This window comes from Pseudomonas sp. 34 E 7 (genome assembly GCF_900005715.1).
Lineage (GTDB): Bacteria > Pseudomonadota > Gammaproteobacteria > Pseudomonadales > Pseudomonadaceae > Aquipseudomonas > Aquipseudomonas orientalis_A.
The window spans coordinates 1-45838 of record NZ_CVTX01000002.1 but is presented as its reverse complement, the minus strand read 5'-3'; the positions used below and the strand labels follow the sequence as shown (position 1 = coordinate 45838).

Here is a 45838-nt window from a genome sequence, read left to right as displayed (position 1 = left end):
GCGCCCAGGCGCACTGAGGGCGTTGAAGGCGCGATGGGCATGAACACGGCCGCACATTTGAGTACGCCCAAAATGGCCGCAACAAACTCAATACTGCGTGGCAGCACCACGGCCACCACCTCTCCTGGCCCAACCCCGCGCTGTTTAAGCGCATTGGCGATACGCCGGGCGTGCAGGTCCAGTGCCTGATAGGTCACCCGTGCCTGGGTGCCGACGCGCTCGATGGCCACCGCCTCCGGGTGGTGCGCGACGACGTCCTCAAACAGGTTAAGGAAGGGATATTCCCACCCTTTCTGATGTGGGCCGCGGGATGTCAGCGCAACGCTCTGCGGCGGTGTCAATGGCAAAACATCGATCGCAGTGTCAGGGGCCTGCAGGGTCGCCTCAAGCACGCTCACAAACGCCAGCTGCAGCGCGGCAACCGTCTCGCTGTCGACCACCTTGGGGTCGTGATACAGATGAACCTGCAAGTGGCTGCCCACGCGGTGGCAATTCAGTGCCAACGGCACTGCGCCGGGCATCCACTCGATCCCCAGCAGTTTGAGGGGGCCCATCGTCGCCTGTGGCGTATCGCTCCAGGCAAAACCTGCATCCGCCAACCTCGGCACCTCGAAAGGTGACGGGCGCGTGCGCCCGCGCAAGGCAGTAACCCAGGCTGACATTGGCATTGACAGGTCGAGCTGCGTGGCAAGGGAGGCTGCGACACGATAGGCACCGACACCGGCCTGGTCCCCGACCGTGTCCCGGATGGAGTCGCAAACATCTATCGCCGGCGCGGCGTCGACGCGAAAGCGTGCCAGGACTGCACAAAACACGGCCAGGCACACTGTGCGGTCTACGCGCCCCCCATCGAGGGTGGCCGGCACGGCAGCCGCCTCTTGCGTGGCACGGGTCCATGCGCTCGTATGGGCCAGGGCCTGCTGGGGCGACGGGGACTGACTGTCGAGCCAGCCGGCTACTTCGCTGTAGTCCAGCCGCGTTACCGATGGCAGGCCTTGCAATTGGTCGGCGAGCTCCTGCATCAGCAGTACCCAACTTTCCGGATCGACCAAGGCCGCACGGTGGCGCAAAGCGACCAACGTCGGGCCGTCGGCAGTCGGTACGATCAGGCCATCGCCGAGCCAGTCGTCCGTGACCCGCGGCTCCTGCGACAACGTCTGGGTGAGGGCCGCTTGGGCGCACGCGCCGTCGGCCGCCTGGGCCAACACGCGAATCACTGGGGCTGCGGGCTTTACCAGCTCAGTCAGCGGGTAACGCCGGGACGCTGGCACGACAAGGCGACTGTGCAAGGCTTCGTGACGCTGCCAGACAATGCTGAGTGCAGCGCCCAGCGAGTCGAGCGTCACACTCGCGTCGACTTCGAATCGACACACACTGATACGCGGCCCGGCACTGTTATCGCCCGACCATTCGAAAACCTGGTGGGGAGCGGCGACTGTATGCTCGTGCATGGTTAAAACCCCTTTAACAATGGTTGATGTCGCTGCGCGTGTGTCATCGCCACGAGTATTCGCCGCGGCGCGGTAAATGGCTCGCGCCCATGCGCCGTCAAACGGTTGTCCAGCATCAATAGATCGCCCTGCTGCCAGTCGAAAGCAAATGACGCCGCGACATACGCGCGGCGTATCTGCACAATCCATTCGGCCGGTATCGCCGATCCGTCGCCCAGCAAGGTCTCCACTGCCTGCAGTTGAGACACATCCTGCCCTGCAGCGACCTCGCCCAGCGCCTCAGCCAACGCCGCCGGATGAAAAAGTGCGGCATGATTGAACCAGGCGACTTCCCCGGTATCGGGGTGTGTAACCACGGCAGGCACTGCCAGGTCGGCGACCAGTTCATGGTGTGAACCTCTGGAAAACCGATAGCCTTGCGGTACGTATTGACGTTCCAGAGTGTCCAGTTCATCCACCGCAAATACCTGTTGCCAACTCAACCCCAGCCCGGGTCGAAACCGGCGCCGGTAGATCACACCGTGGCGTTCAAACGCGTTGCGGATCATCTCAGGCAGTTGCTTGAGCACGGCCCGACAGTCGGCCAACGGTGTGCGTCCGCCCTGAGCGGCGGGGATCTCACAGAAAAAGAACAGCCGTGCCGGCCAACGTGTGGCGTAGGCATTTTCGCTGTGAAAGAAAATGCTCTGGTCCGCCGGGTACTCAGTGGAGGTATAAACACCGGCCTCCACTTCAATCCTGGGGGTCGAGCGCTGTACGTACGGCAGGGGCTCTCCGCCCAGCTGCTTGACTGCCCGCGCGAACATGTCGCTGCTATTGAGGCCGAACCCGCGAAACAGAACGGCACCACTGCGCCTGAGATGGGTTTCTATGACGTCACATTCCTTGTGGGCCCAGCGCGACAAGTCGACGTCCGCCGATGGGCACTCGATTAGGGTCGGGCATGGCGCCAGCGTGGACGGCGTAATACTGACCGGGTCGGTGGTCACATCGACCCGTCGGCGCGACGGTACGAACGCAGGGGCTGCTGCTGGGGATGACAACATCCCCAACTGACTTTGCGGCGTGAGCACGATGCCCTCCAGTACCGCGTGGAAGCGCTGGGCGAGCAGTTGCGGGGTCAAGCGGCTACGGCTGGGATCAATGGTCACGCTTCCGGACAGGCCGTCGCCCTGCTCCCAGAATTCGAGCAACACCGGAAACTTCGGCTCAGCGCCTTGGGCCCCGCTGACCTGAACCTTGAGGCCGTCCAGATGCAGGGGATGGCGCGGCATGTTGTGCAACACGAATTTGCCCTCGAAAAGCTGGCCGCCTGCGTGCTGGCAGGCTTCGACAATCAGCGGATAAGGCAGATGCGCGTGTTCCAGCACTTCGCGAGTCAGCCGCTGGGCCTGCTGCGCGGCACCTGCGCCAGTCAGGCCGGGGCTCATGCGCCAGCGCAATGGAATCTGGTTGACGAACATACCTATCACTGGCTCGTAAGCGGGCTCGGTGCGACCGCTGAAGTCGGTGGCCAACACCAGGTCGTCACGCTCTGTCAGCGTGCTCATGGCCACGGCGAAGGCGCCGAAGCCCAGCGCAAACGGCGAGACCTTCAACTGCCGTGCAGCCGCCAGCAGTGCCCGGGTGGCCTGGTCATCGAGGTGCAGAACCTGGGTCAATGCCTGCGAGCCGCTCTGGGCGCCAACCCTGGGAGTGCCGGCCAGATACTGCGACCAGAAGCGCCGGGCATCCCGCCAGGCGGGCGTATGCGCGCGTGCTTTCTCGCTACGGCCATGGTCGATCGGTGAAACGCTCAATTCAGGTAAGGCAGCGTGTGACCCCGCCGCATAGAACGCTGACAGATCACGCTCGAAAACACCCAGGGACCAACCATCGACAATCATATGGTGGACCACGATCAGCACCACGTGGTGGTCCGGCCCCAGCACCGCTAGGCGCACACGAAACAAGGGGGCGACGGACAGATTGAATGGCAGTTGCTGTTGGCGCGCACTCCAGGCTTGAAGGTGCCCGGGCTCCAGCGGCTCGGCCACCAGCTGTGGCCCGCCCATGCTCATCACGCATTGTTCAAGGCCCCGGGGCCCGGCCACAAAGCAGCTGCGCAAGCTGGGGTGACGTCGCACCACACGATCCAACGCCTGCTCCAGGCGCTGGATGTCCAGCGCGCCCTCCAGGTTCAATGCCAGCACTTCCTGGTAGGCGGTGCCGGCGCGTCCGATCGACTGCACCACCCAGAGCCCCTCCTGCACGGCGTTGGCCGGCCCGCGTGCCTGCACGCACAGGGATGGTTGGCCGTCACTCATTGGGCTTGCATCTCGGCCAGTTGCTGGGCAATTACCGTTGAGTGTTGGCACAGGTCCCGGGACTTGCTGATGAGATCTGCCATCAGTTGGTCCTCTTTGACGAAGGGTATTTCCTCTCGCACGGCTTCGTAGATGGCCCGCCCCCGCTCGGACAGCTGCAGGCCAGGGTTCATGTCGATGGCCTGGCACGCCGTCATCAGCTCGATGGCAAGAATCGTTTCACAGTTGTCCAAGATGGTCTGGAGCTTGTAGGCCGAAGTGCCGCCCATGCTCACGTGGTCCTCCTGCAGGTGGCAGGTAGGAATGGTGTCGACCGAGGCCGGGTTGGAGAGCACCTTGTTTTCATTGAGCAGCGCGGCACTGGTGTATTGCACCACCATAAACCCCGAATTCAGGCCCGGTTTGGCCACCAAAAAGCCTGGCAAACCATTCTGGCCCGACAGCAGCTGGTAGGTGCGACGCTCCGAGATGTTAGACAAGTCCGTGATGCCGATGGCCGCAAAATCCAGGGCGAACGCCGTCGACTGCCCATGCAGATTGCCGCAGGTGAGGATTTGCCGGGTGTCGGGAAATACCAACGGGTTGTCCGACACACTGTTGCACTCGTTGCCAATGACTGTTTCGAGGTAGCCGACGACTTGCCGCGCTGCACCATGGACCTGCGGCGCACAGCGGAAGGAGTAAGGATCCTCCATGGCCGGATTGCAGTGGGGCAAGTCCGCATGGTTGCTGCCGTGAGTGAGCGTACGCAGATGCCCTGCGACCTGGGCGCGTTCCGGATGCAGGGAGGTCTGGTGAATTTGTGCGTCAATGAAGCTGCGGGCGGCGCTGAAGCCCATCATGCTCATGGCCGCACACAGATCGGCCAGCGCCACCAGGCGTTTGGCCCTGACCGAGGCCAAAGCGCCCCAGGCATTGAGGTACTGCACGCCATTGGTCAGGCACAGGCCGTCCTTGGGCTGCAGAGCCAAGGGGACCAGTTCCAGCTCGTCCATGACCTCACCCGAGGCGCGCAGCACACCGCGATGCCAGACTTGGCCGAGGCCAATCAAGGGCAGGAACAAATGTGCCAGGGGCGCCAGGTCGCCGCTCGCGCCTACGGTGCCTTTCTGGGCGATGGCACCAACAACCCCGTGGTTCCACAGCTCAACGATCCGATTGACGGTCGACAGGCTCACCCCACTGTTACCGGTGCGAAACGTCAGCAGCTTGATCAGCGTCACCACGCGACTGATCTCTTCGCTCACCGTGGGGCCGACGCCACAGGCGTGGGATTTGAGCAAGTTGTGCTGCAGCGTGGACAAGTCAGCCGCGCCGATATGCGTGGTGCACAGCGAGCCGAAGCCGGTATTGATACCGTAGTGCAGCGCCTCGGCCCCGGCGATCTCGAGCACAAAGCGGTGAGCACGGTCGATTTTATCCACCACGCCGGTATCCAGACGCAGGCTGCAACCACTGCGCGCGGCAGACACCAGGTCCTGGGGGCTTAAAAAGTTGGCATCAATGACGATTGGGCGTGCGTGTGACATCAGTTGACCTCTGCTGGGCGTGTAAGCGTTAGGTGGCTGTCTACCAGGCTGGCAAGCGCTGACACCGTGGGTTCGGCCAGAAACTGCGCCAGGCCGATGGCAACCCCGGTTCTAGTCTTGAGCAGATTGAGCATTTGCATGGCGTGAATGGAGTGCCCGCCCATGCCGAAAAAATCGGTGTCGGCACTTGGGGCTTCCTCATGGGGCAACACTTCTTGCCACAGAGCGGCGATAGTTCCTTGCAGACGCAACAGATTCGGCGACAAACCTGCATCCACGGTCGTTGCAGCAGGCTGCGGGGGTTCCCAAGTTGCCAGTGCACGACGATCCAGTTTGCCGTTGGGTGTTCGCGGTAACTGCGCGACGACGACGATCAACGACGGCACTGCCACCAACGGCAAATGGTTGAATGCGAAGCGCCGTACATCCGCCACCAACGTGCCCTCCTCCGCCTCGATATAGGCGATCAGCCTGGGGGTTGCCTCCACCTGCCGCAGAGACGCTACGGCGGCGTGCACGGCGGGGTGCAAGGCAAGCGCACTCTCAACCTCCTCCAATTCGATGCGCACGCCCTTGAACTTGACCTGGTTGTCGAGGCGGCCCAGCACTTCGAGCACTGCGTCTGCCGTCCAGCGTCCGATATCCCCCGTGCGGTAGAGCCCGCAGCCATCGGCCGCGCGCGAGGGCGATAGCACAAACCCTGCGTCGTGAGTCGCGACGGTGTAACCGTCACTCATATCCGCCGTACGCAAATAAATCTCACCTTGAACACCGGCTGGCACAGGCAAGCCTGCCGCGTCCCGTACTTCAACGGCGCGCCCGGGAATCGGCTGGCCAACGGGAATACGCACGCGCTGAAGGTCTGCGGCCGTGACCCGGTGCGAGCACGCTGCGACGGTTTCAGTAGGCCCATAAATATTGATCAATTTCAGTGTTGGCCCACCGCGCTTGAGCAGTTCGTCGGCCAGCGTAAGGCGTAGCGGCTCACCGACGGTGGCTAGAGTTTTCAAGGCGTGGGGCCAACCGCTGCTGCTGCGCAGCATTTCGTCCAACCGGCTGGGAGTGATCTGCACAGTGGAAATTGCGGCGTCATCGAGCCACTGCAGCAACCGGCTTGGGGCTAAGTCGACGGTATGCTGCGGCATCACCAACGTCGCACCGTGGCACAACGCGCCAAATATCTCGCACAAGGCCACATCGAACCCTGGCGCAGCTATCTGTGCGACCCGAGCGCCGGGCGCCATATCCAGGGCCTGAGCCTGCCACTGCAGAAAATGACCGAAGGTTTTGTGCGTCTGCCGAACACCCTTGGGCTGCCCGGTGGAGCCTGAGGTGAAGATCAGGTAAGCGTGGCTGTCGATTGGTATCTCGGGCAACGCAATGTGCTCGAGTTGCGCACTGGTGTCAGGCTGGGAAAGACTCAGCCTGGGCAGCTCATCGACGGGTAACGCCCGCTCGCCTGCGAGCTCGCTTTCCAGCAATAGATTGCTGCCGCTCAGCCTGAGCAGGGCTTGTAGGCGCTGAGTGGGCAAGCTGTTGTCGAGCGGCATGATCGCCGCACCGGTTTTCATGCCCGCCAGTACGCCCACAAGCCACTCGCTTGGCTTGCCGCTGCGTACTGCAATCAGAGTAGGCTTGAACCGCTGCAAAATCTGTCGCGCCAGCCGGTTGCTGGCCTCTTCGAGTTGCTGGTAGCTCAACGTTTCTTCAGGCGTTTGGATAGCCGGAAAATCGGCGTGGGACTTCGCCCATTCGCTGATCATGGCCGGCAAGCTGCGCGCCACGATATTGATTCGCGGCGCCGTCCGCCAGCCTCTGTCGGTGCTTTGATCGACCAGCGCCTGTAACGCAATCGCCGGATTCTTCGCAGCCGTCGCCAGAATCTGCTCAAGGCCCTGCGCAATCCGCCTCGCGGTCGCGGCGCTGAAACAACCCGCGTCGACGCGGACCACGCCCTCCACGCCGGCGGATGTCTCACAGCTGACGATTTCGATCGGCTGCTCTAAACCATACGGCCCCAGGCCATCGCAGGACAGTGTCAAGCCGTCCACCCGCACCTGGCTGCGCCCATCACGCAAAATCAAACGTCGCCACGACGGCGGCACGTCCGTCACCGCAGGCAGGTGCACCGCCGCGATTTCAAACAAGCTCCCAGCGTCGGTGCGCGCCTGGCGCCATTGTGCAGTGATCTGTTCAAGGGAGGCGCTCTCATGGATCAAAGCGCCCGCGATCTTGTGACCGATGTGACGGGCGGCCTCGGTAAAGGCCTGTGACGGTGCCAATTGCGCCCTGATCGGCACCACCCTGATACCGTACCCCTGGCGACCTCCCGAGGTATCGCTGACGGGTACACCGACCGTCCCGTCCCAGTGACCGGTACAGCGCTGCAATAGCGCAAAAAGGCAGGTCAGCATCGCCACGAATGACGTCTGCCCGGTGGCCTGGCCCAGACGGTCGAGGGGCTCTTGGGCCAGGGTAAACGGCACACAATGGGGCGCCGGCGCCGGCACAATGCTGCGTTCGCGTGGCAGTTGGACCGGGTTGAACGCCGCCAGCTCATCGCGCCAGTACGCAAGGTCGGCGCTGTCGACCGGCGGCGCCACGGGTGGTCGCGCCACGGGCTGCCTGGCGCCGGACTGCACCAGGTAACGTGCGATCCATAACATGCCCCAGAAGTCCGCCGCAATGTGATGCACCCGGATCAGGAGCGTTTCTGTGGATTCGTCTTCAGCGTGGATTCGTACCAACTGTAAAGGCCCCTGCGCCAGGTCAAAGGCCTCGGCACCGCATGCAGTCAAAAGCGCCTGCGTCGATCCGCTGACATGCGTCACTGGAACCGGCGCAGGTGCGTCATCCCAGGTAAAATCGGGGCCTGCGACGGTGGCGTTGACGCGCAAACCCAGCGCCGCGATTTGGCTGGGCAACTGCACGGCGAGCGCTGTCACCTGATCAATCGCCGGGGCCGGGCCGCTGACGGCAAATGCCAATGCGTAAGCACCATCGCCACGCTCCATACGGCGTTGCATAATGGCCTGCTGTCCGGCGAGCAGCTTGTCGGACGTGGCGCGGGGAGTTGACGGCGCCTGCGGCTGTTGACGCAGCCAAGTGCCAAGCTGAGCCAGGCTCCACCCCTCGTATAATGGCGCCGGCGAAACCCGAACATGGGTTGCCTCGGACAACCTGGCAAACAAGTGGGTCGCCGCCAGGGAACTCAAGCCAACGGCCAGCAAAGGTAAATCGGCGGCCGGCGGCGTCGGCAAACTGGCAGCGATGCTGAACACCTCCGCCAACGCCGCGTTGACCATGCTCTGTGTGCTACGCGCCCCCAGAGTTTGGGCCAAACGGGCCAGTGCGCCATCGAGGCTGTCGCCCACAGTCGGCGAGAGCCAGACTGAGCGCACCCGGTATTGGTGCTCAAGCAGTTTGCGCAGGGCTTCGCCACGTTGAATCTTGCCGCTGGTGGTGACACTGATATCGGCTCTGGCCACCCATATGATCGCCCCTAAGGGGTGCTCACATGCGTGTACAACCGCCTGGACGAGCTGTTGCAGTGCAACCGTTATCGGCAGGGCCGGCAGTTCCGCAATCAACACCAATTGTTCGGTATCCAATGCCTTCGGCGACACACGACCCATGCACGCGCTGAACTGCTCGCGGGTCAGTGCCACTGCGACCAGCCGCGCCTGTGCCAACAAGGGGTGCGCCTCGCGAGCAATCGCCTCAATGTCTGCCGGGTACAGGTTGCGCCCGGCAATAATCATCAGGTCCTTGAGACGGCCCGTGACATACAGCTGATTGTTTGCCAGAAAGCCCAGGTCACCGGTGCGCAGGTAGGACGCCTGCGGGTTGGCTGCCAGCGTTGCCCCGAAAGCCTCAGAACCACCCCCCCAGTATCGGCTCGCCACATGTTCCCCGGCGACCCAGATTTCACCGACATAGCCGTCGTCCAATGGACTAAGGCAAGTCGGGTCGACGATGCGAATGTCGGCCCCGGGTGCCGCTTCGCCGCAGTTAACAATTTCAGTAGAGGGCTGCCCGTCCACAGGCGTGACAGCGCGGCCACTCTCCAGCGCCTCGCGACAAAAGCGGCTGGTATGCACCAGCGAACGCTGACGGTGGCCTGCGCTGAGCAAGGTGGTTTCCGCCAGCCCATAACATGGCAGCCATGCTTTGGGGTCAAACCCATGAACCGCCATGGTCGTGGTAAAACGCTGCAGTGTCTTGGCTCTCACCGGCTCTGCGCCGTTATAGGCCACGCGCCAGGAAGACAGGTCAATCCCTTCAAGGCGTCCCGGCTCGTCAATGGCCGCGCAAAGTCGATAGGCAAAGTCCGGGGCGCCGCTGGTGTGGGCTTGGTAATCGGAGATCATCTTTAGCCATCTCTCCGGACGCTCCTGAAACCCCTCGGTAGGCATCAAAATAGCCTGCGCTCCGATCAACAATGGATGCAAGGCTGCACCAACCAATCCCATATCATGGAATAACGGCAACCAACTGGCGAACCGCGTGCTGGCATCGTGACCGAACACAACGGCGATCATCTGCGAGTTGGCGGCCAATTGACGGTGAGTGACCACGACGCCTTTGGGTGCGCTCGTAGACCCCGAGGTGTATTGAATAAAACAGACATCCTCTGCGCTGGCGTTGAACGGCGGTACGGCGATACCGGCCAACTCATGCAGCGCCAGTAGTTGGGTGTCGACCTGGGCCTCGGGATGCCGGGCCACACTGGCCGCATCGCTGAACAACAGCGCAAAAGGCCGGCAGTCAGCCAGTACATGGGCCAGTCGGCCTTGCCGGCGCCCGTTTACGGGTATCGGCACGGCAATACCGCCGGCGTGCACAATGGCCAGAAAAGCACGAATAAAGTGCGCTGGGTTGCTGCACGCCAAGACAATCGGCTGGCCCGGGCGCAAACCCCGAGCCAGAAGCCCGCCGGCCATTGTGCTGACCTGCCGGGCAAGGGCTTCGTAAGTCAGGCTATCGACCTCGATGCCTTGTGTATTCAGAAAACGAAACGCCACCTGATCAGGCACCAAACGAGCGTGATGTGCCAGGGCTTGCGCAAGACGGGTAGGCAATGTTCGCTCCTTGAAAAATTCGAATCGCGTTCTTGCCCCAAAAGCCTTGATGGGGCGGGCGCCGCCCGGGCTCAGCAGAGCCCGGGCGGCGCTCAAACGTTAAAACAGCCAGTGGCTATCAGGCGTTACCGCCACCGCCACCACCGCCTTTGCTAGCGACAACGATGTCATTGAAGACACCCATGACGCCTGTGGACTTATTGCCCTCCACTTCACCCACTGTCAGATGTTGTAAGAGCAGGTCATCCAGTTGAGCACCCTTGAAGCCGGCACCGGCGAACGTTGCACCGGCCCACTGCACACCGCGCAAATCGGCACCATCGAGGCAAGCCTCAGTCAGGATGGCGTCGCTCAGGTTGGCATCGCGCAGGTCCGCACCCCGCAGGTTGGCAAAGCGCAGGTCTGCCCCACTCAGGTCTGCGCCGGACAGGTTGGTACCAATCATCACGGCTTGGCCCAGGAACGCCTTGGCCAGGTCAGCAGCCTTCAGGTTCGCGCTCTCAAGGTTGGTACGGCAAAAGTTGCCGTTTACCAGAAAAGCGTGATCCAGATCAGCCGATGCCAAGGAGGCGTCAGAGAAATCCGCCCCCGCCAGATTGGCTTGGGACAGGTTGGCTCCATCTGCCGAAGAACGGCGAAAAGAAACCTGCTGAGCACTCACACCGGACATCACGGCCGCAGTGAGTCGAGCATCTTCAAAGACGGCACCGTCGAGAATCGCGCCCGACAGCGTTGCACCTTCAAAATTGCTGCCGCGCAGTACGGCTTTCGACAGATTGGATGCAGTGAGATCTGCATTAGTGAAGACGCTGGACTCGAAACGCCCTTCGGCCAGGCTGGCCCGTGAGAGTTTGCTGCCACTCAGGTCGCTCGAACGCAGACGCAAGCGGGACATATCCGCACCGCTGAAATCCTGCTGCGAAAGATCGTAACCGTCGTTTTTGCGCGCGGACTGCTGGCGCAGGTTAGCAACACGATAAGCAACGGGTGAGTTTGAAGCATCAGATGCAGTGTTCTCTTGCGTTTGTATAACTGATTTCAAGTGCATAGTTGTCTCTCCTTAATGGTTTGAGACGGCTTTGAAACGGAAGTTAAATACAGAGCAAACCGCTACCTGGCCCTACAGTGCAACTTGCAAGGTGAGACAGGAGAAGCGGTCTTATACAACGCGAGGGTAACTCGCCTACTATTTTTTAGACAGCAAACCCGATGTTGTCAAGGATTGAAGGCAAAGTTTTTTCATATTTTGAAATAATTTAATTTTATCAAAAAAACCCTTCTAATTCGGGGCTCTGCTCCTTTTTGGTGGCGTTTTCGTGTAGGAGTACGTGGCTGTCAGTGCGAAATATTAGAGATTTACTCTATAAAGATGAAAGCTATCTTGCAGCGATATGACACATCACCGCGCGGACTCTGTATTAAATAATTAAGCGTAGATAGTTATTAAATAGCCACAGTTGCCCCATGCCCGTTAGTTGCGGGCAGTTCGCCAGTATTGAATGCATTAATCGATTTCGCCCTTATCGATTAACAGCGTGCCCCGCTGATGAGCGATGGTCAACTTCTTCTATATTTGCTTTATATCGAACTTCTCCAATAAGATCGAAAAGGTCAGTGCAAACAGCACAATGTCGTCGTCGGCATGCGGGTTAGCACCAATGGGGGCATGCTGCAGCCGTTGCAGTTCGGCCGCAATCGCAGCCGGGTCGAAGAAACCCTCTCTGGCAATACGTTCAGGCGAAAGCGTGTCGTATATCCACTCTTTGTTTTGCGCGAGCAGGTAACTCGAACCCGGCGCGCGGAAACCGAATTTTTCCCGGCGGATGATCGCGTTCGGCACACGCCCGGCTGCGGCAAGCTTCAACAGATACTTTTCATCCATGCCCTTGAGTTTGAAGTGCGGCGGAAGCTGGCGTAAGAAGTCCACGACCTCGCGATCTAGGAATGGAAAGCGGCCTTCAATCGAAGACATCATGTTCATCCGATCGCCGTGATCGCCGAGCAGGTGGTCAGCCAGCCGCAGCTTGATATCCAGGTAGGAGCGTTGATTGACCGGATGGCGCCCCAGCACTTTGGACACGTCGATGACCGGGCTGGATAGACAGTCCTCGGCGAGTAGGTGTTGCTCCAGATCCCGCGATAAAAACCGTCGGCGAAACCCGCGATAGTCCCCATATTGGCGTTCGTAGCGCACCGCACTGCTGCCCCACAATCGTTCTCGGGCGAAGGCCTCCTCCTGGCTCAGGACTTCGGTCCCCCGCTGCTGATTAAAGGCGTCGAAACGATACCCAGGGTAGCCGGCCAATAACTCGTCCGCACCCTCCCCGCCCAGTACCACGGGAATACCGTGAGCCCGCGCTGCCGCGGACATGACCATGGTGCAGGTGTTATAGGTCTCCTTCACCGGGCATTCGCTATGCCAGACCATCTCGTGCAAATGGTCGGCGATGCGTGCGGGCTCGAACGGGATTTCTATGTGGTGACTATCCAGTTGGCGCACCATCAACGTCTGGAAAATGCGCTCATTGATCGCTCGGTTCTCGGGGAAGACCACCGAAAAAGTAGTCAACTCATGATCAGGCGCGACGGTCTTTATCGACGCCCCCAGAAAAGACGAATCAAGGCCGCCGCTGAGGTAAAGGCCCACTGGCACATCGGCGCGCAAGCGACGCTTGACTGCCGCATCGAACAACCCGAGAAACTGCTCGACGGCCGCCGTTTCATCGGTAAACGCTGACGCGTCACCCTGCATGGGATACTCCATATCCCAAAACACCGCCTGCGTAATAGCCGTACCGTCGACCAGCAGGCGATGCCCCGCCGGTAAACTGCGAACGCCGCTGAACAGCGTGCGCGGGCTTACCAGCCCTGGGAAACACAGGGCTTGATCCAGGCCGATGGGGTCGATCGCCCGCGAAGCTGCCGGGTGTTGCAGGATGGCCTTGATTTCGGATGCGAACACAAAGGTGTTGCCGAACAGCGCATAATGCAACGGCGTGATCCCCATGTGATCACGAAACAGCCACAACCGACCGCTTTGACGTTCTAGCAGCGCTAAGGAAAACTGGCCATTGAGATGGTCGGTCATGTCCGCACCGTATTCCTCGAACAGGTGTAGAACCACTTCCATATCGCCATGGGTGCGGAAGATGTGGCCGCGAGCCTTCAGTCGTTCGCGCAACTCTATGTAGTTATAAATCTCGCCATTGCCCACTAGCGCCAGGGACCGGTCTTCATTGAAGAGCGGCTGCTCGCTGCCTTGCGGGTCGATGATTGCCAGCCGCCGCATGCCAATAGCCCGGCTCCCCTCCACCAAGGTACCTTGCGAATCTGGACCGCGATGAATCAAGGCTCGCAACATCGAGTTCAGCACGCTAGGCGCTGCGCTTGCCTGACCGGATAAATCCATGAATCCAGCAATTCCACACATCTGCCAAATGCCCTCAAACCAATGATTGAGCCCTAGAACTCGGTGTCCAGGTCATCGTTAAAAGCCGACAAGGCCGGCTCGGCGTCCACGGACAGTTCAGACACGAGCTGGTCCGGGTCGGTAACGATCGACGTAATCAAACGGTGATAATTGTCCGCAAAGCGCTTGCAGGTTCGTTCATCAAACAGGTCGCGACGGTATCCCAACCACCCGGTAATGCCTTGCCGCGACTCATAAAACTCGATAAGCATGTCGAATTTGACCGACAGGCTGCCGGCGGCAAACGGCTCGGTCATCAAGCCAGGTAAATTGAGCGCCGGCTTTTGCGTGTTTTGCAGAATGAACATGACCTGGAACAACGCACTGCGTGACGAGTCGCGATCGGGGCGCAGGGTTTCAACCAGCTTTTCAAAGGGCGTTTCATCATGATTGAAGGCCCCCAGCGCTGCCTGTCGCACCCCCTGTGCAACATCGCGGAAACTCATGTCCGGTCGCACCTCGGAGGTGATTAACAGGGTGTTGGCAAAAAAGCCGATGAGGTTCTCGGTTTCTGCGCGCACCCTGCCTGCCGTAGGTGAGCCGACAGTGATGCTGCTTTGCAACGATTGCCGGTGCAGCAGCACGCAGAAGGCGGCGAGCAACATCATGTACAAGGTCACCCCGCACTGCCGGGCACAACCATTGATAGCGTCGGCCAAGGCTCGATCAAAAAGAATGTACTCAAACCCACCACGCTCTGTCGTCGACGCCGTCGGCAAGCGATCAAAAGGTAATGCCAACTCTTCAACCTGTTTGAGCCTTGGCTGCCAGTAGGCCATTTGCTGGTCCATCACCGACCCATTCAAGCGCTCTATCTGCCACTCCACAAAGTCGCCGAAGCCGATTGCCAACGTCGGGAGTTCGGGCTCGGTACCATGCATGCGCGCCGCCACAAAGGCAGAAAAATCCCGCGCAAAAACGCCCATGGACCAACCGTCACTGACGATGTGGTGCATGTTGATCAACAGGAAGTGATGGTCGTCAGCCATTTTTATCAGTGATAGGCGTACGACCGGGCCGCAACTCAGGTCAAATGGCCGGTCAGAAATCTCGAACAGTAGCTCACGTGCCTGCGCCTCCAACTGCTCCCCGTTCACGCCCGAAAGGTCCACTATCTCAATGGTGCAGTCAGGCTGCTCGTTCACCACCTGGACCGGCCCTTGAGGCGTATTGCGAAAGGTCACTCGCAAACTTTCATGCCGTGCGACGACATCGTTAAAGGCGGCCTGAAACACCGCCAGATCCAAGGCCCCACGCAAGCGCACGCACTCAGGCATGTTGTACATCGTGCTGGTGGGGTTGGACTGGTAGATGTACCAAAGGCGTCGTTGGGAGAACGAAAGGCTGAAGCGATCACTGCGTTCGCGCCGGGGGATCGTCAATCGCTGGGCCTTCAGGCGCTCTCCCACTGCATCGAGGAACAGGCGCCTTTGCACGGGGTTCAACGCACGCAGTTTTTCCTGCAGCAACTCTTCGCGGCTGGGCATCATGGAGCCTCCGAAGCAAAGGCTTGGCGCAAGGAGTCGACTTCGCCCGGCCCCAGCAAGCTGATATCGCCCACTTGCGCCAGCGGGTTGTCGGCTATTTGCAACAAAGTACGCTCCAGGCGTTGGGCAAACTCGTTGATTCTGCCGGCCTCGAAGCGGTCGCGGTCGTACACCATGCGCATGCCGTAGCCATTGTCACAGGTAAATATCTCTATCAGCAGATCGAACTCGGACACGCCACTGTCAACCGCAACCGGGCGGGCCGGCATGTCTCCAAAGGTGCTCGTGCCGCCTAACATGTTTTGCATGACGATCAAGATATTGAACAGCGGATTTCGACCGTGTGCGCCTGACAACTCCAGGCCCTGGACGATTTCATCGAGGGGTGTATTGGCGTGAATCGACGCGTCCAGCAGGGTTGACTGGACTCGGCGCATCAAGGCTTCCAGCAACTCGCTTTCATCCATGTGTAGACGAATGGGCAGCGCGCGAGCGAACAGTCCAACCACACGCTCCATCTCGGAGCGAGTGCGACCGGCATCCATCACGCCCAGGCAAATGTCGTCGCCCATGCCATAGCGCTGCAGCACGATGTAGACGCCGGCCAGCAATGCAACAAAGGGAGTGATCGCGCGCGCGGCGGCTACCCGATCCAGATGCCCCCGCAGTGTCGCGTCGAGATCAATGCGTACGTGCCCCCCACTTGACACCCGGTTAGTCGCGCCAAGGCGATCCGGGCTCAGGCGTGTGGGGCGCAGTTGATGTAGTTGCCGGGCCCAATACTCCAGATCAACACGGCGGCCAGGCGTCTCGGATTGTTCGAGTTCGTCGGCGACATAATCAACAAAATCAACCTTGTCCGCCTGTATCGGCAAGGCTGCGCCTGCGTGTATCGCGCTGTAGAGTTCGCTCAAATCCTCGACCAATACCCCAAGCGACCATTCGTCTACCAGCAGGTGGTGGATGATCAGCACACAGACGGCGCGGGTCGCAGACTGCCTGACTAAAACGAACTGCAATGGCGGCCCTTGCGTCAATGGCAATGCCTCAAGCGTGAGCTGAGCCAGCGCCGCTTCCTGCTCTGCCACATCCCATAGGCGTAATGTGCGCTGAGGTGAGGCCAAGACTTTCTGCTGCGGTTCACCGGCATGCTCACGGAAAACCATGCGAAGTGCGCCATGACGTTGCTGCAACTGCTCAACGGCCTGGCTCAGCACCTGCCCATCCAGCGCGCCGTCAATTTGCAGCGCGCAGGTCAACTGAAAGGCCCGCTGCTCTTTATCGGCGTGGCTGGCGAACCAGAGCTGACGTTGCGACGAAGACAGCGGGCGCCACACATCGCGGTCAACCAAGCGTGGCGCGGCAAGCGCCACCCCGCAATGGTGATTGACGAGGTGTTCGACTCGGGCGACGTAGGCTTTCAAGGTAGGCGCACGGAACAGCTCCACCAGCGCAATTGACGTTCCAAACAGCCGGTTGAGCAACGAGGTAACCGCGACCACTTTCAGCGAATGGCCACCCAGGGCAAAAAAATCATCGTCCTGGCCGACCGAGTGCATGCCCAGCACCTTGCTCCACGTGGCGGCAACTACTTCGCTGACCTGCGAGCGGTGCAGGCGTTCGTCGGGTGCTTGACCCCCTTGGCGGGGCGCAGGCAGGCGTTTACGGTCGACCTTTCCCGCAGGCGATAGCGGTAACCGGTCCAGCTCAATGATGCAGGTCGGTGCGGCCCCCTGCGGCAAAACAGCGGCTGCGGCGGTGCGTATGTCCTCATGACTGACCGGGGTCCGGCAAACAATGTAGCCGGCCAGCTCGTAGTGACCCTGTGCGTCGGGCCAGAGTTTTGCAGCGGCGGCCACCACTTCCGGGTGCCGGTTCAAGGCGGCCTCGACCTCAGCCAACTCCAGGCGGATACCACGCAACTTGATTTGGCCATCGTTTCGCCCCAGGTAACGCAGCCGCCCTTGCTCGTTGATATGCACGATATCGCCTGTGCAGTACATCAAAGACGGCGTATCCGCCACAAAGGGATCGGCCACGAATACCGCCTGCGTGGCCTCGGGGCGGCCGTGATAGCCGCAAGCCAGCCCTTGCCCGGCGAGGAACAATCGGCCCCGGCCTCCCATGGGAACGTGATGACCGTGGGCGTCCAGCACATATGCCCGCATGTTATTAATCGGCGTGCCAAGGTGAATCGGTTGGGCCTGCGTGCCGACCTGTTCGACCATCGCCCAGATCGTCGCTTCGGTCGGCCCATAAAGATTCCATAGTTGGTTCACGCGGGGCAGCAAGCGGTCAGCCAGCTCCCGCTCCAGCGCTTCGCCTCCGCACCAGGCACGCATCTGCAGCCTGCCCTCCCAGCCCTGCTGCAGCAAAAGGCGCCATATGGAGGGCGTCGCCTGCATCACGCTCGGGGCAGTGCGAGCAATCATCTGGCCTAGTCGTTGCGGGTCTCGGCCCAGCTCACTCGGTGCGAGCAACAGCAATGCGCCGCTCCACAGCGGGGCGAAAATTTCCAGCAGGGAAATATCAAATGAGAGGGTGGTCAACGCGAGGAAGCGGTCGTGCTCGGACAGGCCCGGGGACTGTGTAAAACTGATCAGCACGTTTTCTAGCGCCTGGGCCGGTACGATCACGCCCTTGGGCTGCCCAGTCGACCCAGAGGTGTACATCAGATAGGCGGCATTGCCTGTCAGCGTCGTGCCGCCCTTCACACAGTCAGGTGCCGCGACGCACTCGCCCGATGCATCCAAACCTGCCCACTGCACATTGTTCAGTTGCAGGTCATCACCCACTTGGCCAAGGATCAACCCGACACCGCTGTCCGCGACCAGATACTGCTTGCGCTCCAAAGGCAAGCAACGATCAATTGCCAAAAATGGACAGCCCAGTTTAATCAACGCCAACAACGCGACGACCTGTCCGGCATCACGATCCAGATGGGTGCCGATCAGTTGTCCCGGTTTGAGGCCCAATGCCCGTAACCGCGCTGCCAGTGCCTCGCTGCGCGCGGCCAACTCGGCCGCCGACATACGACAATCATCCCCCCAATGCAGTGCCGTCGACTGCCCCCGTGCCGCCAACCGAACCCCCAGCTGCACGCCCAGCCCATGCTCTCCAAGCGGCTGCTGCGCACCTTGCCACTTGACCGCTGGTGCCTGTTCCACCAGGGCGCCGATCGGTTGATCCGGCAACCCAACCAAGGCAACAACGTATGCTTGCATGCGCGCCAACAGCGCAGCCACCGTGCCCTCCTCTACCTGCGCCGCGTTATAGGCAATCTCAAGTTTCAGACAGGGGCCGGGCGCAACCATAAGGCTGATTGGGTAGCTGGTTCGCCAGAATGCTCGCCGGTCTTCCACGCTGACGCCGTTGGCAGTGCCATCCCGCAGGGGGGGCAGGTTTTCAAACACGACAACCGTCTCGAACAACGCCTCCCCTGCAGAGAGTCCGGCTATCTCGTGAATCTCTGTCAGCGGTAACCGGCCGTTGTCCCAAGCGAGGGTCGATGACGCCTGGACCTCGTCGAGAAACGCACCGGCAGCCGTCGCAGGGTTGCAGCGCAAGCGCATGGGCACGGTGTTGACCATCAGCCCGACCATCCTGTCGATCCCCTTCAGATCCACCGAGCGGTCGGCAATCACCCAGCCAAACGTGATGTCCTCACAGAGGCTGAAATCACGCAAGGTCAACGCCCATGCAGCCTGAACTAAGGTAGCCAAGGTCAGGCGACGGGCAACCACGGCCTGTCCGATTTGTGTGGTGCTGGCCTGTGAAAGTACGTGTTTGAGGCGCTGCGGCTGACGCTCGGCGGCCTCAGATGAAGGCTGTAAAAACGGTGGGCTCGACACCAGCGCGGGCTCGGCAAACAGGTTCGACCAATAGTCCCGCGCCTGGGTCGTATCGCGCTTTTGGACCCAGCTGACGTAGGTCTTGAACGGCGCGCTGGGTGGATGGCTGCCGGTCAGGTAGTTGTCCATTACCCACCCGAGCAGGATGGTGGCCGACCAGGCGTCGAGGATCAGATGATGGTACGTCCACACAAACCGCAATGCGCCGTCGCCCATAATAAACACGGCCATTCGATGCAGGGGTGGACGAGACAGGTTGAAACGGCTGATACGATCTTTTTCAAGGTAGCTTTCGAACTGGCGCTCCTGCTCCGCGGCGGTTTGGCTGCTGCAGTCGATCAGCGTCCATTGCAATTGAACGTCACGCGCCACGATCTGCATCGGGGGGGAGACATTGCGCCAGGCAAAGGCAGTCTTGAGGGTGTCGACGCCACTGGCGACCTGCCCCCAGGCTGCACGCCAGCGCTCAGGGTCGACGCCGTTGAGGCGACAGGAAACTTGCACAAGGTAGTCGCACTCCGCGCCGTCTTGCAGAGAGTGAAACAGCAGGCCTTCTTGCAGAAAGGTCAGCGGATAGATGTCCTGAGCCTGAGCCGTCACCGGCAATGGCTGTGAGTCAACGGGGAGTTGAAGCTGATCTACCATCGATTTCACTGCTCCTTGTGAACCAGGGGCATCGCATAACGAATTCGCCCACAGATTTGACCATCGCCGTGTCGGCCTCAGGCAGTTACGGAGACCTAATGTAAGCCCATATCGAAAAAGAAAAGTAGTACAAATTGTAAAAAAGGCATATTTTCTTGAAATATTGCATTGACATTCAGCTTTGACACGGTGCCAATTTTAGATTTTCTACTGGTGCGACTCATAATCCTGTACTAGCGTCAAACAGCTCGCGCTAGCTGGGTTCAAATATGCGGTGTCACATCAGCGTTGTGCCTGTGCTGACGGGATGGCCCCGTGAGTAAGGGGATGCGAGATACAGGGAGGTATAATTGATGGGCGTTACAGGCAATCGTATGCTCGCGGTTATTTGTGTAGTCATTTTTACTTCGCCTTTTCTCCACGCTGCCCCTGACCAGGAGCAGGTGCCCGCTACCTGGGACATTTGGGGCGTTCCGCACATAGAGGCCAGCTCTGAGAACGCGCTTGTGTATGCCGCAGGCTGGGCACAGATGCGCAGCCATGCCAATGCGGTGCTGTCGCTGATGGCCCGTTCGCGCGGGCGGCTGGCCGAAACACCCGGCAATCTGAAATTGGACTATGCGTTAGAGCAGGACCGCTGGGTACACAGGATGGGCATCGCCAGTACCGCGCTTCAATGGTGGGAGCAACAACGGCCCGTTGAGCGCGATTGCTTGCAATCTTTTGCCGACGGGATTAATGACTACGCGAAATCTCATCCAGGCGACATCAATGATGAATTGAGGCCTGTATTGCCAATTCAGGCTGTCGATGTTCTGGCGCGTCTGGCGCACGTGATGCTTTACGATTTTGCCGTATCCGAGGCCAAGGTGGCCGATGACGCCGGAGCTTGGCGTGCGGGTATAGAGCCGACGATAGCCAGTGTGCAGAATCGCGGCTCCAACGCTGTTGCCATCGCCCCCCACAAATCCGGTAGTGCTGCTCTGCTAATGAGTAATCCACACTTGCCATGGTCCGATCTAGTTCGTTGGTTCGAATATGAATCGGTGACGCCCCAAGGAAATTTCTACGGCGTGAGCCTGCTCGGCCTGCCCACGCAAGTGATCGGTTTCAATCAGAAACTGGGCTGGACCCAAACCGTCAACCCGATGCATAGCTATTACCTATACGAGCTCAAACTCAAAGGTGATGGCTATCTGCTCGACGGCGAACCGATTGCGTTCCAGACCCGCACGGAAAACATTCGAGTGCGTCAGCCTTCGGGTGAGTTTATCGATAAACCGATCACCCTCAGCGACAGTATCTTCGGCCCGGTGGTCGCCCGCGACAAGGACCGGGCACTCGCGCTTTGGGTCACTGGCAAGGATGCGGCCCACACACTAACTCAATACCGCGATATGGCACGTGCGCAGGATCATGAAACTTTCAACCGTTTACTTAAGCGCCAGCAGATCCCAATCTTCTCAATCATCTACGCTGACCACGACGGAAAAATTGCCTATTACTTTGGCGGGCGCAACCCGGCCTCGCACTACGACATCCCACGCGATTCGGTGATCCTGGATGGAAGCAAGCGCGCAAACCTGTGGACCGACGTGCTGCCCCTGGAGCAGTTGCCCGCCATCATTGACCCTGAAAGTGGATGGGTGCAGAACGCGAACGATCCACCTTGGACAGCCAGTCTGCCCGCGCGTCTGTCCCCCACCGATTATGCGAAAGGTTTGGTAACCAGCCCCTTCGTCAACTTACGCGCGCAGCGTATTATTGAGCGGCTGAAGGCCGCGCCAACGGTTGACTTCAATGCCCTGCAAAACTTGAAGCTCGACACCGGCTCCGAGCTAGCACTGCGTACGCTTGACGACTTGATTGCGGCGGGGCGCCAGTCCAGTGACCCTGATAGCCGAGCAGGAGCACAAATTCTTACCGGCTGGGATCGCGCAATGAATGCTGACAGCCGTGGCGCGGCACTGTTCAGCCAATGGGTCACGCTGATGCCGGCTGATGACAGTATCTTCACTGTCCCATTCGATCCGAGAAAACCCTTAGCCGGCCCCCGCGGCCTCGCCGTACCGGCTAAAGCCGCCTTGTTGCTTGGCGATGCAGTTCGTGACTTGCGCAAAAAAGGCATCGCCCCGGACGTTGCCTGGGGTGAACTATTCAAGTTACCCGGTGCTCAACGGCTACCGGCCAATGGTGGACCTGATCCGCTTGGGCTAATCCGCGCCAGCTACTTTACCCGGTCCGGCCCGGCGCCAGGCTACGTCGCCAACGGTGGAGATGGGTTCAGCACCGTCGTGGAGTTCGGTACCCAGCCTCATGCCGTGGGATTGCTGGCTTATGGAAACTTCACAGAGCCCTCGCCGCAAGGGGTTCGCGACCAGATGCAACTCTATGCCGATAGGCGCCTGCGCACGCTCTTGCGCGCGCCTGTTGCCCAAAGCGATATCGTGCTCAAAGAACTGATTCCTTATGTGCCAAATCACTCATTGCGGGCCGCGGACGCGGGAAACCGCCCTGTGCCGACTATGCCCTGGAGGTAACACTGCTCATGACCACTAATGCCGCAAAAATTTTTGCCGATCTTGCAAAACAGCACCCTGAGCGCATCGCATTATCGAGCCCAGGGAGCGACCTCACTTACAGAGTCCTCAACCAATGGTCCGATGCCATTGCCGCTGATTTGAGAAGCTGCTTGGGTTCAACGACTGGCCCGGTAATCGTGCTCTCCTCGGAGCCCAAGCAGGTCATCGCCGCTGTCATCGCAACTATGAAAGAAGGTCTGATCTTTGTGCCGCTGGACCCTCAGTCACAGCCGGCACGCCTGCGAAATGCCATCGACAACGTGGATCCTGTCGCGATGTTGTGTGATGCGAATGGTGCGGCGACCGCCCAAAAACTTGAACTATCGGCATCTATCGAAAGCATTCAGATCGGCGCACCTCGAATCCTAGAGACACCCCTGCCCTACACCGATGAAGAAGACCCGGAGGCCGCAAGCTATATCTACTTCACCTCTGGTTCCACTGGCGAACCTAAGGGAATCTTGGGGCGCCTCAAAAGCATTGCACATTTCGCCCGGTGGGAAGCGCGGGCGTTTAACCTGAATGAATCCGTGCGCTGCACGCAGTTAACATCCCCGGCGTTCGACGCGTTTTTGCGAGATGTATTCACCCCCCTGAACATCGGCGGCACCGTGTGCCTGCCACCGGACCGAAACTTGGTCGCCGACGGTGAAAGGCTGGCGAACTGGCTGGATGAAGCAGCGATCACTTTGATGCACACCACGCCCACGGTCCTGCGCATTCTGCTCAAAACCTTACAGGCGCGCTCACAGCGGCCCGACGCTCTGCGTCGAATTTGCGTGGCCGGCGCCGTGTTGCTTCCCGTCGACGTAAAGCGTTTTTTTGAAGTATTTGGCACCGCTGTCGAGTTGGTCAATTTCTACGGCCCCTCTGAAACCACGATGATTAAGTTGTTTCACCCTGTTCGAGAGCTGGACGCAGCGCGCGCCAGTGTACCGGTGGGCAAGCCCATCGACGGTTGCCGCGTACTGATTCTGGATAACCGGCAAAAGCCCTGCGGCGTCGGTATGATTGGCGAGATCTACATCCGCACCCCCTTCAGGAGTTTGGGTTATTACCAACGGCCTGACCTTACTTCAGAAGTCTTCGTGAGCAACCCTGTGAGCGGTGACCCTAACGACCTGGTTTATCGCACGGGCGACCTCGGTCGCTCGCTTGACGATGGGGCATTAGAGTTCATCGGGCGCCGTGATCGTCAGATCAAAATAAACGGCATTCGTATCGAACTGGGTGAGATCGAAAACAACTTCCACCAACATCCTAACGTGCGGGATATCACCCTGGTGGAGCGTAAACTTGACGAAGGCGAAAACGCACTAATCGCTTATATCGTTGCCAGCCCCGAAGTGCCGGAAGATGAACTCCGTCGGGCGATGAACGAGCGATTGCCAACGTCTATGATTCCGAGTCACTTCGTCTTTTTGCCCATTCTTCCACGCACCGTAACCGGCAAGATCGACTACAGCGCCCTGCCCGATATCACCCCGCGAATCGCAGACAGCGCCCAGTACGTAGCACCGCAAACCCCGGTGGAGGTCACGCTAGTATCCATCTGGAGAGAACTCATGCAAATCGATACCCCGAGCACTACTGCGAACTTCTTTTCAGTCGGTGGCCATTCGTTACTCGCCATGCAGGTTCTGTCACGTGTTGAAGCAGCCTTCGCCATCAGTATCGCATTGCGCGACTTTCTTGACGACCCAACTATCCAGGGCCTGGCATCAAAAATCGAGACCGACTTGCTAACCGCCACGGCGGATGACGATGAGCTCCTTCAACTCCTGGAGCAACTATGACCAGCCCAACGAGAAGCACAGAGCCAATGACGTTCACCGCCGAGGAGTTAAGTGCCATTGAGCACTTCGTCCGATCTTCCGGGCTTGTCACGGATGTCGCGGTTGTGCATACGCCGCAGTCTGAAACGCCCGTGCGTTGCAGCCGGTGCGCGATCTCGACACAGGTCAGCGGCATCCGCCTGGACCAAGAGGGGGTTTGCAACGAGTGCCGCCGTTACGATCGTTACAAAGAGCGCCTTGACCTTTATTTCAGTGACCGGGATGCGCTGCAAGCTATCGTCACGGCCAACCAACCGCACAAACGATCGGATATCGATTGCATGCTGCTGTTCAGTGGCGGCAAGGATTCAACTTATGTCCTGCACCAATTGGTCGACATGCAGTTGAAGGTCATGACGTACACGTTCGACAACGGCTTCATTTCGCGTCAGGCATTCGACAATATTGCGCGTATCACCAGCGATCTGAACATTGAGCACGTAACCGGAACGCATGCTCAGATGCGCGAGGTATTCCGTCAAAGCCTCAAACGCCACAGCACTGTCTGCAAAGGTTGCTTCAAGGCCTTACTGGACCACAGCCTGACCTTGGCAGACCAGCGTGGCATCAACCTCATCTTCACCGGCATGTCCCGTGGACAGATCGTTGAGGAGCGCCTCAAGTTTTTCCATGACCGCAACATTTTCGATCCGCAGACCATTGACACGAAACTGGCAGAGGGACGCAGGATCTACCATCAGGTTGAGCGTTACGCCGGCTTGGATGGAAAACCGTTTTACGATGATTCGATTTTTGACCGGGTCCGCCTGATCGACTTCTACCGCTACAGCGACGCAAAAAAACAGGACATCTACGATTACCTGAGCACCAGCCAAGCCGGGTGGGAGGAACCCAAAGACACCGGATTCTGCTCCTCCAATTGCTTGATAAATGATGTGGGCGTTGCCGTTCACGGCATTGAAAAAGGCTTCTCGAACTATGAAATACCCACCGCCTGGGAGGTTCGTCTCGGCCATTTAGATCGCGACAGCGCCCTAGCTGAGCTGGCGGGCGTTTCCGACGGTGAGCGAGTGACGAAGATCCTTCGTTCGATCGAGTATGAACCCACAGTGCTGGAGGCAATCCCTGCCCATCTCGAGATTTTCTCGGTGTTGAAGAACGGCAGGACCATGGCAAACTTGGAACAAGCGGTCAGAACCGGCTGGCCACGTAATGATGTAACGCCCAAGCTGGTGAGGGTTGCCTCTATACAGCGTGACGATCAAGGCCGAGCTATTACAGAAACCCTAGCGCCACAGGTCACGCCAATAGAAATCACCCCGCCCCAACAACCCACACGGTTATCCGACTTGCAGCGGCAACTTCTCGCGTTGCCCGCCACCGCCAAAGAAGGCTGGATCACCCGCGTCATCGTAACCCGAGAGCCATTGGATCAGCGTTTGTTTCAACGTGCGTTGTTCCAGGTTATCACGCTGCATCCCGCGCTACGCATGCAATTGAGTCAGACCGACAGCGGTGTCGAAAGCCACATCACACCGATATCCAATGTGCTGCCACTTATCTGGGCGGACCTGTCAGACAAGCCCGTCGAGCAGCGAAGAACCCTGGAAGCCCGGCTGTCCAATGCATTGCTCTCAAAAGTCGGCAATGGGATAAACGAACCGTTGGCATTGTTTGCGGTGACCTCCCCTAACGGCGACGAAAACAGCACCCTGGCCATTGCCCTGCACCGTCTCGTCATGGACGAAGCCTCGTGGGCAATCATGCTGGGCCACCTAGAATGGTTCTATCGCATTATCGCCAGCGACACCGCACCAAAAATGCCTCAGGCAAAAGCCGGGACCGCGGCCGCGCCAGACCTGCCTTCGTGGGTTGGGGCACCGATTCGTCGCGGCTCGCGCGACATCAAACATCGAGTGCTGGACTATGAAGTAGAGAGCGAAGACCTTGCCCATACGATCGCCGCAGCCCTCTCGCCCTTGCCCGTCAGTATCCTTGCGTCTTTGCGTCAAAATGACGATCAGCGCATTGGTCATTTCACCGGCATTGAACAGCGCCTGCGTGGCCATGACCCGGAGGTGATCATCGTGCTAGAACAAACCACGGCAGCGGTGTCTACGCTATTTTCAGAAGAACGGGAGATCTCCGACTTGGCGATCGCAGGCGGAAGAAGCTGGTTGGCGATCCGTCGCACTGCTGGCGGCGCTCGGCTGTGCTGGAGCGCGGACATGAGCGAGCCAACCGACGTGAGGCTAACAGAGGTTATAAAGCAGGCATGCTCCCTGGGACGATCATCCCAGGGAGAAGTCGATCATGCGACTACGTCTTAAATGAGCCTCAGTGCGAGTGCCTTCGGGTTCGCAGCCTGTAACTGTGCATCGGTTAGCAGGCCTGACTGGCGAATGAACGAATCGTCGAGCTTGGCATTAGCGAAATTGGCTCCAGCCACAGTGGCCTTCTCAAGGCTAGCCCCGCGCAGGTCCGTCTCTTGCAGGTTGCTGCCGATCAGTTGCGCACCATTGAGGTTGGCGCCCGTAAGGTTGGCCCCTTGCAGGTTGGCGTTGGCAAGATTGGCCCCGCTGAAGTTCACACCGGTCAGGTCAGCCCCTGCAAAAAAAGCATTGTTCAGATCTGCACCGCTCAAGTCGACGTCACTGAGTTTGGCTTTCTCGAAGTTCGCTCCCACACACGTGGTATTAGACATATTGACTGACCTGAGCACGGCGTCCGAAAAAATGCCATCGGAAAAATCGGCGTCTGCCATATCGACCGATTCGAATATGGATTCGCGCGCGACGGTGCCGGCGAAAGTCGCGCCCCGGAAGGAGCCACCCTGCACCTTTGTGTGGACAAGCGTGGCTTTGGTCAGATTGGAGTTGTCAGCCATGCAATTGTTCAGCAATGCATTGGAGGCATTGATACCACTCATATCAGCGCCGGTCAGCACCGTGTTGACCAGGCCCGTATTGATGAAGCTGGAGGAGGTGAAGATACCGTTGGTTAGATCGGCGTTTGAAAGATTCGCCGCATCAAAAAAACAACCGTCCCACCGCGCGCCTTTCAACGAAACGCCGGACAAATTGCTATCGCGGACATTCGAGTACGTGACTCGGGTGTTGGAGAGGTCGAGGTCTGCCATCGACATATCTCCCAGTTCAAAACGAAATTGGCCGGTTTTATTGGCCGCGTGTAGGTCCGTTGCAAAATCGACCGCCCATGAAAGATCAAAGGCTACCGATTGTTTTAAATGTTCCGGGTCTGGGAGATTGTTGCTCATGGTTATTCCTATCAGTTGATAACACATTTAATTAGACAACCTGAATTTGCCCAAGGAGTAATAGCATTATGGGTTCATACCCGCCACTGGCTCGAACGCCACTCGTCTATTTACGCCAAATGCTAAATGAAAGCGTGCCAGTGCGTATAGGGTTAATGGCCATGTTTACCGCACTGGGTACTCTTTTGGAAAGCTCTACGCCTGTTGCATTCGAACGCGTTATCAATGGCCTGGCGGGCATTGGAGAAGCTGAGCGTCTTGCGGCCGTACACTGGTTTATTGGGCTTGTCGGATTAAGCGCAGGCGCAATGGTGTTCTTCAGGCTTTATCAGTGGGTGGACGTCAGGGCCAGCGCTGACTTACGCGCTCATATCCAGAAACGTCAGATTGCCCATCTGCTGAATCGCTCACCGGCCTCACTTCAACACCGGCATGGCGGAGCGCTAGTCGAATCCATAAAACGCTCAAGTTACAACTGCGTTGCCCTAGTGCAATTGCTCACGTTCGACGTTGTCAACATGTTGGTTGTAATTCTAAACATCAGCATCATCCTGTATGTCGCCGACAGCCATTATGCACTCATGATTATCGGCTGGTTGGTGATCTATTTGTCTGGGACAACCTTCTTCGCCTTCCGTTGCCTGAGGCTGGGCCGCCAACAGTTCATGGCTTCAGGGCAGTCCGCCGGTCAGATAAGTGATGTGTTACGTAACTTCGAAACCGTTTACTCATATGGCGCATCCCAACGCGAAAACAGATTCCTGGGCGAGGGGTTGGATGAAGAACGGCGACGTACTTGCCAACTGCGCCGCTATGTATTGCTCATGCGCGTATTTTCCAGCGTGGCCGTCTTCAGCCTGTTCGCCGTCATGACCACGCTGGCATTGCAGGACGTTCTGACCGGGGAACGCAATGTGGGCGAGTTTGCGCTGGTGTTCACCGCAACTAACATTTTGGTGATGACCGTATTCGACCTTTCGAAAAACCTGATTGGCTTTTATGAAAACCTGGGATCGTTGGATGGCGCGCTGGACTTTATTCTACAGGATGACCTTGCCCTTGCACCTTCAGCTGTAGTCCAAGGTTCGGTGGGTAACGCGGCCAAACAGACAGGCAGGATTGAGTTCAAGAACGTTTGTTTTGGCTACCCAGGTGAAGGCTTGTTATTCAAAGATCTGAATCTGATCCTCGAGTCAGGGCATAAGATTGGCCTGGTGGGTCCATCGGGCGCGGGAAAAACAACCCTGATTCGATTGATCCTTGGGCAACTGGCCCCCAGCAGTGGGCAAATCCTACTTGACGGTGTTGAGCTGCAAACCTTTGAACGTGACGCTTTGAGCGAAAAGTTCGCGGTGGTCAGCCAGCATGTTGGGATATTTAACCGTACCGTGCGCGACAATATCGCCTACGGCGCCCCTGATGCTGACGACGCTCGCGTCCTGGCCGCAGCGCAGATGGCGTCAGCCGACACATTTATCAAGCGCCGCGCCGCGGGCTTCAACACCGTTGCTGGCGAGAATGGCAGTGAATTTTCCGGCGGCGAACGCCAGCGCTTGAGCTTGGCCCGTGCCCTCCTCAAGCCTGGGAGCCCAACACTGATTCTCGACGAGGCAACCAGTGCGCTGGACACCGCCGCCGAACAAGACATTCAAAGGGCAATTGCCAATGCCATGAGTGATCGAATGGTGATTGCAATCGCACACCGCATTTCAACCATCAAAGATATGGATCTGATCATTTACTTGGAGGGCGGACGCATTCTGGAACAAGGCACACACCTGCAACTGGTTGCCAAACAAGGTCGGTACGGGGAAATCTGGGATAAACAAGGTCGCTATTCCATGCGTATTGAGGCTTGATCTCGGGCTCGCGCATCAGCAGACGGAGAAAGAGATGAAAGAGATATTACTCAATCTTTTTTTAATCAGAGATGACGACCATGCGTCGCCCACCCCGTTTACCTACCTGGCGCTAAGGCCAGAAGGTAATATTTTATTCGCCACCAAGGCCGATATCAGCCCTTTTTATAACGCCATCGAGAAAAAGGGCGGTGTATCTGCGGTACTCATTGGTGATCGCCATCATGTAAGCCAAGACACTGTAAAGCTCTCAGTACACTTCAACGCACCGTTGATAGGCAGTCGCATCGAAGCCAAAGTACTGGGCGCCAAGGGTTTTACACTAAATGCAAGCCTGCCCTATGAACAGCGTGCATTAGGAAATGATATCGAGATCATTCCGACGCCGGGGCACACCACCGGTGCATTTTCATACCTGTGGAATAACGGTGTGAACAAAATATTATTTATTGGTGACACCTTAGTGCCAGTAGAGAAGACATGGCTGTATTGGGTTTCGCCGCCAAGTCGAAAGATACTTGCCGATACACTTAACCGACTCAAGACGTTCGAATTCGATCATGTTGTTTCTAATTCATTTGCATGTCAGGGCGGCGCCTGTCGACGAATCAGCAATGCTGAAAAGGAAAATCTCTTGAATAACACAATCAAACAATTGGTATCTAATCAGTGATGTATTGAAGAATGGAGCAGTTAAAGGATGCGATACTTATCTGATGTATTTAATGCTATGCGCGAGCAGACTCTCGTCAGTAGTACAGCATTTAGAAATCTACAAATTTATATTCATGTGCCGTTCTGCACATCAAAGTGCCATTTTTGTGATTACGTAATTGGCAACAACACCCGCCAACTGACCTCTGCCGACACTAAAGGCGAAGCATACGTAGATGCGCTCTGCCGACAGATACACGAAGCGGGCCTACACTGTAGCGGACTTAATTATGTTCCTACTTCGATTTATTGGGGCGGCGGCACGCCCACCCGCCTGAATCCATACCATCTTGAGCGGATAATGGAAGCGCTCCAGTCCAATTTCGACCTATCAAAAGTCCGCCAGCACTCGCTGGAAGCCAGCCCCGAAACACTCACGGTTGCCCATCTTCGTGCGCTGGATGCGCATCCGGTGGATCGGGTCAGCCTGGGCGTACAGTCGTTTGATAAAGAACACCTGCGTCGGGCGGGACGCGCGCACTCGGCTGAGCAGGCCATAGCGGCAGTGGATCTTGCAAGGGCGGCTGGGGTTGCCAATGTCAACGTCGACTTGATCGCTGGCTTTCCCGATGAGGAAATTGCGCAGGTCGAGAATTCGATCGCCCGCGCCGCGGCGCTGGATGTTCAACATATCTCGGTATACCCCTATCGGCCTTCGCCCGGCACCAAGATGGCCAATCTAATCGATACAGGACGTCGTGGCCAATTAAGCTTCGAACACACCAAGCTCGCCTACCAGACGGCGAAAGACCTACTCGAAGCGCAGGGTTTCGAACAATATTGCCTGGCGTACTTTGCTCGGGAAAAACAATCTGAATCCATCGTCGGGATGCATACCTATGGCTTGGAAGGTGACATCCTCGGGCTTGGTAGCGGAGCGCAGTCAATGCTAGGAGGGTATCGCATCATAAATGACAACGCCTTTTACGATGAATACATCGAAAACCCTCTGGCGCTGGGAAAGTGTGTGAAATTCGGGGTGGAACCGGATCAGATCGAGTCATTGATGACCCGAATAGGCGCGGCGCTGCAAACAAAAAATGGCTTGGACTTCAATAAGTTCGAACAACTTACCGGGCTCGATTTCAAGCAGCTTTGCCGCGAAAACGTGCCTGTGCGTACCTTCATGAAACACCTGCAAAAGTGCGGAGGTACATTTTACAAAACTGAAAACGGAATTGCACTGAAGTCAGCGAACATCCACGACGTTTATATTCAGCACCTTTACACCCACATTCTGGATGGCACGCTTGATCGCGGTTTAAGGGTGTGAAACAGGATAGCCTTAAATCACCCCGTTAAGATGGGCTCGCAACAACTTGGTTCAATCGGCCTTCTTGACGCAGGCGCGCGGCAATGCGGTGTATCTCGGTTTTGCTTTTGGCCATGGCCTCTTTGCTGGTATGCACGGAATAATAACCAGTGACGAGGTCATGGGGATGTTTAGCCGCAGAGCCCAACACAAAGGCGGTTTCACCTCGCGCAACAATTTCGATGGGCTGCTCGGATTCTTCGAAGACAGCTAGCTCACCCTTAGTCACGAGGTCTCCGGTGCTTATACTCCCTGACTCTACTGCTAACCAGGCTACGGTATGGCCAACTGGTGGCGTGTAACGCCAGATCTCTCCGTCTTTGAGACGTACCGCGAGATAGTTCACGCCCGCCGGTGCTTCAGCAACGCTCTGGGCATTTTCATATTGCCCCAGAAGTAAGCGTACCGGGCCTACTTGCGGGATTTGAGAGGGCGCTAGATAGACACTTTTCGCCGGGGCATTCTCTTCTGAAGCCGGTAATGCCACCCAAAGCTGAAACCCCAGAATGGAATCGTCACAGGTTGGCACCGCGTCGTGCCATACGCCGTTACCTGCATACATCAACTCAAGGCCCCCCGCTGGCAGAATCCCGGCAGCGCCGGTGGTATCCTCGTAGGCAATATCGCCGTCAATCATGAAAGTGACCGTCGTAATTCCTGAATGCGGATGCATTCCAGATTCGGCTTTCTTGTGGTTTGTACCTAAACTAAAAATAGCCAAAAATACAAAAGGCTTCAAAATTTCGCCCAAGTCACCCGGACTCATAAGTCGTACTAAAGAGCCAAGATTTTTGCCTTTGGTTCGATGAACAATGGGGCGTTTCAGAGCTGCGGTGGTCGCATTCATGTGAATTCTCTCAAGGCACTAGAAGATATTATTGAACAGTAATTCGTCTATCTGGGACTGAGGTTCGAACAAGAGATGTTGCGCGAAGTCGGGCAGGGCGAAAAAGACTCCAACGACTAATGTAAAGAAGAGAGCAGTGCAAACCCTACTGCTAATGTTAGTTTCAACGGGACAGCGATCTACAGCCAACCTCTTGGAAAAAGGCAAAGTCATGTCAACCAGAAGGTAAGTAATTTCCCCAACACGTTCGGGCACGGACAACTATAGCCTAGGGTGCGGGTACTATCCACCATGCCCGCTACTTTTGAATGTCACTCCGAAGCGCCTCTGTCACGTCTTTAGCACCCTGAAGGGATAGCGCGGAGTCGCCAGACTTGTCGTCTGATAGGACGCTTAGAAAATTGTGCCCCCCTAACGCGTTCAGTATCGGTCAAAAACGCCTGTAGGAACTCCCAGTATTTCTCAATTTTCTGCCAGCCGATACAGCGCTTGAATATGGGATTCCGCCAGTCCAGCACGTTGCAGATTTCGGCGACTTTGGGAGCTAGCTAAGGCAGTCGCAGCGATCAGACTACAGCCATAGTTTTTTGCTTGTTCAATCCGGTGAGATATCAGTGCTGCATGATAACCGAATCCCCGTGCGTCCTTCCGGGTAGCTGCTGTTCCAAGATAGGCGACCCCATTGCTGGCAAAATACATCACGGCCCCTGCCACCATCTTCCCACCTGCTCTAAGCGCGTAAATTTTCATCCGATCATTTGGTACTGGCGCTAAAAATGAGGCTTGACTCAGCGCTCTCTGATCGGGTTTGGTATGAAAACCACCAGCGTGAATGTCTGCGAATTCCGGAAGCGTTTGTGGCGTGACCTCCTCAATTTCGAATGAGTGTTGATTCAGGATGACGTCCTTTACCCCACAAGATAACTGCAAATGGGTCCACCCTCTTAGGCGTTCAAGGCATCCATCCCCCATATGAATGTGTTGCACTAGCGTCGAGGATTTCCCCACCAAAGGGGTTACAGTTGAATACTCAGCCGATTGTCTGAGTAAATTCAAAATGGTTTGTAGATCTTCCGTGTTGTGACCGTAGATGCGATTAAGCATTGGGCTGGGGTTTGCTTTCACTTGAAAGCACGAAAATTCCTCGTTGAAAAAAACGCGTGCACCATAAGGATTTCCACTTATCAGTGACAGGTTCTTCACTCGCGAGCACAAATACTCTCTTTCTGCCGCCTCGATCTTAAGAGCCGTTTCAATATCCATATGAATAAACCTTTTTCTTAGCCCCCTGACACAGGCAGGTGCATCAAACGATACGCTTTTACATAAATGCGTGCCAGCATATGACCTCGCTTCAAGATAAGCGGCTGGCCAGCCATCACACCTTTACGTTCCGCGTCGGAGCTTAGACCTGTCGACCTCGAATGCTTCGCACGAGCAGTCAATAGGCTCATCGACGCTTAGCTGATTGGTTAGCCCGAACGCTCGATATCTCCAACCTCGAAAGCGCGTAGCCTTTTGATATTGATTTCTCGCTTTCGGGGCAAGCCTCCGAGCTTCCAAAGCTTGGATTTTTCTGCTCTGGTGTCACAGCCTTACTCTGGGGTGTCGCTGGTACGCTCTATTTGAAGCTGGTCGACGCTAACGGCGTATTACCGACTCAGCGCATGAAGAACAGCAAAATCATTATCAGCGTGACCAAAAATAGGCCCCCACAAGCCATACTGACCAATTTAATCAACCGATCCAGTTTGTGGTGCAGACCACTCACCTGTCGTTCCAGCTCTCCAAATCGCACTGCCGCTCCTTCATCTACGTGGGGGGTGGCGAGCTGCTCGATATCCTTAGATTTGCGATCACTGTGGACAGCAATAAGACTGGCACCCGCTCCAGTCGCGCCGATGGTTATAATCATCAACACCATCTTTCACTTCCGTACCCCATGGATACGATCTGCCGGAAGCCCGCCGTTTTGAGGCGCTGCACCTTGCTTCGGTTCGTTTCAAGTGAGCAGGCGAATGACCCCTATTAGTCCAATCGATGCAGCGGTGGCGCTGCAACAAAATCCAATAGCGGCTATATGACATATTCGATCACGAAACACCAAGCAAGCGCATCCCGTGCCGCCGTCGAGCATACCTCCACCATCACTGGATGGACGGATAAAGCTCGGGGTGACGAGAATAATGACGGGAAAGCTAGGTCTATGAACACCAAGCGATGAACAGTTGCGTTCATTTCAGGGGCACTGAGCCAGTATTATTGGGCTGCTGATCTGCTTATGAACATCTGACATCGCCCACTTGTTAAATTACGTACCAAGTCAGATTTGCTTAACGCACCGATGCAGCAACCACCCGCCAGGAACCTGCGGCCTACCTGCATCAGCTCGCGGAGACGACCCCCACGTTCTGCGCCGCCTGGTAGAGAATCTGCCCAACCAGATCGACCTCCGCTTCGCTGATGATCAGCGGCGGCAGGAAGCGAACGGTTGCGCCGTGCCGGCCGCCCAGCTCGACGATCAGGCCACGCTCCAGGCAAGCACGTTGTAGCTTGCGCGCCCGCTCGCCATCGGTAGCGGGTTGGCCCAGGGCATCCTGGCTGGCAGGATCGATGATTTCCATGCCCAGCATCAGACCACGGCCGCGCACGTCGCCGATCCAATCGAACTCGGCCTGCAGCCCGTGCAGCAGCGTCTGCAAGCGTGCTCCGACGTTGCGCACATGGCTGCAGAGGCCTTCGCGCTGAATGAAGCGCAAGGTGGCATCGCCGGCGGCCATGGCCAGTTGATTACCTCGGAAAGTGCCGGCATGGGCCCCGGGTTGCCATTGATCCAGCTCGCCCCGGTAGACCACCACCGACAGCGGCAGACCACCGCCGATGGCCTTCGACAGTGTCACCACATCAGGGGTGATGGCGCTGCGCTCAAAGGCAAACAGATCGCCGGTGCGCCCGATACCGCATTGGATCTCGTCGAGGATCAGGGGAATATCGTGCTCACGCGTGATCGCCCGCAGCCCCTGCAGCCAGCGATCAGGGGCGCAAATCACCCCGCCCTCGCCCTGCACCGTTTCCAGGATCATGGCCGCCGGCTGGGTCACGCCGCTTTCCGGGTCGGCGAGCAGGTGGCGGATGTAATGCAGGCTGGCGTCGATCGCCTGCTCGCCGCGCAGGCCGAACGGGCAACGGTAGTCATGTGGATACGGCAAGAATTGCACCCCCGCCAGCAGCCCACCCAGGGCATTCTTCGGCCCCAGGTTGCCGCTCACAGACAGCGTGCCGAGGGTCATGCCGTGATAGGCGCCATGGAACGCCAGGATGCTCTGCCGCCCGGTTGCCGTGCGCGACAGCTTGAGCGCCGCCTCCACTGCGTCCGCACCCGTGGGGCCACAGAACTGGATGCGCGCATCCCTGGCGAAGTCGCCAGGCAGCAGATCGAAGACTGTCTCTACGAAGGCATCCTTGATCGGCGTGGTCAGATCGAGGGCATGCAGCGGTATGCCCGAGGCCAGGGTCTTCTGGATCGCTTCCATGATCACCGGGTGATTGTGCCCCAGCGCCAGGGTACCGGCACCGGCCAGGCAATCGATGTACACCTGCCCCCGCGAATCCTCAACATACACCCCCTGCGCCCGCTTGAGCTCCAGCGGTATGCGCCGTGGGTAGCTGCGCGCATTCGACTCGCGCTGCATTTGCCGCTGCAATGCCGGCGTGCTGTCCAGGCAGTAGCGCTGGCTTAGCCCGCTGTGCCGGTGCTGGAGTTCGAGCGTGGTGTTGGTGATCGGGGTGATTGCATTCATCAGTGCATCCTCGTGTCGCGCGGATAGCGCGTTATCTGACGACGCTGCCGGCACGTGCCTCATGCAGCGAACGACCAGCCAACTCAGGCGGCTCCAGGTTGCTGCTATCGGCTACCGGGCAACGTCACCTGCAAGGCCATGACCCGCTCAATGGATGCGCAAGGCATCAGCCGCGATCCTGGGGCTGCATGGCTTGACGCAAGCTCAAAGGCCGCATGTCAGTCCAGGCCGACTCGATATAGGCCAGGCACTCTTCCTTGCTGCCCTGCTTGCCGGCCGCGCGCCAGCCTTGCGGTATTGCCTTGTAATCCGGCCAGAGGGAATACTGCTCCTCGTCGTTGACTACAACCAAAAATCGCGTGTCAGGACTGTCCAGACTCATGTTCCACTCCGTTTCCACTGAAGGTGCGAGTGCTCGTAGGCTTTGCATACGAGCGGCCGTAGGATAATACAGTTAATAACAATTATCATTAGGTATTGGCATGACGCCTTTACACGCCCTGCTGTCACAGGCGCCCGCTGCCACAGACAGAGTTCGCCTGCATGCCCCAGGTTTGTTTATACTGATCGCCACCAGTGATAACGAGTCTCAACAGCAAGCGACTGACTATGCCTCGATCCACAACCTCCCTGAAAACGTATTGCGCAATGCCGCCTGACGGTGACACTGGGCCGCGAGGATGATCGCCAGCCTCGCCCCGCTGTTCAGCGGCCCGCTGGCGGACTATGGGGAAAACCTGCAACTGGCCGGTGATCAACAGCCGGCAATTGCCGGCTCGCAGCTGTTTCAGCCGGACTATTTCGCCGAGTTCATTGGTGAACTGGCAGCCCGCCATGGCAGCGACGATTTCATGGTGCTGACCTCTATCTGGTCGAAATGGTATTTCTGCTTCATAGCACCCGCCGTGGCGGCCAGCTTGCTCTTGCAGCGCGAGTTGCCTATCGCCCTGAGCGATGTCGGCGTCACCCTCTCGGCAGCGGGAAAGCCGCTTGGCCTGCACCTGCCCCATGAAGGCAGCGTTCTGCCACCCTGCACGCCCTTCGCGCGCTTCGACGCCTTGATCGAGCGGCATCTGAAACCGGTGATCGAGGTAATGGCCAGCGTCTCGAAAGCCTCGCCACGACTGTTCTGGAGCAACGCCGGCAACCTCTTCGAATTCGCCACTACCCAAGTCGAACTGCATCGATTGGCAACGTCCGATTGCGCAGCCCCGGCCAGAACCGTGCTGGAAAGCCGCCTGCGCCCCGACGGCCGGCGCAACCCGCTGTTCGCCCCGGTGTACTACAAGGACGTCGGCGCTGACGAGCCGCAGCGGTTACGCCGTATTTGCTGCATTCGCTACCGCCTGCCCGGCATCGGCTATTGCAGCAGTTGCCCACTCGACCGCGACAAAACACCCGAATAAGCCGCTCCAAGCGGCTACCTGACCAACTGGAAAGGGTTCTCGCTGCTGTGGTCATAGTCCACCAACTGGCCGTAATCAAGCCGGTAGATGCGATCGGCCACGTCGAAGTAGCGATCATCGTGAGTGATGGCGATGACCGTTTTCCCGGCCGCCTGCAACTCGGGCAGCAGCTCGTGGTAGAACACATGGCGGAACACCGGATCCTGGTCCGCCGCCCATTCGTCGAGCAGCAGCACCTCGCGACCCTCCATCATCAGCAACAGCAGGGCCAGGCGCTTGCGCTGCCCCTGTGAAAGGGCCGTGGTGGACAGGCGTCCATCGACGAACTGCACCTTGTGCGCCAGCCCCAGGCGTTGCAGATAGTGATCGACCCGCTCCTCCAGACCATCGAGCTGGCCGTTCTCACCGAGCACATCGGCGAACAGATAGAAGTCGGCGAAGATCGCCGCGAAATGCTCGCGGTGCCGCTCGCTGTTCGAGACATCCAGTGTCACGCCATTGAGCGCGACCGTACCCTCGCTGGGCTGGTAGAGCCCGGTCAGCAATTTGGCCAGGGTCGACTTGCCGCTGCCATTGCCTCCGACGATAAAGATCAGTTCGCCACGGCGAACGTGCAGATCGATGGGGCCCAGCTGGAAGGCGAATTCGTCGCTCTGCCCGGGGTAGCGGTATTGCACGTTGCTCAGGCGCAACTCACGGAAAGGCTCGGCGGCCTTGGGCGGCATGGTGAAGTGCACCGTCTCGCCCAGGGCCAGGTCATCGATGGCCTGCAAGGCCACATGGCCGCGGATCACCGCCGGGACGGCATCGAGGATCATCGAGATCGGTGTACGCAGGAACATGATCGCCAACACGTAGCCCACCACCACCTCCTGGCTCAGCAGCCCGAGGCCCTGACCGAGGAAGAACAGCGTACCGATCAGCACGAACACCAGCAGCGACGTCCAGTTCAGGTTGATCGCCCACAGGGTATCGGCGCGTACCGAGGCCTGCAGCGAGGCCTGCGCGATCGGCTCCAGGCGCTGGTTGTACAACATCTGCCGACGCTCCCGGCTCAAGGCCAGTTCGCAGCGGCCGTTGATAGTCGCCTCGAACTGCTCGGTCAACCGGTCGTCTTGCTGTCGCACCTGCTGCATCAGGCGCTTGACCTTGCGCCCGAGCAGCACGTCGAGCAGCACGCCGAAGGCGATCACCACCAGGGTCAGGGCGAAAAAGGGCAGGCTCAGCCAGGCCATGTAAGCCAGGCCAACCAGCAGCAGCAAGCCGTTGTACAGCGAGATCGGCAATTGCTTGAAGGCCGTGGCCACGGTGGTCACGTCCTTGGTCAGCGCGTTGAAAATGCGCGAGCTGCCCAGTCGCTCGATGCGCTCCAGGGCGGTGCCCAGCACCTTGCCCACCAGGCGCAGGCGCAACTGATAGACCAGGCGATGGCCAATCTGCACCAGCAGCCACTGGGCCAGGGTGCCGCTGACGAACAGCAACAACAGCAGGCCGGCGAACAGCGCCAGCGCCTGGCTCAGGTCATCCAGCCCCTGCTCCAGGCTGCGGTTGATATAGCCGATCAGGCCAATGCTGCTGGCCGCACTCAAGGCACTGCACAGCACCGCCAGGAAAATGCGCCAGCGCGCATCATGCAGCAGTTCCTTCAATAACATCATCAGTTCGACACCTTCTCGGCTGGGTGTTGCGGCGCAATGCTTGGCGCCAGCAAGGACAACAGATCCGTACTCAGGCGCGGCTCGGCAACGATCGCATGATGGCCGACATCCAGGCTCCGATAATGCAGCACCTTGCGCGTGTGCGCCTGCCAGGGTGTACGCAGATCACCGTGGGCATTGCTGCGCCACAACCAGATGGGCACGTCGACCACCGGTAAGGCCTGTTCGTACAGGCGCGTCTTGATCGCCCGGTAGCGCACCATCACGGCCTGCAACTCGGCATCAGCGCCGTGGGATTGCAGATGCTCACGCACCTCGGCGTCGGCCAGCATGCGGGTCACGCCCTCGGCATAATCGCAATCGGCCAGTTGCCGGGCCAGACGCTCGCGCAACGTATCGCCAAGCGGCCGCGAACGGGTGCGACACAGGAACACCAGGTCGGCGAGCAACTGGCCACCCTCGTCGCCGTCGCCTGCAAGGCTGCGCTGCGGATCATGATCCACCGTGGCCAAGGCCTTGACGGTGAAGCCGGCTGATTGCAGGTGCGCAATCAACAAGAGCGCCAGGCGCGAAGCCAGGCACCAGCCCAGCACCACCAGCGGCCGCTGCTTGAGCGACTCAGGAATGCTCTGCACATAGCGCTGCAGCAGGCTGTCCAGACCCTTGCTTTCCCACCCCTCGTCAAATGCCGCCAGGCCATAAACGGCCTGGGTTTCGCCAAGGTGCTCCACCAACGGTCGGTAGTCTTTCAGGTGGCCCTCCGCGCCATGGACCAGGAGCAAGGCAGGCGCCTCACCGGTCACATCGTTCAGCACCTGCCAGCCCTCGCTACTCGCGTCCTGATCAAGGCTCTGCACCAGTTCGCGCACGGTCTGCCGTTCGAACAGCAGATTAGTTGGCGGATTGCGCCCCAGTTGCTCGCGAATCAGTGCCACCACCTTGATTGCCGCCAGGGAATGCCCGCCCGTGGCGAAGAAGTTGTCGGTCACGCCGAGATCCTCGACACCCAGCACGCGGCACCAGATTTCCAGCACGGCGCTTTCCAGTTCGCCGACCGGGGCTACCCGCGCACCTTGCAGGCGCTGCCGGGCACGCTCCAGCAGCGCCTGGCGATCGAGTTTGCCATTGCTGCTCAGCGGCAGGGCTTTCAGGGCGAAGATGCCGGCGGGCAGCATGTAGTCCGGCAGTTGTTGGGCCAAATCGTCGCGCAGCAGGTTCGCGGCCCTGCCCTGCCCTGGCTCCTCCACAACGAAGGCCAACAGGCGTTCACCATCCAGCAGCACCGCCGCCTGCTGCACACCCGGCAGGCCGCGCAACGCCTGTTCGACCTCCGCCAACTCCAGACGAAAACCGCGAATCTTCACCTGTTGATCATTGCGCCCGAGAATGCGCAAGGCGCCATCGGCCTGGCGCAACGCCAGATCACCGGTGCGATACAGGCGCGCGCCGGACCGCAGGTCTTGGCCGAATGCCGAACTGCCGACATCCCCCAGGTAGCCGCGGCCGACACTGGCACCGGCCACGCACAACTCGCCCGCCTGCCCGGAAGGCACGGCGCGCTGTTGTTCATCGAGCAGATAGATGCGGTTGTTGCCGAGCACCTGGTTCAAGGCCGTGCCGCTTACCCCCTGCTCGCTGTCGATGGTCCGCCAGAGCACGCCGACCGTGGTTTCGCTCGGCCCGTAGTGGTTGTACAGGCGGCAACCAGACCCTGCCTGTGCCAGCCGCGCCAGCAGGCTCTCGCCCACCGCTTCGCCGCCAAGCACCAGCACCTGACGCGGCAGTACACCCTCCGGCGGATGCTCGCCGATCAATGCCTCAAGGTGCGATGGAACGATCTTCAGCACATCCAGCGGATGCTCGCGCAGTTCCTCGGCGAAGGCCTGCGCATCGGTGACGCTGGCCTGGCTCAGCAGGTGCACGCAGCCGCCCTGCAACCAGGCCGGGTACAGCACGGTATTGCCCAGGTCGGCGAGCAGCGACGACACCAGCCCGTAGTGAGCACCTGCCGGCAGATCCAGCGCGTGAGTGATCTGGCTCGCGTAGTGGCGTAGCTGCCCCTGCTCGATCTGCACGCCCTTGGGCTTGCCGCTGGTGCCCGAGGTGTAGAGCACATAGGCCAGGTGCTGCGGCGCGCTGGTCACCGGCGCAGCGAGTGGTGCAGCGCTGCTGGCCTTCGACCAGGCCAGGCTGGGCACGTCGCAGACCAGGCTCGACTCATCCAGGTGCAGCACAACAGCAGGCTTGGCATCCTCGAGAATGCTGGCCAGGCGCAGCGGTGGCAGCGCCGGGTCCAGCGGCAGATAGGCCGCGCCCGCCTTGAAGCAGGCCAGCATGGCGACCAGCATCTGCGCGCCACGCGGCAGCAGCAGCGCCACCACCTGGTCAGGGCCAGCGCCGGCCTGCTGCAAGCTGCCGGCCACCCGTTCGCTCAGCTCATCCACGTCGGCATAGGACAACAGCTGCCGGCCATCGCGCAGCGCCGGGCTGCGCGGCTGGTGGCGCGCATGGGCACGGAATCGATCGACGATATCGACGTCCGCCGGCAGTTCCTCGCCAGTCACTGTGGGCTGCGCCTCCTCCGTCAGCAAGGCATCCAGGCCGTCCAGCGGCGCTTGCGGCGCCTGCAGCAGTTGGCCGATCCAATGCACGTAACGGCGCAGCAAGAGCTGCATCTGCTCACGGCGATACAACCCGGTGTCGTACACCAGCGCCAACTGGCCCTGGCCGGATTCATCCAGCAGCCAGTGCAGTTGCAGTTCCACCGGTGTGTCGAAGGACAAGGCCTGCAAAGCCTGTACCTCGGCCAGATGCTGCACGCGCAGCCCGGCCTGGTAGCTGGCGCGCCACTCCGGCAGCAGCTCGGCCTGGCCGAGGTACTCCTGCCAGAGCACGGCGCTTTCCAGTTGCCGGGCCAGTTGCCGGGCCAGGCTGACCCAACTGGCATGCTCGGACACATGCACCTGCATGGGCAGCGTTTGCTCGAACAGCCCGTAGGCGCCCTGCAGTTCCTCATAGTCGTCACGCGGGTCGTGCTGCAGGCCCAACTGCGCATGACGCTGACCGTTCAGGCGGCCGAGCAAGGCGCCCCAGGCTGCCAGGGCGAGAGGCTCGATGGCCAACCCCTCGCCCCCGGCCAGTGCCTGCACGGCACTGCACAGTGCAGGTTCGAGCGCCTGCTGCACGCAGCCACGGGCACCGCTGGCCATGCCATAGCGTTCGATCAGGCGCAGCCCCGGCACCTCCTGCAGGGCCAGGTTGCGCCAGAACTGCACGCCCTGCTCGGCGTCCTCGTCCAGTTGCAGGCCGGCGATCCACTCGGCGTAGTCGCTGTACTGCATCGGCTCGGCCTCCAGTGCCGCGCGCTGCCCCAGCAACTCACGGCGCAGTTGCTCAAGGCTGTGCAGATCCAGGGAGCAGGCCGGCAGCGCCAGCCATAGCTGCTCGTCGCGCCACCAGGCCAGCAGGTCGGGCTGCTGCGCCTGGCACTGGGCCTGGGCGTCGCGCTGCCAGGCCGTCGCATCGGTGCCGGCACCCGCCTGGTGCCAGTCCAGGCGCAACTCGTCCGGCTCGGCCACGCGCTGGCGCAGGCCAGTGGCGCCGAGCGGGCGCTGATAACGCAGGCGTAGCGCATCGTGTTGGCCCAGGGTGTCACGCAGACGCTGTTCGACCCGCTCCGGCGCAACGCCGGCGAGCGTCATGCGCACCCAGCGGTACGCCTGCGGGCTGGCCTCGGCCAATTGCTTCTGGGCCGGGGAAAGAGGCAGGCCAAGATCCATCATGGTGTCATCTCCAGAGCGTTTTCCTCAGCCGTAGCCGGTGCGGCCGCGACCTGATCGCGGCGATAGATGTCGCCCATGGCGACGACGATGCGCCGCTCACCCTCGAAGGGGTCGCGGGCATGGGCGGCGAGCATGTTGTCGAGCATCACCACATCGCCGCGCTGCCAGTCGAAGCGCACCGCACAACGCTCGTAAGCGGCATTGATCGCCTCGATGGCAGCCTCTTCCAGTTCGCTGCCATCACCGTAGAACACCTGCCGGGGCATGACGCTATCGCGCCCCTTGAGGAATTGCTCACGGATATCGGCATCGAGAAACGCCGGATGGTAGAGCTGGATCTGGTTGAAGAAGCTGGCATCGCCGGTCAGCGGGTGGAGGATCACCGCCGGACATACCTGGCGCGTGTGCAATTGGTTGGCGCCGCGCCACTCGAACTCAATCCCGCCCTCATGACAGATGCGCTCGGCCTCGGCACGCTCCTCCGTCTGGAAGAAGTGCTGCCAACTGACATCCAGGCTGGCGCTGAAATTGCGCACGTACATCAGTTGCTTGCGACGCAGCTTGACCTGCAGCCAGGCCGGCAGCTCGCGGTACACCTCACGGCTGTCGACGATGGGCGTGGCCCCGCCGCTGGTGGCCGGCGTCTCGCAATAGAACCACTGCCGGCGCGGCCAGCGATGCTGGTGAGCGCTCTCGTTGTGGAACATGATCATGCGGTCCTTCGGATAGGGCGTGGACTTGTAGATCTTGTTGCCGCCCTCCTTCTTCGGCAGATCGCCGTACTCGCCGTACAGCTGCGGGCACAACGCCTGGCAGAACTGCTCGAAGTCCGCCGGGGTCGGCAGATCGAAACCACGGAAGAGAATCCCGCCGTGCTCGCGCAGCCAGACTTCCACCTGCTCGCGATGGTTCTCGGCCCACACGGCGGGGGCCAGCTCGCGCTCGCGCAGTTGCACCAGCAGGGGGAAGCTGGAGCCGGCACGCAGCGGCCGGGTTTCGATCGGTGTGGCCGCGGCAGCCGGGCCATTCTGGCGCAGCTTGCCGAGCTTGCTCATCTTGCGTTGCAGCGGGTTGTCCGTGGTGGTGGACATGGCAGCGGCTCCCTTGGAAGGCAGAGGTAAGGCATCGATGGGGCTGTCCGGCGCACCCAGCGCAGCATCGAGCAGCGCCAGGAAGCTGTCGCGCAAACGCTCGATGGTGGCTGGGCGGAACAGGCTGGTGCGGTACACCCAGCGCAGGCTGAGGGCATCGCCGTCGGCAGCGGCGAACAGCGCCATATCGAACTTGGAGTGTTGTTGTTCACGGCTCAGCGGCGTGACCTCGAGGTTGCCGAGGCGGCGCGGCTGACGCGGCGTGTTGTCCAGCACGAAAAGGGTCTGCAGCAATGGATGCTGGTTGGCCACACGCGGCAGGTCGAGACATTCCACCACCTGCTCGAACGGTGTGTCCTGCCAGGCGAAGGCATCCAGGCAGACATCGCGCACCAATACCGCCTGCTCACGGAAGCTCAGCTCCGGTTGCAGGCGAATGCGCAACGCCAGCAGGTTGACGAAGAAGCCGATCAGCGCCTCGGTAGCCGGGTGTTCGCGGTTGGCCACGTCGGTGCCGATGACCAGGTCGCGGCCCTGGGTTTCGCGCTGCAGCACGGCGGCATAGACGGTCAGCAGCAACATGAACAGCGACAAGCCGCTGTCACGCTGCAAGGCCTCCAGGCGTGCCAGCGTCGCCGCCGGCAACTGGAAGTCCAAGGCCGCGCCACCGCCGCTATCGCGCTCGCCGCGTGGGAAGTCGAACGGCAACGGCACCTGGCTCGGTACGCCGGCCAGGGTACGTTGCCAGAACTGCTGGCCCTGGCGCTGACGGGCGCGCAGCGCCGCTGAAACCTGCCAGGCGGCATAGTCGACGTACTGGATCGCCAGTTCTCGCTCCACGGGCAGCCGGCCCTGGCTGTAGGCCTCGTAGCCTTCAACCAGCTCACCGATCAGCACCGAGCCGGACCAGCCGTCGGAGGCGATATGGTGCAGCACCAGTTGCAGCACATGTTCCTGCTCGCCCAGGCGATACAGCACCGCGCGCAGCGGCGCCTCAACGCTCAGGTCGAACGGTCGCGTGGCCATCTCATGTTCAGCCTGCGCCCACTGCGCCTGGCTCAGGGTCGCCAGTTGCAGCGTCAACGCAGAATCCGCCTGGATGCGCTGGCGCGCCTCGCCCTGCTGCTGATGGTAGGTGGTGCGCAGGATCGCATGGCGTCGTATCACACGCTGCAAGGCCCGCTGCAACGCCTGGGTATCGAGGGCGCCGCGCAGGCGCACGTTGCTGCTCATGTTGAAGCTGCTGTCGCTCGGCTGCAGTTGCTGCATCAGCCAGGCCCGTTGCTGCGCAGGCGACAGCGGCTGGTCGATGTGCTGATCGACCCGCGCGATGCTCAATCCAGCCGGGTCGATGGCGGTGGCCTGGGTTTCCACGCGCGCCGCCAGCTCCGTCAGCGAAGGCGTCTCGAACAGCCAGCGCAGCGGCACCTCGAAGCCCTGCTCGCGCAGCCGCGAACGCACCTGCGCGGCCATCAGCGAGTGCCCGCCGAGCTGGAAGAAATGCCCATCGAGCGGCACCTGCTCGAGCTGCAGCACCTGGCCCCAGATCTCGCTCAGCAGGGCCTCGCTGGCGCTCATCGGCCGCTGCGCGCTGCCGGCTGCCGCCTGCTGCTGGTTGCGCAACTGCGGCAATTGCTGGCGATCCACCTTGCCGTTGCTGTTGAGCGGCAATGCCGGCAGCGCTTGCAGGTGAGTTGGCAGCATATACACCGGCAGACGTGCCTGCAGATGTTCACGCAGCTCGTCTGCGCTCGGCTCGCCAGCCAGACTGGCAACCCAGAACGCGGCCAGGTGCTCACCCTGCACCGCCACCACCGCCTGGGCGACCCCCGGGTGACCGAGCAGCGCCGCCTCGATCTCGCCCAGCTCGATGCGGAAGCCGCGCAGCTTTATCT

24 protein-coding genes are annotated in these 45838 nt (G+C 59.5%); 7 read left to right on the top strand and 17 right to left on the bottom strand.

What is annotated here, in order from left to right:
• The 8 genes from BFP96_RS00230 to BFP96_RS00195 all read right to left on the bottom strand — a co-directional run.
• Positions 1 to 1451 (bottom strand): AMP-binding protein (locus BFP96_RS00230; protein ID WP_139113288.1); only part of this gene is annotated, 1451 nt, incomplete at its 3' end.
• Positions 1452 to 1453: 2 nt separating this feature from the next.
• Entirely contained in the window at positions 1454 to 3757 is a 2304-nt protein-coding gene (locus tag BFP96_RS00225) for a condensation domain-containing protein (RefSeq protein ID WP_065935355.1), read from the bottom strand.
• Entirely contained in the window at positions 3754 to 5286 is a 1533-nt protein-coding gene (gene hutH, locus BFP96_RS00220; RefSeq protein ID WP_065935354.1) for an HAL/PAL/TAL family ammonia-lyase, read from the bottom strand. Before hutH ends, BFP96_RS00225 begins: the two co-directional genes overlap by 4 nt.
• Positions 5286 to 10367, bottom strand: a complete 5082-nt coding sequence (locus BFP96_RS00215; protein ID WP_065935353.1) for an AMP-binding protein — start codon at positions 10365 to 10367, stop codon at positions 5286 to 5288. Before BFP96_RS00215 ends, hutH begins: the two co-directional genes overlap by 1 nt.
• A gap of 118 nt (positions 10368 to 10485) precedes the next feature.
• Positions 10486 to 11415 carry a pentapeptide repeat-containing protein gene (locus BFP96_RS00210; RefSeq protein WP_065935352.1) on the bottom strand — a complete coding sequence of 310 codons (930 nt, stop codon included), beginning with the start codon at positions 11413 to 11415 and terminating at the stop codon, positions 10486 to 10488.
• Positions 11416 to 11934: 519 nt separating this feature from the next.
• Positions 11935 to 13797 (bottom strand): asparagine synthase (glutamine-hydrolyzing), encoded by a 1863-nt coding sequence (gene asnB / locus BFP96_RS00205; protein WP_065935351.1) that lies wholly within the window; start codon positions 13795 to 13797, stop codon positions 11935 to 11937.
• Between the two features lie 32 nt (positions 13798 to 13829).
• Positions 13830 to 15326 carry a condensation domain-containing protein gene (locus tag BFP96_RS00200; protein WP_065935350.1) on the bottom strand — a complete coding sequence of 499 codons (1497 nt, stop codon included), beginning with the start codon at positions 15324 to 15326 and terminating at the stop codon, positions 13830 to 13832.
• Positions 15323 to 19819: a non-ribosomal peptide synthetase gene (locus BFP96_RS00195; protein ID WP_065935349.1), complete on the bottom strand. Its 4497-nt coding sequence runs from the start codon at positions 19817 to 19819 to the stop codon at positions 15323 to 15325. The genes BFP96_RS00200 and BFP96_RS00195 overlap by 4 nt, the downstream gene beginning before the upstream one ends.
• A gap of 374 nt (positions 19820 to 20193) precedes the next feature.
• On the opposite strand from BFP96_RS00195, the gene BFP96_RS00190 reads away from it, so the two are divergent.
• From BFP96_RS00190 to BFP96_RS00180, 3 genes are read left to right on the top strand one after another with little or no spacing between them, the layout of a single operon-like run.
• Positions 20194 to 22359: a penicillin acylase family protein gene (locus tag BFP96_RS00190; protein ID WP_170875959.1), complete on the top strand. Its 2166-nt coding sequence runs from the start codon at positions 20194 to 20196 to the stop codon at positions 22357 to 22359.
• An 8-nt stretch (positions 22360 to 22367) separates the two neighbouring features.
• The gene (locus tag BFP96_RS00185) at positions 22368 to 24197 is read left to right on the top strand and encodes a non-ribosomal peptide synthetase (RefSeq protein WP_065935347.1); all 1830 of its coding nucleotides are present in this window, start codon (positions 22368 to 22370) and stop codon (positions 24195 to 24197) included.
• Between the two features lie 26 nt (positions 24198 to 24223).
• On the top strand, positions 24224 to 26527 hold the full coding sequence (locus BFP96_RS00180; protein WP_170875958.1) for a condensation domain-containing protein: 2304 nt from the start codon (positions 24224 to 24226) through the stop codon (positions 26525 to 26527).
• On the opposite strand, the gene BFP96_RS00175 is transcribed toward BFP96_RS00180, so the two are convergent.
• Positions 26524 to 27474: a pentapeptide repeat-containing protein gene (locus BFP96_RS00175; RefSeq protein ID WP_065935345.1), complete on the bottom strand. Its 951-nt coding sequence runs from the start codon at positions 27472 to 27474 to the stop codon at positions 26524 to 26526. The two genes, BFP96_RS00180 and BFP96_RS00175, sit on opposite strands and share 4 nt — an antisense overlap.
• Positions 27475 to 27635: 161 nt before the next feature.
• On the opposite strand from BFP96_RS00175, the gene BFP96_RS00170 reads away from it, so the two are divergent.
• Genes BFP96_RS00170 through BFP96_RS00160 form a run of 3 tightly spaced genes read left to right on the top strand, consistent with a single transcriptional unit; the run spans position 27636 to position 31320 of the window.
• Complete coding sequence (locus BFP96_RS00170) at positions 27636 to 29333, top strand: ABC transporter ATP-binding protein (protein ID WP_170875957.1); 1698 nt, start codon at positions 27636 to 27638, stop codon at positions 29331 to 29333.
• Between the two features lie 34 nt (positions 29334 to 29367).
• A complete protein-coding gene (locus BFP96_RS00165) occupies positions 29368 to 30006 on the top strand; it encodes a hypothetical protein (protein ID WP_065935343.1) in 639 nt (212 codons plus the stop codon).
• A 27-nt stretch (positions 30007 to 30033) separates the two neighbouring features.
• Positions 30034 to 31320, top strand: coding sequence for a coproporphyrinogen-III oxidase family protein (locus tag BFP96_RS00160; RefSeq protein WP_083216559.1), 1287 nt, complete (start codon positions 30034 to 30036; stop codon positions 31318 to 31320).
• Between the two features lie 25 nt (positions 31321 to 31345).
• Here BFP96_RS00160 and BFP96_RS00155 read toward each other — a convergent pair whose 3' ends face one another.
• From BFP96_RS00155 to BFP96_RS00140, 5 genes are all read right to left on the bottom strand, one after another.
• A complete protein-coding gene (locus BFP96_RS00155; protein WP_065935342.1) occupies positions 31346 to 32206 on the bottom strand; it encodes a pirin family protein in 861 nt (286 codons plus the stop codon).
• 462 nt (positions 32207 to 32668) lie between these two features.
• Positions 32669 to 33469: a GNAT family N-acetyltransferase gene (locus tag BFP96_RS28590; RefSeq protein WP_083216558.1), complete on the bottom strand. Its 801-nt coding sequence runs from the start codon at positions 33467 to 33469 to the stop codon at positions 32669 to 32671.
• A 397-nt stretch (positions 33470 to 33866) separates the two neighbouring features.
• Complete coding sequence (locus BFP96_RS00150; RefSeq protein ID WP_065935341.1) at positions 33867 to 34130, bottom strand: hypothetical protein; 264 nt, start codon at positions 34128 to 34130, stop codon at positions 33867 to 33869.
• A 460-nt stretch (positions 34131 to 34590) separates the two neighbouring features.
• A complete protein-coding gene (locus BFP96_RS00145) occupies positions 34591 to 36006 on the bottom strand; it encodes a diaminobutyrate--2-oxoglutarate transaminase (protein WP_083216557.1) in 1416 nt (471 codons plus the stop codon).
• A 166-nt stretch (positions 36007 to 36172) separates the two neighbouring features.
• Positions 36173 to 36388, bottom strand: a complete 216-nt coding sequence (locus BFP96_RS00140) for an MbtH family protein (protein WP_065892700.1) — start codon at positions 36386 to 36388, stop codon at positions 36173 to 36175.
• A 298-nt stretch (positions 36389 to 36686) separates the two neighbouring features.
• Between BFP96_RS00140 and fhuF the strand changes: the two genes are divergently transcribed.
• Entirely contained in the window at positions 36687 to 37412 is a 726-nt protein-coding gene (fhuF, locus tag BFP96_RS00135; protein WP_065935340.1) for a siderophore-iron reductase FhuF, read from the top strand.
• Between the two features lie 14 nt (positions 37413 to 37426).
• On the opposite strand, the gene BFP96_RS00130 is transcribed toward fhuF, so the two are convergent.
• The 3 genes from BFP96_RS00130 to BFP96_RS00120 all read right to left on the bottom strand — a co-directional run.
• Positions 37427 to 39070, bottom strand: a complete 1644-nt coding sequence (locus BFP96_RS00130; RefSeq protein ID WP_065935339.1) for a cyclic peptide export ABC transporter — start codon at positions 39068 to 39070, stop codon at positions 37427 to 37429.
• The gene (locus BFP96_RS00125; protein ID WP_065935338.1) at positions 39070 to 42852 is read right to left on the bottom strand and encodes a non-ribosomal peptide synthetase; all 3783 of its coding nucleotides are present in this window, start codon (positions 42850 to 42852) and stop codon (positions 39070 to 39072) included. The genes BFP96_RS00130 and BFP96_RS00125 overlap by 1 nt, the downstream gene beginning before the upstream one ends.
• The coding region (locus tag BFP96_RS00120) for a condensation domain-containing protein (RefSeq protein WP_170875956.1) at positions 42849 to 45838 on the bottom strand (2990 nt) is incomplete at its 5' end. The genes BFP96_RS00125 and BFP96_RS00120, both read right to left, overlap by 4 nt.

Bases quoted from the DNA above. Each gene is read 5' to 3' on its own strand.
- BFP96_RS00145 (WP_083216557.1), bottom strand. From the start codon at position 36,006: ATGAATGCAATCACCCCGATCACCAACACCACGCTCGAACTCCAGCAC.
- hutH (WP_065935354.1), bottom strand. From the start codon at position 5,286: ATGTCACACGCACGCCCAATCGTCATTGATGCCAACTTTTTAAGCCCC.
- BFP96_RS00150 (WP_065935341.1), bottom strand. From the start codon at position 34,130: ATGGTGTTGATGATTATAACCATCGGCGCGACTGGAGCGGGTGCCAGT.
- BFP96_RS00190 (WP_170875959.1), top strand. From the start codon at position 20,194: ATGCTCGCGGTTATTTGTGTAGTCATTTTTACTTCGCCTTTTCTCCAC.
- BFP96_RS00180 (WP_170875958.1), top strand. From the start codon at position 24,224: ATGACGTTCACCGCCGAGGAGTTAAGTGCCATTGAGCACTTCGTCCGA.
- BFP96_RS00170 (WP_170875957.1), top strand. From the start codon at position 27,636: ATGTTTACCGCACTGGGTACTCTTTTGGAAAGCTCTACGCCTGTTGCA.
- BFP96_RS00185 (WP_065935347.1), top strand. From the start codon at position 22,368: ATGACCACTAATGCCGCAAAAATTTTTGCCGATCTTGCAAAACAGCAC.
- BFP96_RS00175 (WP_065935345.1), bottom strand. From the start codon at position 27,474: ATGAGCAACAATCTCCCAGACCCGGAACATTTAAAACAATCGGTAGCC.
- BFP96_RS00130 (WP_065935339.1), bottom strand. From the start codon at position 39,070: ATGATGTTATTGAAGGAACTGCTGCATGATGCGCGCTGGCGCATTTTC.
- asnB (WP_065935351.1), bottom strand. From the start codon at position 13,797: ATGTGTGGAATTGCTGGATTCATGGATTTATCCGGTCAGGCAAGCGCA.
- fhuF (WP_065935340.1), top strand. From the start codon at position 36,687: ATGATCGCCAGCCTCGCCCCGCTGTTCAGCGGCCCGCTGGCGGACTAT.
- BFP96_RS00210 (WP_065935352.1), bottom strand. From the start codon at position 11,415: ATGCACTTGAAATCAGTTATACAAACGCAAGAGAACACTGCATCTGAT.
- BFP96_RS00155 (WP_065935342.1), bottom strand. From the start codon at position 32,206: ATGAATGCGACCACCGCAGCTCTGAAACGCCCCATTGTTCATCGAACC.
- BFP96_RS00195 (WP_065935349.1), bottom strand. From the start codon at position 19,819: ATGGTAGATCAGCTTCAACTCCCCGTTGACTCACAGCCATTGCCGGTG.
- BFP96_RS00140 (WP_065892700.1), bottom strand. From the start codon at position 36,388: ATGAGTCTGGACAGTCCTGACACGCGATTTTTGGTTGTAGTCAACGAC.
- BFP96_RS00200 (WP_065935350.1), bottom strand. From the start codon at position 15,326: ATGATGCCCAGCCGCGAAGAGTTGCTGCAGGAAAAACTGCGTGCGTTG.
- BFP96_RS00160 (WP_083216559.1), top strand. From the start codon at position 30,034: ATGCGATACTTATCTGATGTATTTAATGCTATGCGCGAGCAGACTCTC.
- BFP96_RS00125 (WP_065935338.1), bottom strand. From the start codon at position 42,852: ATGATGGATCTTGGCCTGCCTCTTTCCCCGGCCCAGAAGCAATTGGCC.
- BFP96_RS00165 (WP_065935343.1), top strand. From the start codon at position 29,368: ATGAAAGAGATATTACTCAATCTTTTTTTAATCAGAGATGACGACCAT.
- BFP96_RS28590 (WP_083216558.1), bottom strand. From the start codon at position 33,469: ATGGATATTGAAACGGCTCTTAAGATCGAGGCGGCAGAAAGAGAGTAT.
- BFP96_RS00225 (WP_065935355.1), bottom strand. From the start codon at position 3,757: ATGAGTGACGGCCAACCATCCCTGTGCGTGCAGGCACGCGGGCCGGCC.